The sequence below is a fragment of the Amycolatopsis mediterranei genome, assembly GCF_026017845.1.
Taxonomy (GTDB): domain Bacteria; phylum Actinomycetota; class Actinomycetes; order Mycobacteriales; family Pseudonocardiaceae; genus Amycolatopsis; species Amycolatopsis mediterranei.
The window spans coordinates 1,954,200-2,010,901 of sequence record NZ_CP100416.1 but is presented as its reverse complement, the minus strand read 5'-3'; the positions used below and the strand labels follow the sequence as shown (position 1 = coordinate 2,010,901).

The 56,702-nt window shown below is 71.7% G+C and carries 57 protein-coding genes (1 of these 57 only partly in view); 30 read left to right on the top strand and 27 right to left on the bottom strand.

The genetic code is table 11. The annotated features are described in order from the left end of the window. The 3 genes in view from ISP_RS09570 to ISP_RS09560 are tightly spaced (at most 55 nt apart) and all read right to left on the bottom strand, a layout consistent with a single transcriptional unit that may run on beyond the window. On the bottom strand, positions 1–174 hold the beginning of the coding sequence (locus ISP_RS09570; RefSeq protein WP_434088663.1) for an nSTAND1 domain-containing NTPase. It extends 3,627 nt beyond the left edge of the window; the window shows 174 of its 3,801 coding nt (coding positions 1–174); its start codon is at positions 172–174; its stop codon lies beyond the left edge, outside the window. A 55-nt stretch (positions 175–229) separates the two neighbouring features. Then, entirely contained in the window at positions 230–700 is a 471-nt protein-coding gene (locus ISP_RS09565) for a Clp protease N-terminal domain-containing protein (RefSeq protein ID WP_013223679.1), read from the bottom strand. A gap of 1 nt (position 701) precedes the next feature. Beyond that, the gene (locus ISP_RS09560; RefSeq protein WP_013223678.1) at positions 702–905 is read right to left on the bottom strand and encodes a helix-turn-helix domain-containing protein; all 204 of its coding nucleotides are present in this window, start codon (positions 903–905) and stop codon (positions 702–704) included. A gap of 54 nt (positions 906–959) precedes the next feature. Here ISP_RS09560 and ISP_RS09555 point away from each other — a divergent pair, with 54 nt between their 5' ends. From ISP_RS09555 to ISP_RS09495, 13 genes are all read left to right on the top strand, one after another. Beyond that, positions 960–2,342 (top strand): FAD-dependent monooxygenase, encoded by a 1,383-nt coding sequence (locus ISP_RS09555; protein WP_013223677.1) that lies wholly within the window; start codon positions 960–962, stop codon positions 2,340–2,342. A gap of 8 nt (positions 2,343–2,350) precedes the next feature. Further along, complete coding sequence (locus ISP_RS09550; protein ID WP_200876256.1) at positions 2,351–3,343, top strand: LLM class flavin-dependent oxidoreductase; 993 nt, start codon at positions 2,351–2,353, stop codon at positions 3,341–3,343. Between the two features lie 465 nt (positions 3,344–3,808). After that, on the top strand, positions 3,809–4,603 hold the full coding sequence (locus ISP_RS09545) for an MlaE family ABC transporter permease (RefSeq protein WP_013223675.1): 795 nt from the start codon (positions 3,809–3,811) through the stop codon (positions 4,601–4,603). 1 nt (position 4,604) lies between these two features. Beyond that, positions 4,605–5,456: an MlaE family ABC transporter permease gene (locus tag ISP_RS09540; protein WP_013223674.1), complete on the top strand. Its 852-nt coding sequence runs from the start codon at positions 4,605–4,607 to the stop codon at positions 5,454–5,456. After that, a complete protein-coding gene (locus tag ISP_RS09535) occupies positions 5,453–6,727 on the top strand; it encodes an MCE family protein (RefSeq protein ID WP_013223673.1) in 1,275 nt (424 codons plus the stop codon). Before ISP_RS09540 ends, ISP_RS09535 begins: the two co-directional genes overlap by 4 nt. Further along, complete coding sequence (locus ISP_RS09530) at positions 6,724–7,728, top strand: MCE family protein (protein ID WP_013223672.1); 1,005 nt, start codon at positions 6,724–6,726, stop codon at positions 7,726–7,728. The genes ISP_RS09535 and ISP_RS09530 overlap by 4 nt, the downstream gene beginning before the upstream one ends. Beyond that, positions 7,725–8,717: an MCE family protein gene (locus ISP_RS09525; RefSeq protein WP_013223671.1), complete on the top strand. Its 993-nt coding sequence runs from the start codon at positions 7,725–7,727 to the stop codon at positions 8,715–8,717. The genes ISP_RS09530 and ISP_RS09525 overlap by 4 nt, the downstream gene beginning before the upstream one ends. Next, on the top strand, positions 8,714–9,751 hold the full coding sequence (locus ISP_RS09520; RefSeq protein WP_013223670.1) for an MCE family protein: 1,038 nt from the start codon (positions 8,714–8,716) through the stop codon (positions 9,749–9,751). Before ISP_RS09525 ends, ISP_RS09520 begins: the two co-directional genes overlap by 4 nt. A gap of 74 nt (positions 9,752–9,825) precedes the next feature. Further along, positions 9,826–10,914 carry an MCE family protein gene (locus tag ISP_RS09515; RefSeq protein ID WP_013223669.1) on the top strand — a complete coding sequence of 363 codons (1,089 nt, stop codon included), beginning with the start codon at positions 9,826–9,828 and terminating at the stop codon, positions 10,912–10,914. Further along, positions 10,914–12,122, top strand: coding sequence for an MCE family protein (locus ISP_RS09510; protein WP_013223668.1), 1,209 nt, complete (start codon positions 10,914–10,916; stop codon positions 12,120–12,122). Before ISP_RS09515 ends, ISP_RS09510 begins: the two co-directional genes overlap by 1 nt. Continuing rightward, positions 12,110–12,613, top strand: a complete 504-nt coding sequence (locus tag ISP_RS09505; protein ID WP_013223667.1) for a hypothetical protein — start codon at positions 12,110–12,112, stop codon at positions 12,611–12,613. The genes ISP_RS09510 and ISP_RS09505 overlap by 13 nt, the downstream gene beginning before the upstream one ends. Beyond that, on the top strand, positions 12,610–13,554 hold the full coding sequence (locus ISP_RS09500) for a prolipoprotein diacylglyceryl transferase (protein WP_013223666.1): 945 nt from the start codon (positions 12,610–12,612) through the stop codon (positions 13,552–13,554). Before ISP_RS09505 ends, ISP_RS09500 begins: the two co-directional genes overlap by 4 nt. Positions 13,555–13,633: 79 nt before the next feature. After that, positions 13,634–14,281, top strand: a complete 648-nt coding sequence (locus ISP_RS09495; RefSeq protein WP_013223665.1) for a hypothetical protein — start codon at positions 13,634–13,636, stop codon at positions 14,279–14,281. Positions 14,282–14,320: 39 nt separating this feature from the next. Here ISP_RS09495 and ISP_RS09490 read toward each other — a convergent pair whose 3' ends face one another. After that, positions 14,321–15,217 (bottom strand): RCC1 domain-containing protein, encoded by an 897-nt coding sequence (locus ISP_RS09490; protein ID WP_013223664.1) that lies wholly within the window; start codon positions 15,215–15,217, stop codon positions 14,321–14,323. Positions 15,218–15,640: 423 nt separating this feature from the next. On the opposite strand from ISP_RS09490, the gene ISP_RS09485 reads away from it, so the two are divergent. The 4 genes from ISP_RS09485 to ISP_RS09470 all read left to right on the top strand — a co-directional run bounded on the left by ISP_RS09485 (position 15,641) and on the right by ISP_RS09470 (position 19,040). Continuing rightward, positions 15,641–16,279 (top strand): DUF6801 domain-containing protein, encoded by a 639-nt coding sequence (locus tag ISP_RS09485; RefSeq protein WP_013223663.1) that lies wholly within the window; start codon positions 15,641–15,643, stop codon positions 16,277–16,279. Positions 16,280–16,357: 78 nt separating this feature from the next. Next, positions 16,358–17,776, top strand: a complete 1,419-nt coding sequence (locus ISP_RS09480) for a DUF6801 domain-containing protein (RefSeq protein WP_230468747.1) — start codon at positions 16,358–16,360, stop codon at positions 17,774–17,776. Positions 17,777–17,795: 19 nt separating this feature from the next. Further along, positions 17,796–18,377: a DUF6801 domain-containing protein gene (locus ISP_RS09475; RefSeq protein WP_230468746.1), complete on the top strand. Its 582-nt coding sequence runs from the start codon at positions 17,796–17,798 to the stop codon at positions 18,375–18,377. Between the two features lie 51 nt (positions 18,378–18,428). Continuing rightward, complete coding sequence (locus ISP_RS09470) at positions 18,429–19,040, top strand: DUF6801 domain-containing protein (RefSeq protein WP_013223660.1); 612 nt, start codon at positions 18,429–18,431, stop codon at positions 19,038–19,040. 243 nt (positions 19,041–19,283) lie between these two features. Here ISP_RS09470 and ISP_RS09465 read toward each other — a convergent pair whose 3' ends face one another. Continuing rightward, on the bottom strand, positions 19,284–20,567 hold the full coding sequence (locus tag ISP_RS09465) for a PucR family transcriptional regulator (protein ID WP_013223659.1): 1,284 nt from the start codon (positions 20,565–20,567) through the stop codon (positions 19,284–19,286). Between the two features lie 310 nt (positions 20,568–20,877). Here ISP_RS09465 and ISP_RS09460 point away from each other — a divergent pair, with 310 nt between their 5' ends. Together ISP_RS09460 and ISP_RS09455 are read left to right on the top strand one after the other, a co-directional pair. Next, positions 20,878–21,576 (top strand): hypothetical protein, encoded by a 699-nt coding sequence (locus ISP_RS09460; protein ID WP_014466713.1) that lies wholly within the window; start codon positions 20,878–20,880, stop codon positions 21,574–21,576. After that, positions 21,573–21,947, top strand: coding sequence for a GntR family transcriptional regulator (locus tag ISP_RS09455; protein ID WP_013223657.1), 375 nt, complete (start codon positions 21,573–21,575; stop codon positions 21,945–21,947). The genes ISP_RS09460 and ISP_RS09455 overlap by 4 nt, the downstream gene beginning before the upstream one ends. 4 nt (positions 21,948–21,951) lie before the next feature. On the opposite strand, the gene ISP_RS09450 is transcribed toward ISP_RS09455, so the two are convergent. From ISP_RS09450 to ISP_RS09420, 7 genes are all read right to left on the bottom strand, one after another. After that, on the bottom strand, positions 21,952–22,734 hold the full coding sequence (locus tag ISP_RS09450; protein ID WP_013223656.1) for an arginase family protein: 783 nt from the start codon (positions 22,732–22,734) through the stop codon (positions 21,952–21,954). Between the two features lie 16 nt (positions 22,735–22,750). Further along, positions 22,751–26,128, bottom strand: a complete 3,378-nt coding sequence (locus ISP_RS09445; protein WP_013223655.1) for a pyruvate carboxylase — start codon at positions 26,126–26,128, stop codon at positions 22,751–22,753. Positions 26,129–26,241: 113 nt separating this feature from the next. Further along, the gene (locus ISP_RS09440; RefSeq protein WP_013223654.1) at positions 26,242–26,460 is read right to left on the bottom strand and encodes a hypothetical protein; all 219 of its coding nucleotides are present in this window, start codon (positions 26,458–26,460) and stop codon (positions 26,242–26,244) included. Between the two features lie 153 nt (positions 26,461–26,613). Further along, complete coding sequence (locus ISP_RS09435) at positions 26,614–27,837, bottom strand: ISAs1 family transposase (protein WP_238535574.1); 1,224 nt, start codon at positions 27,835–27,837, stop codon at positions 26,614–26,616. Between the two features lie 214 nt (positions 27,838–28,051). After that, a complete protein-coding gene (locus tag ISP_RS09430; protein WP_013223652.1) occupies positions 28,052–28,921 on the bottom strand; it encodes a S8 family peptidase in 870 nt (289 codons plus the stop codon). A 58-nt stretch (positions 28,922–28,979) separates the two neighbouring features. Then, positions 28,980–31,436 carry a caspase family protein gene (locus tag ISP_RS09425; protein ID WP_034284739.1) on the bottom strand — a complete coding sequence of 819 codons (2,457 nt, stop codon included), beginning with the start codon at positions 31,434–31,436 and terminating at the stop codon, positions 28,980–28,982. A gap of 54 nt (positions 31,437–31,490) precedes the next feature. Then, positions 31,491–32,624: an erythromycin esterase family protein gene (locus tag ISP_RS09420; RefSeq protein ID WP_176742244.1), complete on the bottom strand. Its 1,134-nt coding sequence runs from the start codon at positions 32,622–32,624 to the stop codon at positions 31,491–31,493. A gap of 31 nt (positions 32,625–32,655) precedes the next feature. Between ISP_RS09420 and ISP_RS09415 the strand changes: the two genes are divergently transcribed. Beyond that, entirely contained in the window at positions 32,656–33,291 is a 636-nt protein-coding gene (locus ISP_RS09415) for a TetR/AcrR family transcriptional regulator (RefSeq protein ID WP_013223649.1), read from the top strand. Here ISP_RS09415 and ISP_RS09410 read toward each other — a convergent pair. From ISP_RS09410 to ISP_RS09400, 3 genes are read right to left on the bottom strand one after another with little or no spacing between them, the layout of a single operon-like run. Further along, positions 33,251–33,727: a GNAT family N-acetyltransferase gene (locus tag ISP_RS09410; RefSeq protein WP_013223648.1), complete on the bottom strand. Its 477-nt coding sequence runs from the start codon at positions 33,725–33,727 to the stop codon at positions 33,251–33,253. The genes ISP_RS09415 and ISP_RS09410 overlap by 41 nt on opposite strands. Next, on the bottom strand, positions 33,724–35,877 hold the full coding sequence (recG, locus tag ISP_RS09405) for an ATP-dependent DNA helicase RecG (RefSeq protein ID WP_013223647.1): 2,154 nt from the start codon (positions 35,875–35,877) through the stop codon (positions 33,724–33,726). Before recG ends, ISP_RS09410 begins: the two co-directional genes overlap by 4 nt. A 3-nt stretch (positions 35,878–35,880) precedes the next feature. Beyond that, positions 35,881–37,455 carry a DAK2 domain-containing protein gene (locus ISP_RS09400; protein WP_013223646.1) on the bottom strand — a complete coding sequence of 525 codons (1,575 nt, stop codon included), beginning with the start codon at positions 37,453–37,455 and terminating at the stop codon, positions 35,881–35,883. A gap of 134 nt (positions 37,456–37,589) precedes the next feature. On the opposite strand from ISP_RS09400, the gene rpmB reads away from it, so the two are divergent. Beyond that, positions 37,590–37,781, top strand: coding sequence for a 50S ribosomal protein L28 (rpmB, locus tag ISP_RS09395; protein WP_003091970.1), 192 nt, complete (start codon positions 37,590–37,592; stop codon positions 37,779–37,781). 128 nt (positions 37,782–37,909) lie between these two features. Here rpmB and ISP_RS09390 read toward each other — a convergent pair whose 3' ends face one another. The 3 genes from ISP_RS09390 to ISP_RS09380 form a co-directional block, all read right to left on the bottom strand. Beyond that, positions 37,910–38,707, bottom strand: coding sequence for an alpha/beta fold hydrolase (locus tag ISP_RS09390; protein WP_013223645.1), 798 nt, complete (start codon positions 38,705–38,707; stop codon positions 37,910–37,912). A gap of 61 nt (positions 38,708–38,768) precedes the next feature. Further along, positions 38,769–39,446 (bottom strand): uracil-DNA glycosylase, encoded by a 678-nt coding sequence (locus ISP_RS09385; RefSeq protein WP_013223644.1) that lies wholly within the window; start codon positions 39,444–39,446, stop codon positions 38,769–38,771. A 30-nt stretch (positions 39,447–39,476) separates the two neighbouring features. Beyond that, positions 39,477–40,007: a gamma carbonic anhydrase family protein gene (locus tag ISP_RS09380; protein WP_013223643.1), complete on the bottom strand. Its 531-nt coding sequence runs from the start codon at positions 40,005–40,007 to the stop codon at positions 39,477–39,479. A 134-nt stretch (positions 40,008–40,141) separates the two neighbouring features. Here ISP_RS09380 and ISP_RS09375 point away from each other — a divergent pair, with 134 nt between their 5' ends. Beyond that, the gene (locus ISP_RS09375) at positions 40,142–41,365 is read left to right on the top strand and encodes a glycoside hydrolase family 27 protein (RefSeq protein ID WP_230468744.1); all 1,224 of its coding nucleotides are present in this window, start codon (positions 40,142–40,144) and stop codon (positions 41,363–41,365) included. On the opposite strand, the gene ISP_RS09370 is transcribed toward ISP_RS09375, so the two are convergent. Both ISP_RS09370 and ISP_RS09365 read right to left on the bottom strand, forming a co-directional pair. Then, entirely contained in the window at positions 41,352–41,831 is a 480-nt protein-coding gene (locus tag ISP_RS09370) for a GNAT family N-acetyltransferase (RefSeq protein ID WP_013223641.1), read from the bottom strand. The two genes, ISP_RS09375 and ISP_RS09370, sit on opposite strands and share 14 nt — an antisense overlap. 16 nt (positions 41,832–41,847) lie before the next feature. Further along, a complete protein-coding gene (locus ISP_RS09365; protein WP_013223640.1) occupies positions 41,848–42,804 on the bottom strand; it encodes a thiamine-phosphate kinase in 957 nt (318 codons plus the stop codon). Positions 42,805–42,941: 137 nt separating this feature from the next. Here ISP_RS09365 and ISP_RS09360 point away from each other — a divergent pair, with 137 nt between their 5' ends. Beyond that, positions 42,942–43,175, top strand: a complete 234-nt coding sequence (locus ISP_RS09360; RefSeq protein ID WP_003091994.1) for an Lrp/AsnC family transcriptional regulator — start codon at positions 42,942–42,944, stop codon at positions 43,173–43,175. A 67-nt stretch (positions 43,176–43,242) separates the two neighbouring features. Continuing rightward, positions 43,243–43,779 carry a DUF3515 domain-containing protein gene (locus tag ISP_RS09355; RefSeq protein ID WP_176742243.1) on the top strand — a complete coding sequence of 179 codons (537 nt, stop codon included), beginning with the start codon at positions 43,243–43,245 and terminating at the stop codon, positions 43,777–43,779. Here the strand turns inward: ISP_RS09355 and ISP_RS09350 are convergent. Both ISP_RS09350 and pdxR read right to left on the bottom strand, forming a co-directional pair. After that, positions 43,776–44,870, bottom strand: a complete 1,095-nt coding sequence (locus ISP_RS09350) for a D-alanine--D-alanine ligase family protein (RefSeq protein ID WP_013223638.1) — start codon at positions 44,868–44,870, stop codon at positions 43,776–43,778. The genes ISP_RS09355 and ISP_RS09350 overlap by 4 nt on opposite strands. Positions 44,871–45,430: 560 nt before the next feature. Then, positions 45,431–46,795 carry a MocR-like pyridoxine biosynthesis transcription factor PdxR gene (gene pdxR, locus ISP_RS09345; RefSeq protein WP_013223637.1) on the bottom strand — a complete coding sequence of 455 codons (1,365 nt, stop codon included), beginning with the start codon at positions 46,793–46,795 and terminating at the stop codon, positions 45,431–45,433. 80 nt (positions 46,796–46,875) lie between these two features. Here pdxR and ISP_RS09340 point away from each other — a divergent pair, with 80 nt between their 5' ends. Then, positions 46,876–47,532, top strand: coding sequence for a pyridoxamine 5'-phosphate oxidase family protein (locus ISP_RS09340; protein ID WP_013223636.1), 657 nt, complete (start codon positions 46,876–46,878; stop codon positions 47,530–47,532). Here the strand turns inward: ISP_RS09340 and ISP_RS09335 are convergent. After that, positions 47,504–48,925, bottom strand: a complete 1,422-nt coding sequence (locus ISP_RS09335; protein WP_013223635.1) for a sensor histidine kinase — start codon at positions 48,923–48,925, stop codon at positions 47,504–47,506. The two genes, ISP_RS09340 and ISP_RS09335, sit on opposite strands and share 29 nt — an antisense overlap. Continuing rightward, positions 48,922–49,635 (bottom strand): response regulator transcription factor, encoded by a 714-nt coding sequence (locus tag ISP_RS09330; RefSeq protein WP_013223634.1) that lies wholly within the window; start codon positions 49,633–49,635, stop codon positions 48,922–48,924. The genes ISP_RS09335 and ISP_RS09330 overlap by 4 nt, the downstream gene beginning before the upstream one ends. 147 nt (positions 49,636–49,782) lie before the next feature. On the opposite strand from ISP_RS09330, the gene ISP_RS09325 reads away from it, so the two are divergent. The 5 genes from ISP_RS09325 (at position 49,783) to ISP_RS09305 (ending at position 53,852) form a co-directional block, all read left to right on the top strand. Then, positions 49,783–51,129, top strand: coding sequence for a ferredoxin reductase family protein (locus ISP_RS09325; protein ID WP_013223633.1), 1,347 nt, complete (start codon positions 49,783–49,785; stop codon positions 51,127–51,129). A gap of 8 nt (positions 51,130–51,137) precedes the next feature. Next, entirely contained in the window at positions 51,138–51,662 is a 525-nt protein-coding gene (locus ISP_RS09320; protein WP_013223632.1) for an FMN-binding protein, read from the top strand. Beyond that, on the top strand, positions 51,659–52,399 hold the full coding sequence (locus ISP_RS09315; protein WP_013223631.1) for an FAD:protein FMN transferase: 741 nt from the start codon (positions 51,659–51,661) through the stop codon (positions 52,397–52,399). The genes ISP_RS09320 and ISP_RS09315 overlap by 4 nt, the downstream gene beginning before the upstream one ends. A 62-nt stretch (positions 52,400–52,461) precedes the next feature. Beyond that, positions 52,462–52,842 (top strand): VOC family protein, encoded by a 381-nt coding sequence (locus ISP_RS09310; protein ID WP_013223630.1) that lies wholly within the window; start codon positions 52,462–52,464, stop codon positions 52,840–52,842. A gap of 26 nt (positions 52,843–52,868) precedes the next feature. After that, entirely contained in the window at positions 52,869–53,852 is a 984-nt protein-coding gene (locus ISP_RS09305; protein WP_013223629.1) for an asparaginase, read from the top strand. Between the two features lie 4 nt (positions 53,853–53,856). On the opposite strand, the gene ISP_RS09300 is transcribed toward ISP_RS09305, so the two are convergent. The 3 genes from ISP_RS09300 to ISP_RS09290 form a co-directional block, all read right to left on the bottom strand. After that, positions 53,857–54,336: a cysteine dioxygenase gene (locus tag ISP_RS09300; protein WP_013223628.1), complete on the bottom strand. Its 480-nt coding sequence runs from the start codon at positions 54,334–54,336 to the stop codon at positions 53,857–53,859. Positions 54,337–54,521: 185 nt separating this feature from the next. Further along, the gene (locus ISP_RS09295; protein WP_013223627.1) at positions 54,522–55,538 is read right to left on the bottom strand and encodes an NAD(P)H-dependent glycerol-3-phosphate dehydrogenase; all 1,017 of its coding nucleotides are present in this window, start codon (positions 55,536–55,538) and stop codon (positions 54,522–54,524) included. Further along, the gene (locus tag ISP_RS09290; RefSeq protein WP_013223626.1) at positions 55,538–56,257 is read right to left on the bottom strand and encodes a lysophospholipid acyltransferase family protein; all 720 of its coding nucleotides are present in this window, start codon (positions 56,255–56,257) and stop codon (positions 55,538–55,540) included. Before ISP_RS09290 ends, ISP_RS09295 begins: the two co-directional genes overlap by 1 nt. Positions 56,258–56,702 lie beyond the last annotated feature (445 nt).

Here is a 56,702-nt window from a genome sequence, read left to right as displayed (position 1 = left end):
GGGGAGTTTCCGCCCGCCGGCGGCTTCCGAGAGCGTCCCCGCCGAGTAGTGCGCACGCCGCCCGAGCTCGCGGTAGGTCGGATTTCCGGCGCTCTCGCGCAACCGCCGGAGATCGGCGGCGAATTCGATCAGCAGATCGTCCCCCGGATCCAAGGGTCGCTCGGGACGCGGCACCCGGTCCTCCCGTTGTTCCTTTTCCGGTTCGCCCACCGTAGCCAAAAGCGCGCGGTCAGGTGCGGGAATCCAGCCACCGGTGAACCGCTTCCCGGTCGACGCCGAGTTCCGCCAGCAGATCGGCCGCCGGGTCGGGCGGGCTCAGCTTCACCAGCACCCGCAGCAGCTGCGCCGGATCCCGCGGCCGCGGCGTCCCGCCGATCGCCTCGTTGACGACCGCGCGCGCACCGGAGGTGAACGCCCCCAGCGTCAGCTTTCCGCGCCGCGCCGGGACTTCGGCCGGGCGGAGGCCTTCGACCTCGATGCCGAGCGCCGCCAAGGCCGCCCGGTCGAGGCGGTCCAGCGCCGCACGGGCCTCGGCCAGGCCGATGCCGAGCGCGAGCGCGCTGTCCGGGTCGTGCAGCAGGCCCAGCAGCAGGTGTTCGGTGCCGAGCCGCCGGTCGCCGCGGCGGCGGGACTCCTCCAGGGCCGCCGTCACCACGACGGCGAACGGGCTCTTGGCGATCAGCCGGTCGAGCACGAGCACCTCACTTCCCGTACTTGGCGTGCACGGACTGCCGGGCGACGCCGAGCGCGTCCCCGATCTGCTCCCACGACCAGCCCCGCTCCCGTGCGTGCGCGACGGCCGCCGCTTCCACCTGCTCGGCGAGCCGGTGCAGGGCGCCCACCGCCCGCAGCGCCACCGCCGGGTCCGTTTCCGAGACGCGTCCCGAAAGCTCTTCCGCTTCCACGAGTGTCAGTCTAGCCTGACATTGTCGTCAGTTTGAACTGACAGCCGGGAGGGCATGATGGAAATCGCGGTGATCGGAGCGGGCCCGGTGGGCCTGATGCTGGCGGCGGAGCTGCGGCTCGGCGGCGCGAAGGTGGTGGTCCTGGACCGGCGGACCGAACCGGACCGGCGGCCGCGGGCGAACGGGCTCGGCGGCCGGATCGTCGAGCAGCTGGACCACCGGGGACTCCTCGACCGGTTCCGGGCCGAGGCGACGTTCGCCGGCCCCGTCCCCGGCTTCCCGTTCGGGCCGGTCCCCCTCCACTTCTCCGGGCCGGACGCGCCGCTGCGTGCGCTCATGCTGCAGCAGCCACGGATGGAGGCCCTGCTGGAGGAGCGCGCGACCGAGCTCGGCGCCGAAATCCGGCGCGGTCACGAACTGGTGGACCTCGGCACCGTCCGCGGCCCGGACGGCGAGTACCGCATCGAGCCGCGGTACATCGCCGGCTGCGACGGCGCACACAGCCGCGTCCGCGAGCTGGCCGGCATCGGCTTCCCCGGCACCACCGGCGACGAGCTGATGCGCCTCGGGCATTTCCGGGCGGACGTGGACCTCTTCGCCACGGTGGCGGGACTGGAGCGCGGCTGGAACCGCCGGCCCGGCGGCCGCGTGCTAGTGACGTCGCTGACGCCGGGCGTCGTGATCGCCGGCGTGCGCGAAGTGACGCCGGAGCCACCCGGCGAGCCGACCCTGGCCGAGTTCCGCGACGCCGTCCGGCGGGTCCTCGGCACCGACCTGCCGCTCGGGGAACCGCTCTGGCTGTCGCGGACGGCGAGTTCGGCGCGGCTCGCCGTCCGGTACCGGGCCGGGCACGTGCTGCTCGCCGGCGATGCCGCGCACCTCTTCCCGGCCGGTGGGTCGTCGCTCAACGTCGGGCTGCTGGACGCGGTCAACCTGGGCTGGAAGCTCGCCGCCGTCGTGCGCGGAACCGCCGGGGAGGCGCTGCTCGACAGCTACCACGCCGAGCGGCACCCGGTGGCCGCGCGGACGTTGACGCAGACCCGCGTCCAGGCCCTGCTCGACCGCCTGACCGGCGAGGACGGCGACGCCCTGCGGACGCTCTTCGGCGAGCTGGCCGCGTTTCCCGAGGCGACCCGGCACCTGGCCGGGCTCCTGCGGGACGCCGACGAGCTGCCGTACGTGCCCGACCTGCCCCTGACCGTCGGCGGCGAGCCGATCCGCGTGGCGGAAGTCATGCGCGCCGCGCGGACCGTGCTGTTCGACTTCGCCGACCGCGCCGACCTGAGAGAAGCCGCCGGTCCGGACGTGAAGATCGTCACAGCCGCCTGCCCGGACGCCCCGGCCGACGCCCTGCTCGTGCGCCCGGACGGCGTCGTGACCTTCCGCGGCGGTGATCCGGCCGCGCTTCGGGAAGCAATGACGGCACCGGGGCGTTGACCCCGGTTGTGAGCTCATTGCCTGACGTGCCGCTGTCCGTGCTCGACCTGTCCCCCGTTTCGGAGGGGAACACCGTCGGCGAGACGCTGCGCAACACCCTGGACCTCGCCCGCGCCGCGGAACGGCTGGGCTACCACCGCTACTGGCTGGCCGAGCACCACAACATGCCCGGCATCGCCAGCTCGGCCACCGTCGTGCTGATCGGGCACGTCGCCGACGCCACCGAGCGGATCCGCGTCGGGTCGGGCGGGATCATGCTGCCCAACCACGCGCCACTGGTCGTCGCCGAGCAGTTCGGCACCCTGGAGGCGTTCCACCCCGGCCGGATCGACCTCGGCATCGGCCGCGCACCCGGCACCGACCAGCGCACGGCGCTGGCGCTGCGCGGTCCCGGCGGGCTGTCCGCGGAGAACTTCCCGGAGCACCTGCAGGAGCTGATCGGCTACTTCACCCATTCGGAGGCCCGCGGGGTCAACGCCGTGGTGGCCGAAGGCAACCAGCCGCCGGTGTGGCTGCTCGGTTCGAGCGGCTTCAGCGCCCAGCTCGCCGGGCGGCTCGGGCTGCCGTTCTCCTTCGCCCACCACTTCGCCGCCGAGAACACCATCCCGGCCGTCCAGCTCTACCGCGAGAACTTCCGGCCGGGCGTGCTCGACGAGCCGTACGTGATGCTCGGCGTGTCCGTGGTCGCCGCCGAAACCGACGAGCGCGCCCGCTTCCTGGCCGGCCCCAGCGGGCTGACGTTCCTCAGCCTCCGCCGCGGCCGCCCGATCGCACTGCCGACACCGGAAGAAGCCGCGGAGTACCCGTACACCGAGATGGACCGCGCGTTCCTGGCCGAGCGCTTCGGCTCCAGCATCGTCGGCTCGCCGGAAACCGTCCAAAAGGGACTCGAGCAGCTGCTGGCCGACACCGGCGCGGACGAGCTGATGGTCACCACGATGGTCCACGGCCACGCCGACCGCGTCCGCTCCTACGAACTCCTCGCCGCCCTCAAGTCCTGACCCGTACCCGGCCGGACGACACGCGTACCCGCAAGGACGACACGCGTACCTGGACGGACGACACGGCCACGCCTGCCCGGCTTCCGCGTGTCGTCCGCCTGAGTACGCGTGTCGTCCGGTCACGTACGCGTGTCGTCCGCTGCGGTGCGCGGGAATTGACAAACCGGGGTGGTTCGTCAAGCGCGGGCGGGGTCGCGAGCGGAGTTTCTTTTCCTCCGCTGACAACAAGATCGGGTCCGTTTGTCAGCCCCGGACAAGAAATGCGCGGTTACCAGCCCGTGACCCCGTGATCCTGCTCAAGTTCTTGTCTCCCAGCAAGGCCGTCGTTAGCGTACCGACCAGTAGGAAACGGCACGGTACACCCGAGACCGTGAATGGCCGACAATTGTTAGTCCATTCGGTCCATTTCCCCTTGGTCATCTCGGGTGTATTCGGCGTGCCGCCGAAACCGCTGGAGGCACACGAATGGCCGAACGGACGACGACGGCGTCGTTCCCGGGGGCGGCCGCACTGCGGCAGACCGGACGGCTCTACGGACTCGGCCTCGACGTCGTCCGGCTGACCTTCCGCCGCCCGTTCCAGGCGCGGGAGCTGATCCAGCAGTTCTGGTTCATCGCGAGCGTGTCGATCCTGCCGACGGCGCTGGTCTCGATCCCGTTCGGCGCGGTGATCGCGCTGCACATCGGCTCGCTGACCACGCAGATCGGCGCGCAGTCGTTCACCGGCGCGGCGAGCGTGCTCGCGATCATCCAGCAGGCCAGCCCGATCGTCACCGCGCTGCTCATCGCCGGCGCGGGTGGCAGCGCGATGTGCGCCGACCTCGGCTCCCGGACCATCCGCGAAGAGATCGACGCCATGGAAGTCCTCGGCGTCTCGCCCGTGCAGCGGCTGATCGTGCCGCGGGTGCTCGCCGCGATGGGGGTCGCGGTCTTCCTCAACGGCATGGTCAGCGTCGTCGGCGTGCTCGGCGGCTACTTCTTCAACGTGATCATGCAGCACGGCACCCCGGGCGCCTACCTGGCCAGCTTCTCGGCCCTGGCCCAGCTGCCCGACCTGTGGATCAGCGAGATCAAGGCCCTCATCTTCGGCTTCGTCGCCGGGGTGGTCGCCTCCTACCGCGGCCTCAACCCCAAGGGCGGCCCGAAGGGCGTCGGCGACGCGGTCAACCAGTCGGTCGTCATCACGTTCCTGCTGCTGTTCGTGCTGAACCTGATCCTCACCACCGTCTACCTGCAACTCGTTCCGCCCAAGGGGAGCTGAAGTGACGACCACGGACCTCCCGAGAACCGCGCGGGTACGCGAGGCCGTCGACCGCCGGTTCGGCTTCCTCGACACCCTCGGCGACCAGATCCTCTTCTTCATCCGCGCGATCGCCTGGACCCCGCGGGCGCTGCGCCGCTACCTGCGCGAGGTCGTCCGCCTGCTGGCCGAGGTCAGCTTCGGCAGCGGCGCGCTGGCCGTCATCGGCGGCACGATCGGCGTGATGATCGGGATGACCGTCGCCACCGGCACGGTCGTCGGCCTGCAGGGCTACTCCGCGCTGAACCAGGTCGGGACGTCGGCGTTCGCCGGGTTCGTCTCCGCCTACTTCAACACCCGCGAGATCGCGCCGCTGGTCAGCGGCCTCGCGTTGTCCGCCACCGTCGGCTGCGGCTTCACCGCCCAGCTCGGCGCGATGCGGATCTCCGAGGAGATCGACGCCCTCGAAGTCATGGGCATCCCCAGCGTCCCCTACCTGGTGACGACCCGGGTGATCGCCGGCTTCCTCGCCGTCATCCCGCTCTACGCGATCGGGCTGCTGTCGAGCTACCTCGCCTCGCGGCAGATCACCGTGTGGTTCTTCGGCCAGTCCGCGGGCACCTACGACCACTACTTCCTGCTGTTCCTCCCGCCCGGCGACGTGCTGTGGTCGTTCGGGAAGGTCCTGGTGTTCAGCATCGTGGTGGTCCTGGCGCACTGCTACTACGGCTTCCGCGCGAGCGGCGGCCCGGCCGGCGTCGGTGTCGCGGTCGGCCGCGCGGTGCGCACCGCGATCGTCGCGATCAGCGTCCTCGACTTCTTCCTGTCCCTGGCGATCTGGGGCGCGACGACGACCGTGCAGGTGGCCGGATGAGAAGGGAAACCCGCCGCAAGGCCGGGGTCCGCACCGCCGGCGTGCTGTTCCTCGTGGTGATGGGCGTGCTGGTGACGCTCTCGATCAAGGTGTACGACAAGGACTTCGTCACCACGGTCCCGGTGACGCTCAAGGCGAGCCGCATCGGCAACCAGCTCTCGCCGGGCGGCCAGGTCAAGGCCCGCGGTGTGCTCGTCGGCGAGATCCGCGGCGTCCGGGCCACCCCGCAGGGTGCCGAGATAGCGCTTGCTCTCGAACCGGGCAAGGTGGACATGCTGCCCCGCAACGTCTCCGCGCTGCTCGTCCCGAAGACGCTGTTCGGCGAGCGGTACGTCCAGCTGTCCATCCCGGACGGCGAGCGCGCGCCGCACCTGGCCGCCGGCGACGTCATCGAGCAGGACCATTCGGCGAACGCGGTGGAACTGGAACGGGTCTTCGACAACCTGCTGCCGCTGCTGAAAGCCGTCCAGCCGCAGAAGCTGGCGACGACGCTGACCGCGGTTTCGACGGCACTGGAGGGACGCGGCGAGCAGCTCGGGAAGACGCTGTCCACCGCCGCGGACTACCTCAAGGAGTTCAACCCCGAGCTCCCGCAGCTGACCTCGGACCTGAAGGACCTCGCAGGAGTTTCCCGGCTCTACGGCGACATCGCGCCCGACCTCCTCGACGCCCTCACCGACTCGGCGGTCACGCTCAACACGGTCAAGGAGAAGCAGGCCGACCTGGCCGGGGTGTACCAGCAGGTGACGTCGTCGTCCCAGGAGGTCGCCACTTTCCTGGCCGGCAACCGGGACAACCTCATCTCCCTGGCCGCCGACAGCCGCGCGCCGCTGGAGATCGCGGCGAAGTACTCCCCCAGCTTCGCCTGCACGATCGGCTCGCTCAACGCACTGAGGAAATCCATGGACAAGGTGCTCGGCGCGGGCACGCGCGAACCGGGCATGCACGCCGACGTCGCGGTCGTCCCCGACAGCGGCAAGTACCTGCCGGGCCGGGACGACCCGCGCTTCACCGGCGGCGGCGAGCCCCGGTGCTACCCCTCCGGCGTCTCCCCGACGATCGGCACCGCCGCGGCGGCCCCGGGTACCGCCGGGCACCCGCTGCTCGCCGGTGGCCAGGGTGACCTCGGGATCGCGAACTCGCCGCAGGAGGAGCAGCTGCTGTCCACCCTGGTCGCGCCGTCGATCGGGGTGCCGACGGCCGAGGTGCCGGCCTGGAGCAGCGTGCTCGTCGGGCCGCTCTACCGCGGCACGGAGGTGACGCTCAAGTGAGGAACATCGCCGCCCCGCTGATCAAGAGCCTCATCTTCATCGCCGTCACGGCGCTGGCGACGACGCTGCTGGCCATCTCCATCACCAACTCCGGCGTCGGCGCCACCGAGCGCTACACGGCCAAATTCCTCGACGCGACTTCGCTCAACGTCGGCGACGACGTGCGCATCTCCGGAGTCCGCGTCGGCCAGGTCGAGTCCCTCGACATCGGCGACCGCAACCGGGCGGTGGTCGGGTTCTCCCTCGACCAGGGCCGTCGGCTGCCCGCCGACGTCCGCGCGGTCATCAAGTACCGCAACATGGTCGGCCAGCGGTACGTCGCCCTGGAACGCGGGACCACCGGCACCCGGGAGCAGCTGCCGCAGGGTGCCGAGATCCCGCTGGACCGCACGACACCCGCGCTGGACCTCACCGACCTCTTCAACGGCTTCAAACCGCTGTTCCAGGCGCTGTCGCCGAAGGACGTCAACGAGCTCTCCGGCGAGATCGTCCAGGTGCTGCAGGGCGAAGGCGGCACCGTCGAGAGCCTGCTGCTGCACACCGGCTCGCTGACCACCACCCTCGCCGGGCGCGACAAGGTGATCGGCGAGGTCATCGGGAACCTCAACACGGTCCTGAAGACGGTCAACGGCAAGGGCGACGCGCTGGCGAACCTCGTGTCCACCCTGCGGCAGCTGGTCTCCGGGCTGGCGGGCGACCGCGCCGCGATCGGCGACGCCATCAGCGGGATCGGCGCGCTGACCGAGTCCACCGCGGGGCTGTTCGAGCAGGCCCGCCCGCCGCTGAAGGACAGCATCGCCGGCCTGCGGGACGTCGCCGGGACACTGGCCCAGAACCAGTCCGATGTGGACAGCTTCCTGACCAACCTGCCGGTGAAGTTCAACGAAATCGGCCGGACCGCTTCCTACGGCTCCTGGATGAACTTCTTCCTCTGCCGCGCCACGCTCGAAGCCACGCCGCCGCGCGGGGTGCTGACGGAGACGCCGAGGTGCCAATCGTGAAATCCTTCAAGGAGCGCAACCCGATCGTCCTCGGGGTGATCGGCAGTGTCGCGCTGGCCGCGCTGCTGACGGTGACGCTCAACTACGACAACCTCCCGATCGTCGGCGGCGGCACCACGTACGAGGCCGAGTTCTCCGAAGCCGCCGGCCTGCAGTCCGACGACGAGGTCCGGATCGCCGGCATCAAGGTCGGCGAGGTCCGCGGCGTGCAGCTGGCCGACGACCACGTCCTCGTCTCCTTCCGGGTCAAGAACGCCTGGATCGGGGACCGCACGTCCGCCGAGATCAAGATCAAGACCTTGCTGGGCCGCAAGTTCCTCGCGCTCAACCCCACCGGCGACGGTGTCCAGGACCCGGGCCGGCCCATCCCGCGGACCCGGACGGTCACGCCCTACGACGTCACCGACGCCTTCAACGGCCTCGCCGACACCGTGGGCGCGATCGACACCAAGCAGCTCGCGGACAGCTTCACCACGTTGTCGGACACCTTCCGCAACTCCCCCGAACACGTCCGCAGCGCACTCGACGGGCTCTCCCGGCTGTCCAAGACGGTCTCCAGCCGCGACAGCCAGATCGCCGAGCTGCTGGCCAACGCCCGGAAGCTGACCACGACGCTGGCGAACTCGAACGACGACTTCGAGAAGCTGATCGGCGACGGCAACCTGCTGCTCACCGAGCTGAACAGCCGCCGCGACGCCATCCGGGACCTGCTGGACGGCTCGGCGCGGCTGGCCGGCCAGCTCAGCGGGCTGGTGCGGGACGACAGCGACGCGCTGAAGCCGGCCCTGCAGTCGCTCAACCAGGTCACCGACCTGCTCAAGCGGCAGAACGACAACCTCACCAAGGGCCTGCAGCTGGCCGGCCCGTACTTCCGGGTGCTCACCAACACGACCGGCAACGGCCACTGGATCGACGCCTACCTCTGCGGGCTGCTGCCCGAGAACCACGACCCCTGCACCCCGCCGAAGAACCCGGGAGGGGCCAAGTGAGCGCGCTGACCACAACCCGCGCCGGCGTCCTGGCGAGCCGTTTCGTCGCCGCCGCCCTGCTGCTCGCCCTCGTCGTCACGGCCGCGCTGTGGTGGGTGTTCTCCGGCTCCGGGCAGCACCACGTCACGGCGTTCTTCACCCGCGCGGTCGGCGTCTACCCCGGTTCGGACGTGCGCGTGCTCGGCGTCCGGATCGGCCAGGTCGACGCGGTCGCCCCGCGCGGCGAGCAGGTGCAGGTGGACATGAGCATCGACGGCTCGGTCGGCGTCGCCGAAGACACGACGCTCCTGGTGATCGCGCCCAGCGTCGTCGCCGACCGCTACCTGCAGTTCGCCAAGCCGGCCCGCGGCGGGCCGCGGCTGCCGGACGGCGCGACGATCCCGATCCAGCGGACGGCCACCCCGGTGGAGCTCGACCAGCTCTACGCCAGCCTCGACACGATCTCGAAGGCGCTCGGCCCGAACGGCGCCAACGCCCAGGGCGCGCTGTCGGACCTGCTGAAGACCGGCGCGCAGAACCTGCAGGGCAACGGCCGCACGGTCAACGACAGCGTCCGCAACTTCGCCCAGCTGGCCCGCACGCTGGCCGGCAACTCGAGCGACCTGTTCGGCACGGTCAGCGAGCTGCAGCAGTTCACCACCATGCTGGCCACCAACGACAGCCAGGTGAGCAACGTCAACCAGCAGCTGGCGCAGATCTCCGGCACCCTCGCGGCCAACAGCGGCGAGCTGGCGCAGGCCCTCGACGGCCTCGGCCGCGCGCTCGCCGACGTCCAGGGCTTCATCCGCGACAACCGCGGCGCGCTCAAGGCCAACGTGGACAACCTGGTGACGACCACGCGGACCCTCGTCGAGCAGCGCGCGTCGCTGGCCGAAACGCTCGACGTCGCGCCGCTGGCGGTGACGAACGTGCTCGACGCGGTCGACCCGGCCACCGGGCGGCTGCTCGGCCGCGGCACCTTCGACTACTACCTCCAGCCGCCGCTGCCGCTGCCGGTCACGGGCGACACTTACACCAACGGAGGCGGGCGATGACACGCCGCATTCGGGGGGTCCAGGGGGGCTTGCCCCCCGGCCGGGGCCTGGGGCTCGGCCCCAGAAGACACCGCGTGCTCGCCGTCTTCGCCGTCGGGTGCCTGACGCTCGCGGGCTGCTCGTCGGGGGAGTTCAAGGGCGTCTACGACCTGCCCCTGCCCGGTGGCGCCGACGTCGGCGACCACCCGTACTCGGTGACCGTGCAGTTCGCCGATGTGCTCGACCTCGTGCCGCAGGCCGCGGTGAAGGTCGGGGACGTCCCGGTCGGCCGGGTGCGGGAAGTCCGGCTGGGCGGCGACGGCTGGACGGCCGAAACGGTGCTGGAGGTCAACGGCGACGTCGTGCTGCCCGCGAACGCGGTCGCGCGGCTGCGCCAGTCCAGTCTGCTCGGCGAGAAGTTCGTCGAACTGGCTCCGCCGGACGGTGACACGAAAACCGCCGACGCGAAGAACGCCGGCACCGGGCGGCTGGCGAACGGCGCCACGATCACCCTGGACCGCACCAACCGCAACCCCGAGTTCGAAGAGATCTTCGGCGCCCTGTCCCTGCTGCTCAACGGCGGCGGGATCGGGCAGCTGCAGACGATCAACCGTGAACTGTCGAAGGTGATGGACGGCAACGAAGAACAGATCCGGTCGTTCCTCTCCGGGGTGAACACCCTGGTGACCGACCTGGACGCGCACCGCTCGAACATCACCGAAGCGCTCGACGGGCTGAACCGGCTGTCGGCCACGCTGGCGAACCGCCACGAGCAGGTCTCCGGTGCGCTGACCGACCTGACGCCGGGGCTGCAGACGCTCACCGACCAGCGCACCCAGCTCGTGTCGATGCTGCAGTCGCTGGACCGGCTCGGCACGGTCGCCACCGACGTCGTCGACCGCAGCCGCGCCGACATGGTGGCCGACCTGCGTGCGCTGGCGCCGATCCTCGGGCAGCTGGCCGCGGCCGGGGAGAACCTGCCGCAGTCGCTGCAGATGCTGCCGACGTTCCCGTTCCCGGACTCGGTGCTGAACACGGTGAAGGGCGACTACGTCAACGCCTTCGTCTCGATGATCCCGGCGCCCGGTGTGCCGCTGCCCCCGCTCGGCGAGGGTGTCCCCGAGACGGGCCTGCCGGTCTTCCCGTCGGTGAGCAAGACCCCGGCTCCCTCCGGAGGCCGCTGATGCTGAGCAACAGAGTCCGCGTCCAGGTCGTCCTGTTCGTCGTGATCGCGCTGGCCACGACGGCGTTCGTCGGCGCGAACTACGCCGGGCTGGGCCGGCTGTTCGGCTCCGGTAGCTACACGGTGAAGCTCGAGCTCGCCGAGGGCGGCGGCCTTTTCACCAACGGCGAGGTGACCTACCGCGGCGTCGCCGTGGGCCGGGTCGGCGAGCTGCGGCTCACCGTCACCGGGATGGAGGCGGACCTGCTGATCGACGACGCGGCCCCACCCATCCCGGCCGACTCGCGGGCCGTGGTGGCGAACCGCTCGGCGGTCGGCGAGCAGTACGTCGACCTGCAGCCGCGCACGGCCGACGCGCCCTACCTCGACGGCAGTTCGGTCATCCGGCGCGAGTCGACGACGCTGCCGCTGCCGGTGAACAGCCTGCTGACGGACCTGGACTCGTTCACCGCGTCGGTGCCGACCCAGGACCTGCGCACGGTGGTGAACGAGCTCGACGACGCCCTGCGCGGCGCGGGCCCGGACCTGCAGACCCTGATGGACTCGGCGACGACGTTCACCCAGGAGGCGAGCAGCCACCTGCCGCAGACGTCGAAGCTGATCGGCGACGGCGCCACGGTGCTGCGGACCCAGATCGACTCCTCCGGGGAGTGGCGCTCGTTCAGCAGCAACGCGCGCGTCTTCGCCCAGCAGCTGGCGAACTCCGACGGCGACCTGCGGCGGCTGATCGCCGCCGCACCGCCGGCGGCGTCCGAGCTCGGCGGACTGCTCAAGGAGAACGATCCCGGCCTGCCGATCCTGCTGGCCAACCTGCTGACGACGGCCCGGGTGTTCGGCACCCGCACGGCGGCGGAGGAGCAGCTGCTGTCCGACGTGCCCCGCGCGGTCGCGACGGTCGGGTCGGCGTTGAACGACCGGGGTGACCAGCTGCGGATGGGGCTGGTGCTGAACTTCAACGACCCGCCGCCGTGCCGCCAGGGCTACGAGAAGACGCCGGACCGGTCGAGCAGGGACCTCTCGCCGATGCCGTTCAACACCGACGCGGCCTGCACGCTCCCGTACGGGGACCCGAGCTCGGTGCGCGGCTCGCAGAACGCGCCGCACCCGCCGGTCCCGGCCGCGGTGCTGCCGGGCGGGCTGACGAACCCGCTGTCACTCGGGACGCAGGCGACGGCGACGACCCTCGGGGAGGTGCTGTGGCTGCGCTGAGGATCGTCCCGGTGGTGCTGGCCGCCTCGGCGGCCGTGTTCGCGGGCTGGTCGGGCTATTCCTGGTACTCGGCGGCCCACGCTTCTTCGGTGACGTACGGGGTGGCTCGCGACGAGGCGCTGGCCACCGGCCGCACGCTGGTGGCCGAGCTGAACACGCTGGACTACCACGACGTGAACGCCGGCCTGGGCAAGTGGTTGTCGGCCTCGACGGGCCCGCTGCACGACCAGCTGGCCCGCACGGACGAGACGACGAAGAAGACCTTGGCGGCGAACGCCACGGTGGCGACGGGCCGCGTGGTGGACGCAGGCCTGAGCGAGCTGGACGAGCACGCGGGCACGGCGAAGCTGCTGGCCTCGGTGGAGATCACGATGGCCAAGCAGGGCACGGCCCCGGCGGTCAAGCGCAACCGCTTCGCGGCGGCGCTGAGCCGGACGCCGGACGGGTGGAAGTTGAGCGCGCTGGACCAGCTGCCGGTGGGTGCCCGATGAGCCGCGCGAAGACGGCCGCCCGGGCGGCGGAGGAGCTCGCGGCGGAGCCGGGTGCCGTTAACGCGAACACCGCCGAGGGTGATCCCGGACGCGGCTTCGGAGGCAGTGCCGCCCACGACTCGGTCGAGGGCGAACCCACCGCCGAAGAGGCCGAGCCCGGCGCCACCGAGGCCGAAGCCGCCCCGGCCAAGCCGACCGCCGAAAGCGGCGGCGCAGCCGCCCCCACCAAGCCGACCACCGAAAGCGGCGGCGCAGCCGCGCCGACCGATGCCACCTCCACCGCCGAGCCCGGCAGCGCCACGCCCACCGAACCCAGCGCGGCCGAAGCAGACCCGACCACAGCCGCCCAGCTCGACCCCGACAGCACAGCTACTCCCCCCGAGCCGGAAGCCGCCGAGACAGACCCCGCCGAAGCCGAGCCTCCCAAGCCCCGGCCCGTCTGGCGCCGCCTCCCCGCCCTCCTCCTCGCCGCCACCCTCGTCCTCGCCGGGGCCGGTGTCTGGTTCACCCTCGAAGCCCGCTCCGCCGCGAACACCCCCGCCGCCGCGAACCTGGCGCTCACCGACGTCGGCGCCACCGCCGATGTGAGCTCCGCCGTCAGCCTCGCCGTCAACCGGATCTTCTCCTATTCCTACGACCGGACCGACGTCACCGAAAAGGCCGCCGCCGCCGTGTTGCGCGGGTCGGCCAAAGATTCCTACGACAAGCTCTTCGCCGAAGTCAAGCGGAAAGCGCCGGAACAGAAACTCGTGCTCACTTCGCGCGTTTCGGCCATCGCCGTCCAGGAACTCAAAAATGGTCACGCGCGGTTACTCGTCTTTCTCGATCAATCAGCCGTCCGGGCCGACAACAATGCGACCGACAGCGCCGCGGCGCAGCTTTCCGTGACCGCGGAGCACACCCCCGGCGGCTGGGTCATCACCGCACTCGAACCGCGCTGACCCGCTCCGCCGCAACACCGCACGCAACCGTTTCCGGGAGCACCCGGAAATGGCCGGGAAACGCAAAAGGAGGACAACCATGTCCGTGGCAACGCAGCTGAAGAGACTGGCCGTGCTCACGTCGGCGGCGGCCGTCGTGCTCGGCGGGGTGGCCGTGACGCCGGCTTCGGCCGACGTCATCCAAATCCCCGTGTCCTACAAGGTGACCGGTTCCACCACGGTGAAGAAGACCGGCAGCGCCATGACGCTCGGCCCCGGCACCCTCAAGGGCAACCTCATCATCGACGACCAGACCGGCTCGGTCGGCCTCAGCGCGGACCTGGCGCTGCCGCCCGCCCAGGCCAACATCTCCCTGGTCGCCGGCTTGTTCCGGATCAAGGCGACGGTGAAGGTGGTCCCGCTCGGGCCGTCCACCGGGACCCTCGCCGACGGCACGCTGACCGCGCACGCCAAGTCCAACATGGAGATCTCCGACATCTACTTCGGCATCCTCAGCGAACCGACCATCCCGCTGCCGACCCTGCCCGGCGCCTGCAAGACGAAGACGCCGATCGAAATGGACCTGGTCGCGCCGAACATCGACATCACCTCGCCGACCATCACGCTCAGCTCGACCTACACCATCCCGGAGTTCAACAACTGCTTCCTCGCCGACATCGCGCTCGGCGCCCTGGTTTCCGGGCCGGGCAACACCATTTCGCTCGACCTGACCAGCGACGTCAGCTGACGCGACGGGTGGCGGGCACCCCGCCCGCCACCCGCCCGCTCAGCACGGCGTGGTGGGATCTTCCTTCAGCGCGAAGCTGTCGCTGTCCCCGGCCGAGACGGCGAAGACCGGCCCGCACGGGGGCGGATCCGGGAGGGTCTCGCCGACGACGTTCGAACCCCACGCGATGATGTCGCCATTGGACTTGAAGGCCAGGTTGTGGTTGGCCCCGGCATCGATGCCCACGATGTCCGACAAGGCCGCATCGGGGACGGTCGCCTGACCGTAGTTGTTGCGGCCCCACGCGTAGACGCGGCCGTCCTTCAAGGCGATGCTGTGCTGGAACCCGGCGGACACCGCGGTGACCCCCGACGACAGGGCCGTCGGCACGGTCGTCTGCCCGTAGACGTTGCTGCCCCACGCCAGCACGCCGCCGTTCTTGATCACCACGTTGTGGTCGCCACCGGCGGCGATCGCGGTCACGCCGGACTGCGCGGCCGCCGGCACGTCGGTCCGGCTGCCCCAGCTCACCACCTGACCGCTCTGCTTGAGGGCCAGGCTGTGCATGTAGGACGTCGAGATCGCCGTGACACCACCGGTCACCGATGCGGGCAGGTCGGTCTGGCCGTACCAATCGTTGCCCCAGGCCAGAACCGTGCCATTCTTGAGCGCGAGCTCGTGCCCCCAGCCCGACGCGATCTGGCCGACCCCGGACAGTGCCGCGGCGGGCACTTCGTTGGCGCCCCAGTTGTTCGCGCCCCACGCGAGGACCACCCCGCCCTTCAACGCGAGCACGGTCGTGGTACCCGCCGACACGGCGGTGACCCCGGTCAGCGCCGCCGCCGGGGGAACAGTGACGCCGAAGTCCGGCTTCCCCCAGCCGATCACCCCGCCCACGGTGGCCGCGGACGCCGGCGACGCACAGAGTGACAGGGCCATCGCCGCCGAGACCGTCAATACGGCTCCCCTGAGCGATACCCGTTCACAACGTGAAGTAAGTGGCACGGTAGCCTCCTTTCTCCCGTTTCGTTATCTCAGATTGCTTCGGCAAGATCGTGAATGGTAGACCGTTCCAGTCACCCTTCGACACCGCGGTGGTTCTTTGTCAAAATCCGATAGAACCTCCCGCCGAGCCTGCTCGCGCCCGGACAAGAAAACCGGACCACCCCGGCGCGGCGGACTACCGATGCCACAAAGTCTTGTTCCGTAATGAACTCACGAGTAGCCTCGTTTCCGGCAGATGAACCTCCACCTCGCACGTCGGTGAATTCACGTCCTGCCGCTCGGGGCAATGGGGGCGGGCGAACGTGATGGGAGCACAGCGACGGCGAGCAATCGATCAGCCAAAGCCGAGACTGTACTGAATCAAAGGAGATGGGTATGTCCCGACTCAGCAGGCTGTCCGCCGGAATCGCGACCACCGCTACCGCCGTCGGCGCCATCGCGGTGCTGACCGCGGGCACCGCGGCCGCCGCCACGGTCACCTACACCGCCGGTGGCACCACGCCGCTGACCTACACCTGCACCTTCCCCGGCGTCTCGCCGCAGCCGGTCCTCGTCACGTCGCACCTGGACGCCGAGGACTCCGTCGCGGCCGGCGGCACCCTCACCCCGGCCAACGTGGGCGGCGCCGCGACGATCAGCGCCGGTGTCCACGCGCTGCTCACCGCGGTCGGCTACGACGGCATCCGCGGCACCGCCACGGTGCCGGTGACGGCGGCATCGGGCACCCTGTCGCAGCCGGCGGCCACCGGGCTGAACATCCCGGAGACCATCTACCCGGCCGGCGGCCCGATCACGGTGAACATCTCGCAGGTCGAGACCTCCAGCGTTCCGACCTACACCGCTCCGGCGGAGGCGGGCACCGACACCCTGTCGATGGGCAACACGGTCACGGCGAGCCTCGAGTTCCACAAGAAGTCGAACAACACCTGGACGCCGTGGACGATGAGCTGCACCCTGAAGGTCACCAACCCGGCGCAGAACGTCGCGTTCAGCCCGAGCATCACCGTCTCCTGACCGGGTTTCCCGGTGCGGGCCCCTCGCCGGGCCCGCACCGGGATCCTCCGTCTCCGCTTCCGAACACCAGGGAAACCGATGCCCCGTCGAGTCCGGCCCCGCTCCGTCACGGTGACCGCGCTGGCGGCCGCCGGCCTGCTGTCCGCGGCGAACGGCGCACTGACCGGGGTCGGTTCGGCCGCCCCCGCCCCCGCTGCCCCGCCGGAGAAGACGGCGACGGCGTCGGTCTCGGTGACCTGCCCCTTCGCCGATCCGCTCGGCCCGCGCAAGCTCACCGTCGAAACCTCGGCGACCTTGCCCAGCCAGGCGAAGAGCGGCACTTCGGCGACGATCAGCAAGTACTCGGTGCAGTTGAGCCTCCCCCGCGATGTCGCGCTGTCGCTCCTGCCCGCCGGCGCCACCTCCGGTTCGCTGCAGGGCGCGGTGCAACTCGCCCTCGCCGTGCACCAGGGCGAACGCTCGGACAAGATCCCGGTCCCCCTCACCGTGGCGCCGACGCCCGTGCCGGAAACCGGCGACGTCACCCTCACGGCCACCGGTGACGTGCCGGAGATTGCGATCAACACCGTCGGCTCGGTCACCTTCGACGTCACCGCGCCGTCGCTCACGCTGACCGCCGTCCCGGCGTCCGACCCGGCCGCCGCCCCCGACGCCCCGGCCACGCCCGCCGCCCCGCCGGCGCCGCCGATCGCGTGCACCCTCGACCCCGATCAGCAGGCGACGCTGGGCACGATCCTCGTCCAGCCGACGGCGGGTCCCGAGCAAAAGGCCGCTCTCGGTGCTGCAGCCGCGCTGGAAGACGAGCCACCACCCGCGAACGAATACACCGTGCCGCTCGGCCTCATCACCGTCTTCACGAAGTCGACCATCAAGAGGCTGGGTGCGACCGTCGTGTCCGACCCGGCCCTCCTGATCAACGGGTTCTTCTCGGTGGACCTCGACACCGGCGGGTCCCGCGTCTCCGGGTCGGCGGTGTTCAAGCCGGCGACCACCACGTTCCTCGCGTTCGGGTTCGTGCCGGTGACCGCGACCGTCGAGTTCCTGCCGGAGGACTACCTCAACAGCAAGATGATCGAAATCGGCGGCGGGCTGTACACCGGCGACGACAACGAGATCTGGCTGAGCACCCAGCTGAACGTGATGGGCCGGGTGAGCGGCGTGAAGATCAACGGCGTCCCGGTCGATGTCGGCCCCGACTGCGTGACGGCGAAGTCGATCACGCTCCACGTAAGCGGTCACTACGACCCCTTCACCACCGGCCACATCAAGGACCCGAACTTCACGCTGCCCGAATTCCGCGACTGCGGCTCCGGCAGCCAGGACCTGACCAAGCTGCTCTCCGGCATGAGCTCGGGCGAGGGCAACGAGGCCAAAATCGACACCTACAACCTGAACGGGTGCACCGAGCCCGACCACACCAAGTGCCCGGAAGACACCCTTCCGCCCAAGCAGGGCTCACCGGCTGCGGCGGCGAAGGCGGCCGCGAAACCGAGGTAAACCGAGTCGAGGGGGAACGATGGGGATTGGAACGGCGCTCGCAGCAGCGTTGCTCGTCACGGGGGTGGCGACGGGAACGGCAGCCGCGGCGACGGTGACGGTGCAGACCGGCGCGCTGACCTACACCTGCGCTTTCCCGGGCCTCACACCGCAAGCCACGATGCTGACCGCCCAGCTGGACGTCACCGATCTCAACCCCGGGCAGCCGTTCACGGTAGTGCCCGCCGCGACACAGGTCATCCCGAGCAACGTGCGCGCCTTCCTGCGCAGTTCCGGCTACGACGCGGTCCGCGGCTCGCTCGGCGGGTCGTTCACCGTCTCGGGCGCGGCTCCGGCATCCGGATCGGTCGGCGGAGAGTTCCCGGAGCAGCCGATCGGCACGACGGGCTCGATCACGCTCCACGTGGCCGGGCCGGTCCAGACGTTCACGGCCGAGCCCGCCGGCACGGTCGCGTTCGCGATGGGCCCGGGCCTCTCCGACGGGCTCCAGCTCCACCGGGCGTCGACCGGAACCTGGGTCGTCTGGTCGGTGAGCTGCCCGCTGAAGGTGACCAACCCGGCGCAGAACGTCTCGTTCCAGCCGGCCATCGTGATCGGCTGACGCAGCTTCCCAAGGGTAGCATCCATTGTGGACAATTCGAAGGGGAGTCGGATGATCCTGCGCGTCCTCACCACGGTTTCGTGCGCCGCCGCGATGGCGGTGCCCATGGCCGGCCCGGCATCCGCCGCGACCGTCACGTACCAGACCGGTCCCGTCATCAACGCCTGCGACCTGCTCCCGGGCGTCACCCCGCAACCCGGGACCATGACAACCCGGTTCGACGCCCCGGACTCCGTCGCCTCGGGCACCACGGTCACGCCGGCCGGCGTGGGTGGCGGCGTGCGGTTCGAAGCGGGTCCCCACGCGATCTTGACCGCCTACGGCTACGACGGCTTCCGCGGCCACGTCGACCTGGGCCTGTCAGCGACCGGCGCGACGCTCTCCGGGCCGTCGGCCACCGGGCTGACCGTGCCCGAGCAGATCTATCCCGCCGGTGGCGCCTTCGAGATCCAGTTCGAGCAGGGGCCGGGTGCGGTGGTGCCGTCACTGACCGCGGGCCCGCCCGGCACGGCCACGGTCAAGGTCACCACCACGGCCACCTTCACCCTCGAGGTCCACAAGAAGTCCACCGGTGTGTGGAACCCGTGGACCATGACGTGCAACATCAGGGTGACGAACCCGCCGCAGAACCCGGAGTTCAGCCCGTCGATCCCGGTGACCTGACGGGGTATGGCGAAGTCCGGTGTGGACGCGCGCCCTCACCGGCCGGTGCGTTCCGCCTGCATTTCGGCGGCGCGTGCGTTGGCGTCCCTCGACGAGAGGGCGACCCAGTTCCGGCGGGTCCGGCTCCCCGCCCTTCGCCGCACGGAACCACATGGTGGAAGTCTGGGACTCGCCGATGAACTGTCCTACCAGGACATTGAAGTCGTTGCCGAGGCCGCCCGGACAACCGTCCGCCGGACCGCGCTACTGCGACGTCCACTGTGGACGCGACCCGCCTGACCGCGGCGACGGCAGCAGCTCGCTCACCGGGTACCGCAACGGCATCGGCGCCGCCCCCGCGCGCAACGCCAGCTCCATCTCGAAGCGCGCCGCCGGGTCACGGAGACTCTCGCCGAACGTCGCCTGCAGCTGGCGCATGCGGTAGCGGACCGTCTGCGGGTGGACGCCAAGGCGCTCGGCGATCTCCACCACGTTGCCCTGGCTGTCCAGCCACGCCCGCAGCGTCTCCAGCAGCCGCTCCTGCTGCTTGCCCGTCATCTCCGCCAGCGGCGCGAACAGCCGGTGCCGCAGCGTGCCGACCAGGCCCGTGTCGGAGTTGACCAGCAGCGTAGCCAGGTGCTCCTCCGCTCGCAGCACCGGGCGCGCCGCCAGGACGCCGCGCTCGGCCAGCTGCAGCGCGTTCCGGGCCCAGCGCAGGGAATCCGCCACCGAAGCGAGCGGGACGCACGGGCCGATCGACAGGCGGCAGTCCGGCAGCGCCACCTGCAGCGCCGCCAGCCGGGCGCTGCTCAGCTCGCCCGGGACGACGAGTTTCGGGTCGGGCGTGTCGAGTTCGGCGAGGACGTCCGCGTCCAGCCCGGCGTGCCGCCGGGCCGGGGCGACGCCACTGGCCGGGCAGATCGCCACCGGCGTCGCGTCGGACGGCACCGGCCAGCCGATCAGCTGGGCCAGCTCGGCAATCGCTTTCGGGGACGCGGGCGGCGTCTCGAGGATCAGGTGGAGCAGCTTGCGGCGCCAGGTGTCCAGCGCGCCCGCCGTGCGCGCCTTCGCCTCGAGGTAGCCGTCGAGCGCGACCGAGGCGAGCTCGTCCATGAACGCCAGCATCGCGTCGGCCAGCTGGGACATCACCGCCGACGACAGGCCGCTGCGCCGCCCGACGCGCATGATGCGCCGCCACGACACCCGCGCGCCGACGCGGTAGGCCGACTGCAGCGTGTCGAGGCTGCGGCCCTCGCGCATTTCGTTCTGCCCCAGCCGGTGGTGCACCTCGTGGGACTGTTCCTTCGACACCGTGGGGTCGGCGATCTGCGCGACGAACAGCGTGATCGCGTATTCGACGCCGGCCCGGATCGACTTGCCGTAGGGCCCGTCGAGCGGGCGCGCGTAGGCCGGGATGGTCGCGCGGATCTCTTCGACGATTTCGGCGGCGAGGCTGGCCAGCTCGGGGCGCAGGATGTCGGCGAGCTTGCGCGGCAGAGCGGCGGGTGGCGGCGGCGCAGCGTGATCGAATCCGCGCTCCACCGACATTGCAGCTCCTTCGTTCCGCCCCCAGGACACCGGTCGCGGGGCACCTCGCGGCCGGGCACCCGGGCTTGTTGCCCGGGTGACAACCGACACATCGAAAAACTAACGCCAAACGTGTCACACCCGTGAAGGAAAACCGATTTCTTGTCACCGCGGTGACAAATTCACGCGGCCTGGCTGCGGTCAGCTCACAAGTGTCCCGCCGACTGCACCTGAACGTGCGTACGAACGGACGAACCTCCAACGACCGGCTCGCGCTGCGGTTACGCCCGCATCTTGTATCGTGTGGTTGATACAAGCGAGAGGAGCGGTGATGCTGCAGCTCGACAACATGCTCTTGGTCGCGGCCATCATGGGCGTGTTCGGCCTGGTGATCCTGATCGTGCTCTGGCCGGGGAAGAAGCACGGTAAGCGCTTGCTGAAGCGCTGGGGCGTCGCCGAACCCGACGACGGGGAGGTCGAGCTCGCCGTCCGGTACCTCAAGCGGCGCCGGCTCTGGTACCCGTGGCTGTTCCTCGCGATCCCGCCGCTGCTCGACGACCGGGGGCTGGGCTCGATCCTCACCACGCTGCTGCTGGGCGGCCTGATCGCCGAGCTGCTGGCGCAGCGGCCGTCCCGCGGTCCGCGCCGCGAAGCCGATCTGGCGCCGCGGACGCTGCTGGGGGTCGTCCCGGTGTGGGTGCTGGTGCTCGGCGGGCTGGCGGCCGCGGGATCGATGGTGCACCTCGGCCTGACCGCGCAGTGGAAGCTGCTGGCGGTGGCCGCGGGCACGGTGGTGGTCAGCGCGGCGATCACGCTGCTGGCGGTGCGCCGCCCGCCGGCCGGTGCCCCGCGCGCCGACCTGGCGCTGCGCTGCCGCAGCGCGCGGGTGGCGATCGGGCTGGGCATCGGCGCGTGCACGGCGGTCGGCTGGCCGGCCGGCAACCTGGTCTCGTTCCTGGCGGTCGTGGCGGGCTTGGCGGGGTTCCTGGCGGTGACGGCCCCGGCGAAACGCCTGCCGGCGGCGGCGTGAAGATCGTCGTCGACACCGAGAACGGCGTGGCCCCTTGGCGGCAGGTGCACGACCAGGTGATCCGCGCGGTGACGACGGGGGTGCTGCCGGAGGGGGCCCGGCTGCCGCCGATCCGCCAGCTGGCGCGGGACCTCGGGCTGGCGTCGGGAACGGTGGCCCGGGCGTACCGCGAGCTGGAGACGGCGGGCTGGGTGGCCACGGCCCGGGCGCGCGGCACGGTGGTGACGGTCCCGTCGGGCCGCCCGGACCGCGCGGCGCTCCTGGCCGCCGCGGCGGCGGAGTTCGCGGCCCAGGCCCAGGACCTGGGCGCGGACGAGGCGGCGGCGGTCGCCGCGATCCGCGCCGCCTACGAACCGGAGCGGAGCCGGTGAAGGCTCAGCCGAGCAGGCGGCCGATCGCCGCCAGCACCGGCTCCAGGACCTCGACTTCACGCGGCGTCCCCACGCACTCGGTGATCCCCGCGCCGACCACCTCGAACCGGGCCAGCGCGTCCAGTTCCGACACCAGCCGCGCGATCGTCCAGCCGTCCGGCTCCGGGTAGTTCAAGCCCGCGAACTCGCCCGGGTCCAGCACGTCCAGATCCACGTGCACGTACAGCTTTTCGACGGCCGTCAGCGCCTCGACCGACGTCACCACCAGCCCGCGGGCCACCGCCGCCCGTTCCTCCGGGTCGAACGCCCGTGTCCCGGCGAGGAAGACGTTCCCCGGAGTCAGGGCCGGGTCCGCGGCGAACTCCGGGTCGCCCTCGCCGAACAGCGACCGCAGCACCATGCCGTGGAACGCCCCCGAGGGCGACGAGTCCGCCGTGTTCAGGTCCGGGTGGGCGTCGAACCACGCGACGCCCAGCCCGGGCCCGTGGCGGAAGCGGGCCACGCCGATCGGCACCAGCTCGACGCCGCAGTCACCGCCGATCGTCAGCACCGGGCCGCCCGGCGCCTCCAGGGCCGCCAGCTGGGCCGCGCGGTTCGCGCCGGTCAGCACGGCACGGGCCGCGATCCCACGGTCCACTTCGGACACCGAACGCGTCTGCCGGACGTGGTGCACCGGCCGGCCGAGCACGTGCCCGGCCAGCTCCGAGAGCGCCACGCAGCCGTCCGGCAGCTCCGCCGCGCGCGGTCCCACCGCGCCTTGCCGTTGCGGTACCGCGTTGATCAGCACCCGCCGAGCGTATCGCTCACTCGAGCACCAGCAGAAGGTCACCGCCCTCGACCTGCTGCACCGCGGTGATCGCCCGCCGGGCCACCTTGCCGCCGGCCGGCGCCGTGATCGAGGCCTCCATCTTCATCGCCTCGATCGTCGCGACCGTCGCCCCGGCTTCGACCGTGTCACCCTCGGCGACCTGCAGCGTGACCACGCCCGCGAACGGCGCCGCGATCTGCTTCGGGTTGCCCTTCTCGGCCTTCTCCGTCGCCGGGATGTCCGAGGCGATCGAGCGGTCGCGGATCTGGATCGGCCGCAGCTGGCCGTTCAGCGTCGACATCACCGTGCGCACGCCGCGCTCGTCGGCCTCGCCGATCGCCTCCAGCTCGATGAGCAGCCGAACGCCCGGCTCGAGGTCGACCGGGTACTCCTCCCCCGGCCGCAGCCCGTAGAAGAAGTCCTTGCTGGGCAGCACCGACGTGTCGCCGTAGGCCTCGCGGTGCGCCTCGAACTCCTTCGTCGGGCCGGGGAACAGCAGCCGGTTGAGCGTCCGCCGGGGGTGCTCGGAAAGCGCTGTGCGGTCCTCTTCGGACAGTTCGGCGACCGGCTTCGCGGCGGCCCGGCCCTCCAGGGCCTTGGTGCGGAACGGCTCCGGCCAGCCGCCCGGCGGGTCGCCGAGCTCGCCGCGCAGGAAGCCGATCACCGAGTCGGGGATGTCGAACTTGTTCGGCTCCGCCTCGAAGTCGGCCGGCGAGACGCCCGCGCCGACCAGGTGCAGCGCGAGGTCGCCGACGACCTTGGACGACGGCGTCACCTTGACCAGGTGGCCGAGGATCTTGTCCGCGGCGGCGTACATCGCCTCGATGTCTTCGAACCGGTCGCCCAAGCCGAGCGCGATGGCCTGGGTGCGCAGGTTCGACAGCTGGCCGCCGGGGATCTCGTGGTCGTAGACGCGCCCGGTCGGCGAGGCCAGCCCGGCCTCGAACGGCCCGTAGATCTTGCGCACGCTCTCCCAGTACGGCTCCAGGTCGCCGATCGCCCGCAGGTCGAGCCCGGTGGTGCGGGCGGAGTGGTCGGTGGCCGCCACGATCGACGACAGCGACGGCTGCGACGTCGTGCCCGCCATCGACGAGACCGCGCCGTCGACGGCGTCCGCGCCCGCGTTGATCGCCGCGAGGTAGGTGGCCAGCTGGCCGCCCGCGGTGTCGTGGGTGTGGATGTGCACCGGCAGGTCGAACTCCTTGCGCAGCGCGGTGACCAGCTTGGTCGCCGCGGGCGCGCGCAGCAGCCCGGCCATGTCCTTGATCGCCAGGACGTGCGCCCCGGCGCCGACGATCTGCTCGGCCAGCTTGAGGTAGTAGTCGAGCGTGTAGAGCTTCTCGGCCGGGTCGGACAGGTCCGAGGTGTAGCAGAGCGCCACCTCGGCGACCGCGGACCCGGTCTCCCGCACGGCTTCGATGGCCGGGCGCATCTGCTCGACGTCGTTGAGCGCGTCGAAGATCCGGAAGATGTCGATGCCGGTCTTGGTCGCTTCTTCGACGAAGGCGTTCGTCACCTCGGTGGGGTACGGCGTGTACCCGACGGTGTTGCGCCCGCGCAGCAGCATCTGCAGGCAGATGTTCGGCACGGCCTCGCGCAGCGCGGCCAGCCGCTCCCACGGGTCCTCGGCGAGGAACCGCAGCGCGACGTCGTAGGTCGCGCCGCCCCAGCACTCCAGGGAAAGCAGCTGGGGCAGCGTGTTCGCGACGACCGGTGCCACCGCGAGGAGGTCCTTCGTGCGGACGCGGGTGGCGAGCAGCGACTGGTGCGCGTCGCGGAACGTCGTGTCGGTGACGCCGATGTGCGGCGACTTCCGCAGCCACTCCGCGAACCCGGCCGGGCCCAGCTCGGCGAGCTTCTGCTTCGAGCCCGGCGCCGGCTCGGCGTCCTTCGGCAGCTTCGGCAGCTTCAGCGTGGCGTCCGGGGTCTTCGGGCGTTCGCCGTGCGGCTTGTTGACCGTCTGGTCGGCGAGGTAGGTCAGCAGCTTCGTGCCGCGGTCGGCCGAGGTCCGGGCGGTGAGCAGGTGCGGGCGTTCCTCGATGAACGACGTCGTGACGCGCCCGGCGCGGAAGTCCGGGTCGTCGAGGACGGCCTGCAGGAACGGGATGTTCGTGGCGACCCCGCGGATCCGGAACTCGGCGACGGCGCGGCGCGCGCGGCCGACGGCGGTCTTGAAGTCCCGTCCGCGGCAGGTGAGCTTGACCAGCAGCGAGTCGAAGTGGGCGCTGATCTCGGTGCCGGAGAAGGCGGTGCCGCCGTCGAGCCGGATGCCCGAGCCGCCCGGCGAGCGGTAGGCGGAGATCATCCCGGTGTCCGGGCGGAAGCCGTTGGCCGGGTCCTCGGTGGTGATGCGGCACTGCAGCGCGGCGCCGCGCAGGTAGATCTTGTCCTGGCTCAGGCCGAGGTCGTCGAGGGTCTCGCCGGAGGCGATCCGCAGCTGCGACTGGACCAGGTCGACGTCGGTGACCTCTTCGGTGACCGTGTGCTCGACCTGGATGCGCGGGTTCATCTCGATGAAGACGTGGTTGCCCTGCTTGTCGAGCAGGAACTCGACGGTGCCGGCGTTGCGGTAGCCGATCTGCTTGGCGAACTTGACGGCGTCCGCGCAGATCCGGTCCCGCAGCTCGGGGTCGAGGTTCGGCGCCGGGGCGAGCTCGACGACCTTCTGGTGGCGCCGCTGCACCGAGCAGTCGCGCTCGTAGAGGTGGATGATGTTGCCCGCGCCGTCGGCGAGGATCTGCACCTCGATGTGCCGCGGCTCGACGACGGCCTTCTCGAGGAAGACGGTGGGGTCGCCGAAGGCGGACTCGGCCTCGCGCGCGGCGGCCTCGATGGACTCGCGCAGCACGGCGGGGTCCTCGACCCGGCGCATCCCGCGCCCGCCACCCCCGGCGACGGCCTTGACGAAGACGGGGAAGCCGAGGTCTTCGGCCGCCGCGACCAGGGCGTCGACGTCACTGGACGGCTCGGACGAGCCGAGCACGGGCACGCCGGCCTCGCGCGCGGCCTTGACCGCGCGGGCCTTGTTACCGGTGAGTTCGAGGATGTCGGCGCTCGGCCCGACGAAGGTGATCCCCGCTTCCTCGCACGCGCGCGCGAGATCGGGGTTCTCCGAGAGGAAGCCGTAACCGGGGTAGACGGCATCGGCACCGGCCTTCTTCGCGGCGGCGACGATCTCGTCGACCGAGAGGTAGGCGCGCACGGGGTGACCGGGTTCGCCGATCTCGTACGCCTCGTCGGCCTTCAGCCGGTGCAGCGAGTTGCGGTCTTCGTGCGGAAACACGGCAACCGTGCCGGCACCGAGTTCGTAGCCGGCGCGGAACGCCCGGATCGCGATCTCCCCGCGGTTGGCCACCAGAACCTTGCGGAACATGCCCGGTCCTTCCCTCTTGGATCGGTAAGTCAACGCACGTTACCCGGTTCTTCCCGCTCTGCGGGAGTTCAGTCCCGGGTGATGGACATCATGCGGACCGGGAGGTTCACTGGTCAGCCCTGGTGGCAGTCCTCGACGACACCTCGCCGCACGTGGAGGCGGATGCGGTTCCGGCGCAGTTCCAGCGTGACCGCCGAGGGTTTCTCGATGTCGAAGACTTGCACCTGGAAGCCGTCACGCTCACAGCGGGCCGTGGCCTCGTCGGTCTTCCGGCCGACCAGCTCGGCCAGGTCGAACGAGGGTGGGCGGAGTTCGAGCGGGAAGCCGGGCATAGCGCACCTCCTCCGGGACCAGCTTCCCGGAGCCGGGCCTCGGTCGCCAGACGGCGCGTGGCGCAACCGCCCGGCCGTGGCCGGCTGCACACCGACGGCCCCAGAACATCCCCCGCCTCTCCCAGCACGGCTCCGGCAAAGTCTTTGTGCTGGTCAGGTGGGTATTGCGAGCAGGGTGAGGGCTCGGGTGGTGTTGCGGGCGGTGTGGGGGAGTGCTTGGGCGATGTTGGTGTGGCCGGTGTGGCGGTGTGTGCTGGTGGCGAGGTTGCGGAGGCTGGCCATGACTCGGGGTGCGGTTCCTGTGCGGGTTCGGGATTGGTCTTCTTTGTAGGTGACGTCGCGGACCCAGTGGAGTTTGTTTTCGATGTGCCAGTGGCTGCGGACATAGTCTCCGATGTGGGCGGGGTGGGCGTAGCGGCCGGTGAGGCTGGTGAGGCCCAGCGCGGCGTGGGCGGAGCGTTTCCGGCTGGTGTGGTGGGTGGTGTAGCGCTCGATGAGGAACGCGTGGCTGGCGTGGGGGAAGTCGATGGCCGGGTAGCCGAGGAAATCGCCCAGGGGTGCGAGCTGGACGGTGCGGCGTTCGCTGCGGCCGTGGCCGCTGCCGCTGGTGATGTGGGCGGGGATTTCGTGCCAGGGCAGGGTGTCGAGCAGGCCGTGGAGACGGTGTTGGTTCTCCTTGACGGTGAAGACGTAGTATGCGCCGCGTTGATGCAGGTAGCGGGCGTGTTCGGCGGTGGTGTGCAGGGCGTCGGCGGTGACCACCCGCCCGGTCAGGTCGATGGTGTCCAGCAGCGGTTGGAACCAGGTGATTTCGCTGTTGCCGGCTGGGACCTGGCGTTGCCCGAGCACTGTTGCCGTGTTGTGGGTGATCGCGGCGAGCAGGTGCACTCCGGCGCCTCCGGTGCGGGCGAAGGTGCCGCGCAAGGATTTGCCGTCCACCGCGATCGCCGCCGGTGGGGTCTCGGCCGGGTCGGTGTTGCTGGTGTCGCGGTGGGCGAGCCAGCTGCTGATCACGTCGTCGAGGAGGTCGCCGTCGACCCGGCCGGCCACGCGCCGCACGGTGGCCTCATCGGGTGCTGCATACCGGGCATGGCGGGGGTCGAATCGTGCGCCCAGCGCGGCCAGCACCGACTGTGGGGCGTCGGCGGCCCATTCACCGATCGCGGTGAACGACTGGGCTCCGGCCACTACGGCTGCGGCCGCGAGCGCCAGGATCGACCCGATCGGATGTCGCACACCCCGTCGGTCGCGTGGATCAGGTATGCCGGCGAGCTGTTTGCGCAGGTCAGCAGCCCAACGTGAATCGGCATCGGAAGCGATGACCGGGGCCAGACGATCAACTACGACAGGGATCAGGCACGATTGCTCAGCGGGCACGACTCTCTCACACGATCATGGGACCTAGACAATCACATGATCAACGAGGGCCGTGCCCGCCCTGCAACCAGGCCAAAAGACTTTGCCGGAACCCTGCCTCTCCCAGGGGGGCGTCCCCAAGTCCATTCTATCGGGCCTCCCGGACACCCAAACCGGAAAAGCCGCAGATCGGACACGGTGTCCACACCTCGGCCGAGTTGTGGACAACCGCCTCTCACCCACCAGGCGGCGCATAAAGCAGCCGGTTCGCCGTGCCGTCCGGAACCCCCTTGAGCGCGTCCGGCGTCGCCGCGCGGATCAGGGCGTCGGCCACCTGGGCCGGGGTGTCGCCGGGGTGCTGGGCGCGGTACAGCGCCGCCACGCCGGCCGCGAACGCCGCCGCCATCGACGTGCCCGATTCCGGGCCCGCGCCCGTGCCGCCCGCTATCGGGGACGGGATGTCGGCGCCCGGGGCGTACAGGTCGACGTCCTGGCCCGAGTTCGACGTCTTGTCCGGGCGGTCCTGGGCGTCGGAGGCCGCGACCGTCAGCGCTTCCGGCACCCGGCCCGGCGAGAAGCCGCTCGCGTCGGCCGTCTCGCTGCCCGCCGGCACGGCGATCGGCACCACCGCCGCCAGCCGTTTCACAGCGGCATCGAGCTGGTCGTTCGGCACCCCGCCGATGCCGAGGACGGCGACCGCGGGCTGCTGGGCGTTCTGCGCGACCCAGTCGATCCCGGCGATGATCTGGTCGGTCGCGCCGCCGCCGTCTTTGTCGAGCACGCGCACCGGCACGATCTGTGCCCCCTTCGCGACGCCGTAATCCTTGCCCGCGGCGATGCCGGCCAGGCGGGTGCCGTGGCCGTTGGGGTCGGACGTGTCGGACCCGCCGTGGAGGAAGTCGCGCCCGGGCGCGACCCGGCCCTGGAAGTCGGGGTGCTGCGCGTCGACCCCGCTGTCGATGACGTAGATCGTGACGCCCGACGCGTCGCTCGCGTAGTGGTAGGCGTGGTCGAGCCCGGTCCGCTGGTCGATCCGGTCCAGCCCCCAGCTGGGCGGATCCGGCTGCACCCCGCCGCTCGAGACCTGGCCGGCGAGCACGGCCATGGCCGCGAGAAGCATCCTCATGATCGTCGTGGTACCCCGGCGGTGCCCGGAGGACAACTCAGGACTGTCGCCCGTTCGGCTGATTCCGGGCCCGGACGGCCAGGACGGCGGTGTCGGCGGCGAGCAGCACGAGGGCCACCACGGCGATCAACTGCCCGCCCAGCGCCAGGGAACTCTCCTCCGCGACGGCGGCGAACGTCGGTGCCAGCACGCCGAGCAGCCCGGCGGTCCCCGTGGCCAGCACGGCGCAGCCGACCGGGCTCGGGCGAAGCGTCATGGCGACGACCGGCACGATCACGGCCAGCAGAGCGCCGAGCAGGAAGTAGGCGGTCGCCCGGCCCGCGTCACTGGAGTCGTAGGTGTTCAGGTCGACGAGCTGGACGATCCACCCGGTCGCGGCCGCCACGCCGAGCCCGATCGCCACCCACGCCGGCCAGCCGCGCACCCGCCCGGCGCCCAGTGCGACCGCGGGGCTCCGCCGGAGCGCCGCGAGCGCGCTCGCCCCCGCGACCAGCCAGGCGATGTGGGCGAGCAGTGCGAAGGTGTAGCCGGTTTTCAGCTCGGTGTCCCCGTTCTGGGAGAGCGCGATCGCCTCGCCGAGGAAGCGCAGCAGCCCGAAGAGCGCGGCGAGGCCGGTTCCGAACAGCAGCGCGGGACCGGTCCACGACCTCGTCCGCGGCGTCAGCGTCAGGATTCCGGCGAGCAGGGCGCACGCGGCCACGATCAGGACGGCGGACTCCATGCCGGGCCGGTACTGGGTCAAGGAATAGCCGTAGCGGTACTTCAGCGGCAGCCCGGCCACCGCGAACACCGCGCCGGCGATCGCGACGACCCCGGCGAACCCGCCGACCGGGTCCATCGCACCGGCCGGTTCCGTGGCCGGCCGGGCGACGGGTACCGGAGCAGCCGCCGCGGGCTGCGCTTCCGCCGCGACGACCGGCTCGGGCTCGGAATCCGTCGCGAGCCGCCTGGTCTGCTCAGCAACCACCGAGCCAGGCGCAGCCGCCGCGGGCTCGGGCACAGCTCCCACTGCGGGCTCGGGCGCCGTCGCCGATTCCGGGGCCGCCAGTTCCGAGGTCGCCGGTTCTGAGGTCGCCGGTTCCGCAACCACCGCTTCCGAGGCCGCCAGTTTCGAGGCCACCGGTTCCGCGACCGCTTCCGAGACCGCCGGCTCCGAGACCGCCGGCTCCGAGACCACCGCTTCCGAGGCCGCCGGCTCCGGCGCCACCGGCTCCGGAGCCGCCGGTTCCGGCTCGGCTTCCGCGACCACCGCCTCGGGCTCCGCGACCGGCAGGGCCTCGATTTCCACCGCGACGACCACCTCCCCGGTGGGCCCGCTCACCACGACCTTCCCGCGCCGCACCCCCGCGTCCCCGGCCGTGACCGAAAGCTCCGCCCCACCAGCCACTTCGGTCACCACGATCCACGAGTGCGAAGCCTCGAACCGCACCTCCCGCGCCACCGGCGGCCCCAGCACCCGCAGCGAACCCGAGGCTCGCGAATCCGCCGCCGCCGACAGCCGCACCGATGGCGTGTCCACCCGCACCACCGCGAACGACAACGCGTCCGAAGCCGCCGCCGCCACGTGCTCGATGTCCGTCGAGGACATCGTCTTCAGCGCCTCGAACGCTCCCATCGCCACCGGCAGGTTCGAGCTCGACAACCGGCGCCGCAGCTCCGCCACCGCGCCCAGCCGGGTGAACGGGTTCTCGGCCCCGATCGCCGCCGCCAGGTCCGGCGGGATCGGAGACGGCTTGATGCGCCGCCGCCGGCTCTTCGCCAGGTACAGCTCGCCCTGCATCTCGATGTCGCGGCTCGGTGTCTGCTTCGGGTTGCGCTCGCGGACCCGGTCGAACAGGTACTCGTACAGCTCGCCCAGAGCGATCCAGCCGTCCTCGTCGCGGTCCGCCTCGCCCGTGCGCAGGCCCTCCACCAGCGCCGACGTGAACACCGACGGCCGGGCCGGCTCGTCCGAGGCCAGCCTCGCGCCCTCGAAGGCGTACTCGATCGAGTTCGACGCCGTGATGACCGCCCGGCCGCGGCCGCCGCGGAAGCTGTCGAGCACGTTCGCGTCGCCCGACGCCCGGACCGCCACGCCCTGGCCGAACGCCCCGCCGTAGCAGCAGTCCAGCAGCAGGACGATGCTGCGCGAACGGCTTTGCCGGATGCACTGCTGCACGAACTGCGCGGGCACCGCCGTCGACCGCAGGCGGTCGGGGCGGGTGTTGCGGGCCGCGAAGTACAGCCCTCCCGAATCGTCCTTCAGCCCGTGGCACGAGAAGTGCAGCAGCAGGACGTCGTCGGGCCCGCCCTCGGCGCAGAGGTCCTCGATCTCCGCCTGCACCACGTGCGCCGTTTCGTTCCGCACCACGGAGACGTCGAAGTCGCTGATCGCGCGGTCGGCGAGCACGCCGGCCAGGGCATCCGCGTCCGCCGCGGGTGAGCCCAGGCGCTGCAGCCCCGCGTTGTCGTACTCGCCGTTGGCGACGATCAACGCCCGCCTCCGCCCGGCCATACCGGTAGGAAACGCCCAACCGGCCCGTTACGGCAAGCAGCCGAACGGGCACACCTATTCACCGGCGGACCGGAAAATCGTTTCCTGCTTCTCGAGGCAGACGACGGCGTCCCACGCGGCCGCGACGTCGACCGCGGGCGTCAGGTGCGCGTGCCGGATGGCCGTCGCCTCCGGGTGCGCGGCCACGCACGGCGCCCGATCCGCGAGGACCGCCTCCACGCTGCCTACCGCCGGCTCCCCCAAGGCCTGCTCGAACATCCGGAACCCCAGCGCAAAAGCGGGATCGGGCGCCAGCCCGGTCGTCGTCCCCGAGACGGCGGTGAGCGCCAGCGCGAAGTAGCGATCCCCCAGCTCCGCGGCCAGGTGCGTCCCCGCCGACGGCGCCGTCATGCCCGGCATCGGCGAGAACGGGACCCGCTGGAGGTGTCCGTTGTGGAGCATCAGCACGATCTTCTCGCCGGGGAACCGCCGGCGCAGCAGCCGCACGGTGGCCGCCATGTACGTGTCCCGCGACGAACTCTGCGGCTCGGGCGCGCGGCCCGCCATGAGCGCGTCGAGCTCCCGCAGGTACAGGTCGACGCGCAGGGCGCCCTCCGCGTGGTGCGCGGCGACGGCACCGTAGCCGAGGGACTCCACGTGCCCTTTGAGGACAGTCAAGGCCGTCGTCGCGGCATCCCGCGCTTCCGCGCTCATCGCCGCGTACCGACCCGGCGCGACCGCACTGCTCACCGACGCATACGGCTCACACGCGGAAAGCGCATTGTCCACAAGGGACAGATTGGCCGGATCCACGCGCAGGACCTCCGAACGCAGCGCCTGCAGCGACGGCACCGGCGAACCGGCCGAGCTCGGCACGTCAAGCCCGAAGAACCGGACGCCGCGGCCGCGCAGCCAAGTCAGCATCCCGTGCATCTCCGCCGAGTTGCCGAGGCCGAACGTCAAGCCGTCCCGCGCGATGTCGGCGACCTCGCCCGGACCGCCCCGCAGCCAGGCATCGACCAGGTGCCCCTCCGCGAAGCCGCCCTCGAACCCGAGCACCGTGAACCCGCGCTCGGTGACGAGGTGGCGCAGGAGGCGGTCGCGCAGCACGCCGAACTCGCGGATGTGATGGTTGTTCTCGCCGATGGCGACGACCTCGGCGTCGCCGATCAGGTCGGCGATTTCGGCCACGTCGACGGTTCCTGTCATACTGGGCACACTAACGCAACAGGAGTAGCAGTTGGCCACCGAGATTTCCGGGACGAAGCGTCCGGGCGGCCGCACCGAGCGGACCCGCCTCGCCGCGCTCGACGCCACCCTCGAGCTGCTCGGCGAACGCGGGTACGCGGAGCTGACCGTCGAGGCGGTCGCCGAACGTTCCGGCGTGCACAAGACGACGCTGTACCGGCGCTGGGAGTCCGCCGAGGGCCTGGTCGCGGCGGCCCTCCTGATGGGCACCGAGCGGGAGTGGACCGCCCCGGACACCGGTTCCCTGGAAGGCGACCTGCGCGAGGTCAACCTGGAGCTCGTCCACTACTTCACCTCGCCGGGCGAGCGCGAGCTGCCGACCGCGTCGATCTCGGCCGCGTTCCTCTCCGCGCGCGCCGCGGACGCCCTGCGCGAGTTCTACGTCGACCGCCACGCCCGCTCGGCGGCCATCGTCGAGCGGGCCGTCGGTCGCGGCGAGGTACCGCCCGGCACCGACGCCGTCGAGGTGGTCCGGGTGGCCTGCGGGCCGGTTTTCTACCGCCTGTTCGTGTCCCGGGAAGGCGTGACGCCGAGGGATGCCGGAGTCGCCGCGGCAGCAGCCGCGGCCGCCGCGAAAGCCGGTGTGTTCACGGCAACCGGCGGCGGTACCGCATTTCCTCCAGCGTGACGCGCCCGTCATCGACCGTCTCGGTCTGGCGGCCATCGTCGTCCACCCAGCCCTGCCGGACGTAGAAGGCCTTCGCCCGCTCGTTCGTCGCGAGCACCCACAGGACGGCGCTGTCGCCGGACATCCCTTCGACGACGCGGTCGTGCAGGGCCCGGCCGAGGCCGCGACCCCAGAAGCGCGGCAGCAAGTACAGCGCGTACAGCTGCGAAGGCCCGAAGGCGGCGAAGCCCGCGATGACGCCGTCCTCCTCGAGGACCAGCACCTGCCCGGAGCCGTCGCCGATGCGCCGGGCCCAGGAGGCCGCCCGCGTCTCGGCCGAGAGGCGCGCGAGGAAGTCCGCCGGGATCAGGCCCGCGTACGCGGCCTGCCAGGACCGCACGTGGACCTCGCCGATCGCCGGGGCGTCGGCCACCGTGGCGGCACGGACGGTGCTCAACTCTTCTCCAGGTACTCCGCGCGCTCGACGTCGACGACGTCGGCGACCATCTGCGCCAGGCCGCGGTACTTCGTCAGCTCCGGGTCCTGCGTGACGAGCTCCTGCGCCAGGGCCCGGGACGCGGCGATCACGTCCTCGTCCCGCAGCAGCGAGAGCAGCTTGAGCGTGGACCGCTTCCCGGACTGCGCGGCGCCGAGGATGTCGCCTTCGCGGCGCAGTTCGAGGTCGAGGCGCGAGAGCTCGAAGCCGTCCGTCGTGGACTCGACCGCCGCCAGCCGCTCGCGGGTCGCCGTGCCGTCGAGGGTCTCGGTGACCAGCAGGCACAGCCCCGGCACGCTGCCCCGGCCGACGCGGCCGCGCAGCTGGTGCAGCTGGCTGACGCCGAACCGGTCGGCGTCCATGATCACCATCGCGGTCGCGTTGGGGACGTTCACGCCGACCTCGATCACCGTGGTCGCGACGAGGACGTCGAGCTCGCCCGCCGAGAACGCCCGCATCACCGCGTCCTTGCCGTCGGGCGGCATCCGGCCGTGCAGCACGTCGATCTTCAGGCCCTGCAGCGGGCCGTGCGCCAGCTCGGGCGCGACCTCCAGGACCGCCAGCGGCGGCCGCTTGTCGCTCTTGTCCGACGGCGGCTCGTCGCCGATCCGCGGGCACACGACGTAGGCCTGGTGCCCCTTGCCGACCTCTTCGCGCACGCGCTGCCAGATCCGCTCGAACCACGCGGGTTTCTCGGCGACCGGCACGACCGTGGTGGCGATCGGCGACCGCCCGACCGGCATCTCGCGCAACGCCGACACTTCCAGGTCGCCGTAGACGGTCATCGCGACCGTGCGCGGGATCGGCGTCGCGGTCATGACGAGCACGTGCGGGCTGGTGTCGCCGGCGCCGCGGGTGCGCAGCGCGTCCCGCTGCTCGACGCCGAAGCGGTGCTGCTCGTCGACGACGGCGAGGCCGAGGTCGGCGAACTCGACATGATCCTGGATCAGCGCGTGCGTGCCGACGACGATGCCCGCCTCGCCGCTGACGATCTCCAGGAGCGCCTTCTTGCGCTCCTTCGCGCCCATCGACCCGGTGAGCAGCGTGACGCGGGTGGCGTTCTCCGCCGCGCCCAGCTCGCCCGCCTGGCCCAGGTCGCCGAGCATCTCCCGCAGCGAGCGCGCGTGCTGCGCGGCGAGGACTTCGGTCGGCGCCAGCATCGCCGCCTGCCGCCCGTTGTCGACGACCTGCAGCATCGCCCGCAGCGCGACGACCGTCTTGCCCGAGCCGACCTCGCCCTGCAGCAGCCGGTTCATCGGGTGCTCGGAGGCCAGGTCCGCGGCGATCTCGTCGCCGATCCCCCGCTGGCCCGCGGTGAGGTCGAAGGGCAGCCGCTTGTCGAAGGCCTCCATGAGCCCGCCGCTGACGTGCGGGTTGGCCTTCGCCGGCCGCGAGATGGCCGAGTGGCGCCGCTGCGCGAAGATCAGCTGGACGGCCATGGCTTCGTCCCACTTGAGCCGCTTCTTCGACGCCTCCAGGTGCGCCCAGTTCTCCGGGCGGTGGATGCCGCGCAGCGCGTTGTCGAGGTCGGACAGCTTGTGCAGGCGCCGCAGCTCGGCGGGCATCGGGTCGTCGTCGACCTCGAGGACGTCGAGGACCTGGCGCACGCACTTGGCGATCGACCAGGTCGGCATGCCTTGGGCCGCCGGGTACACCGGGATGATCGCGGCGAGGAAGTTGTCCATCGCCTCGGCTTCGTTCTCGGCGTCGAACAGCTCGTACTCGGGGTTGGTCAGCTGCAGGGTGTCGCGGAAGGCGGACACCTTGCCGGCGAACAGGCCGGTCTTGCCGGGGACCAGGTCCTTCTCGCGCCAGGCCTGGTTGAAGAACGCGCAGGTCAGCCGGCGTTTCCCGTCGGTGATGACCATGTCGATGATGGTCCCGTTGCGTGCCTTCATCCGCCGCTTGCTCACCTTTTCGATGCGCGCCAGCACGGTGGCGTGCTCGCCGAGCTCGAGGCCGGCGATGTCGGTGAGCTCGCCGCGCTCGGCGTAGCGGCGCGGGTAGTGGCGCAGCAGGTCGCTGACCGTCTCGATGTCCAACGACGTGGCGAGCGCCTTCGCCGTCTTGGCTCCCAGCAGCAACGGCAGCTTGTCGCGCAGTCCGGCCATCCGCTATTCGACTCCCATCAGCAGCACGGCGTCCGCCTGGCCGCTGGCGTAGCCGGCCATCTCCACCTCCGGGTGCTCCACCCGCAGCTGCTCCGCGAGCTCCTCGGCGACCCCCGGCGGGGCCGCCGCCCCGCTCAGCACCGTCACCAGCTCGCCGCCGAGCGCGAGCATCCGGTTGAGCACCTTCATCGCGGCCGCGACCAGGTTCGTCTCGGACGCGGGCGCGGGTTCGATCAGCACCACCTCGTCGTCGACCAGGCCGACCACGTCGCCGGACTGGGCCCGGCCCACCCAGGTTAGCGACTCCTCCTGCGCGATCCGCAGTTCGCCACGCCTGGTCGCGGCGGCCGCTTCGGCCATCGCGACGACGTCGTCGTTGGTGCGGCGCCCGGCGTCGTGCACGGCGAGGGCGGCCAGCACCTGCACCGGCGAGGCGCACGGGATGACCACGACGTCCCGGTCGGCGGCCATCGCGTGCCCGGCCGCGGTGTCCGCCGCGGCGGTGAGGGCGACGCTGCCCGGCAGCACGGTCACCTGGCGCCCGGCGGCCTCGTTGAACAGGCCGATCATGTCCTCGACGCTCGGCGTGCCGCCCTCGGGCACGGCCAGCACCGGGATGCTCTCGGCGCGCAGCAGCTCGGCCAGCGCCCCGCCGTGGACGACGGCGACGACCGTCCGGTCGATCCCGCCGCCCGGCTCGATCGGCGTCGGCGTGAGCAGCGGTTCGACCCGGATCCGGCGCGGGCGGCCGAGCGCGAGCCCGGCCTCGATGGCGGCGCCGATGTCGGCGCAGTGGACGTGCACGGCGTGGCTGCCCGAGCCGTCGCCGGCCACCGTGACGCTGTCGCCGAGGCCGCTCAGCTCCTTGCGCAGGGTCGGCAGGCTCGCCTCGTCGACGCCGTCCAGGAGGTACATGACCTCCCAGGCGTAGGCGTCGGGGAGTTCGGTGCGGACTTCGAGCGCGTGCTCCTGCTCGAGCGGCGTGCCGGTGAGCACGCCGACCAGCGCGTCGAGCACGGCGACGAGACCGCGCGCCCCGGCGTCGACGACCCCGGCCCTGGCCAGCGCGGGCAGCTGCTCGGGCGTCTTTTCGAGGGCGTGCGCGGCCTCTTTCGCGGCCTTCGCCGCGATGTCGCCCAAGGAACTCGTGTCGCCGCGGACGGCGAGGGCGACGGCGTGCAGGACGGTCAGGATGGTCCCGGCGACCGGGCGGCTGACGGCGCCGGTGGCGACCTCGTCGGCGTGGCCCAGCGCCCGGGCCAGCCACGGGCCGTCCAGGTCGCCTTCGGCGCGATCGGCGAGCCCGCGCACGACCTGGGAAAGGATCACGCCGGAGTTGCCCTTCGCGGAGGCGACCGCGCCCCGCGCGAGGACCTTCAGCGCTTCGGCGGCGTCACCCGGAGTGGCTTCGGAGAGTTCCCGGGCCGCGCCGGTCATCGTGAAGAGCATGTTGGAGCCGGTGTCGGAGTCGGCGACGGGGTAGACGTTGATCTCGTCGATGGCCGGGCGCAGGCTCGCGAGACTGTGCACACAGCCCGCCGCCCAGGCCGACACCGCCGCCGCGTCCAGCACCCGCACCCCGTGACCTCCTGACCGGTTCCCGGGCAGCGTATCGACCCGGTGCCGGGGGGCCGGAACGCAGTAGTTACTATGGTCGAGTTGCCCAGTCCGTCTGGGCTCATTTCTATGACCCAGATCCAAAGGAGTTCGACGTGGCTGCCGTGTGCGACGTCTGTGGCAAGGGACCCGGCTTCGGCAAGTCGGTCTCGCACTCCCACCGCCGTACCAACCGCCGGTGGAACCCGAACATCCAGACCGTGCACGCCAAGGTGGGTGTGTCCCAGCGCAAGCGCCTGAACGTGTGCACCTCGTGCATCAAGGCGGGCAAGGTCGTTCGCGGCTGAGGCGAGAAGTTTCGGATGGCGGGTGCTCCTCGGAGCACCCGCCATTTTCATGCCCAGGCCACAGACGTCCCAGGCCACAGACGCGGTGAATGACTCATTCCTGGCGTCTGACGCCAGGAATGAGTCATTCACTGCATGCGGGGCCGGGCTGACGCCTCCTTCAGGAAGTCCGTCAGCAAGGGCTTGAGCGTCTCCGGGAACTGCAGCACCCCGTGGTCCTGCCCGTCCAACGTCTCGTGACGAGCGCCCGGCACCGCCGCGGCCGCCGCCCGGGCGCCTGACTGGAGTGCCTCGTCGCTCGCGCCGCCGCCGATCACCAGCGTCGGCACCTTGATGCGAGCCAGGTTCTCCGTGCGCGGGCGAGCCTCCGGGCCGCAGATCGTCAGGTCGTACGGGAGCGTGTGCGCCAGCGCCGTGAACCAGCCCCAGACCGGCGCTTGCTTCATCCCCTCGATCATCTCTTCCGGCGTGCCCGCGACCTTCAGGAACGTCGCCACCGCGCCGTCGCGATCCCCCGCCGCCAGCCGGGCGCGAACGTCGGCCACGACGTCCGCCCGCTGGTGCTCGTCCGTCGAGTACGGCGGCTCGTACGCCACCACGCGCTCGATCGGGAGACCGGCCGCGGCCGCCTCCAGGGCCAGGATCGCGCCCGACGAGTGGCCGAACACCGACGCCGTTCCGCCCGCCTGCGCGATCAGCGCCGCGATGTCCTCGATCTCCCGCTCCACCGCGTACTCGGCCGAGTCGCCGGAGTCACCGCGGCCCCGGCGGTCGTAGACGATCGTCGTGAAATCGCCGGCCAGGACCTCGGCCAGGCCCACCGTGGTCGTCCGGTCGTTGAACGCGCCGCCGACCAGGATCACCGGCGGGCCGTCGCCGCGCTGCTCGAAGAAGATCGACGTGCCGTCGGCCGATGTGACGTTCATGTGTCCTCCAAGGATCCGTTTCCCCCTGGTCGGAGCCGGCCCGCGGATCCGGACACCGAACCTACGGCAGTTTCCAGTCCACCGGCGCCGCGCCCTGCTGCTCCAGGAGCTGGTTGGCCCGGCTGAACGGGCGCGACCCGAAGAAGCCGTTGTGCGCCGAGAGCGGGCTCGGGTGCGCCGACTCGATGCACGGCACCTCGCCGAGCATCGGGCGCAGGTTGCGGGCGTTGCGGCCCCACAGGATCGCCACCATCGGCTCCGAGCGGGCCGCGAGGGCCTTGATCGCCTGCTCGGTGACCTCTTCCCAGCCCTTGCCCTGGTGCGAATTGGACTTCCCGGGCTGCACGGTCAGCGCCCTGTTGAGCAGCAGCACGCCCTGCTCGGCCCACGGCGTCAAGTCACCGTTGGACGGCAGCGGGTGGCCGAGGTCCTCGGTGTACTCCTTGTAGATGTTGACCAGGCTCTTCGGGATCGGCCGGACGTCCGGCGCCACCGAGAAGCTCAGGCCCACCGCGTGCCCCGGCGTCGGGTACGGGTCCTGCCCGACGATCAGCACGCGGACGTCGTGGAACGGCTGCTGGAACGCCCGCAGCACGTGTTCACCCGCCGGTAGGTACGTGCGGCCCGCGGAGATCTCCGCGCGGAGGAACTCCCCCATCGCGGCGACCTGCGGCGCCACCGGTTCGAGGGCTTTCGCCCAGCCTGCCTCGACGATGTCCTGCAGCGGTCGTGCGGTCACGGCGCGAAAGCCTACCGGGCGTGGCCGACGTCACCCGAGCGGGTCGAGCCGCCGCAGCTCGGTCCGGAACCGCTGCGCCCGCCGGACGTAGGAATCGACCACGAGCGCGATGTTCTCCGCGCTGAAGGACTTGTTCTCCCGCGTCTTGCCCGGCACGCCGAGCGCGATCTCGCCGGTCTTGACGTGGGAGCCGTACGACAGCACCGCGCCCGCGCCGACCATGCCGCCGTCCTCGATCACCGAGCCGTTGAGCACCACCGCCCCGGAGGCGATCAGGCAGCCGGTGCCGATCGTCGCGCCCTCGACGTGCACCGCGTGCCCGATCGCCGACGACGGCCCGAGGATCGTCGGGTGCCGCTCGGTGCAGTGCAGGACGCAGCCGTCCTGGACGTTCGACCGCTCGCCGATCTCGATGTACCCGTGGTCGCCGCGCAGCACCGTCTGCGGCCACACCGACGCGTGCGCGCCGATCCGGACGTCGCCGATCACCGTCGCGTCGGGGTGGACGTAGGCGTCGGGGTGGATCGTCGGCTCGAGCGAACCGAGTGCGTAGATCGGCATGCCGCCTCCGGGGTGCTGTGCTGTTCGTCACCGATTCGACTACAGCCACGGCCGATGGCTTTCGTAGCAACCGTAACGCGCCGCTCGGGGGCGGCCTGCTTCCGGTCGAATCGGTGACAGCGGTTTCACTTCCCGTGCGATTGGATCACGGCATCGCCGCGAACCGGAACGCCAGTACCGGGAGCACCGGGCTCGTGCTCCTGCTCGTCGTGCTGACCTGGCTGCTGAGCCTGCCCGCGGCCACGCACGCGCTCGCGAACGGCCTCGCCGGCACCCCGCCGATGGGCTGGAACAGCTGGAACCAGGTCCGCTGCTACGACCTCACCGAGGACGTCGTCAAGCAGGCGGCCGACGCGCTCGCCGACACGGGCTTGCGTGACGCGGGTTACCACTACGTCGTCGTCGACGACTGCTGGCAGGCCCCCACCCGGGCGGCGGACGGCTCGCTGCAGCCGGACCCGAAGCGCTTCCCGCACGGCATCGCCGACCTCGCCGACTACGTGCACTCCCGCGGCCTGCTGTTCGGCATCTACGCCGTGCCCGGCAGCCGGACCTGCGCGATGGCGAACGACGCCTACCCGGCGGCCGGCATCGGCTCGCTCGGCCACGAGCGCCAGGACGCCGAGACGTTCGACCGCTGGGGTGTCGACTACCTCAAGTACGACTGGTGCAACGCCGACACCGTCGACGGCCTCGACCGGAAGGCCGCGTTCGAGAAGATGCGCGACGAACTGGCCGCGCTGCCCCGCCCGATCGTCTACGCGATCTCCGAGTACGGCGTCTCCAGCCCGTGGACCTGGGCGCGGCCGGTGGCGAACCTCTGGCGCACCACTTACGACCTGGTCCCGACCTGGGACTCGGTGCTCGCGACGATCGACCAGCAGGCCGGCGTCGCCGCCCACAGCGGCTCGCCCGGCGGCTGGAACGACCCGGACATGCTCCAGGTCGGCAACGGCACGCTGACCGCCGACGAGGCCCGCGCGCACTTCAGCGTCTGGGCCGTGCTGAACGCGCCGCTGTTCGCCGGCACCGACCCGGCGAAGCTGAGCGACACCGACCTCGCGACGCTGGGCAACGCCGAGGCCATCGCCGTCGACCAGGACTTCGCGGGCAGCCAGGGGCGGCAGCTCGACGCCGGTCCCGGCTACCAGGTGTGGGGAAAACCGCTGAGCGGCGGCGGTTTCGCGGTGGTACTGCTCAACACCGGCAGCACCACCGCGACCGTCTCCGCGGCGATCCCGGGCGCGTGGAACGTCCGGGATCTGTGGGCGCACCGGGAAACGGGCACTGTCGTCGGCACCGTTTCCTCGACCCTGCGGCCGCACGCGGCGGCCTTGCTGAAGCTCACACCGAGGTGAGGTCCTTGCCGAAGCAGCGGCTTTCCGGCTCGTTCTTGTAGACGCCGAACTTCGGGATCTCGACGTAGCCGGACGAGGTGTAGAGCGCGATGGCCTCGGGCTGCTTGGTCCCGGTTTCCAGGATCGCGCGCTTGCGGCCGCACAGCGCCGCCGTGCGCTCCAGCTCGGACAGGATCATCCGCGCGAACCCGCGGCCGCGGGCGGAATCGGCGACGTACATCCGCTTGAACTCGGCGTCGCCGTCCCGGAAGTCGGGCTCGGGGCCGTCGTGGGCGCGCCACGCCCCGCAGGCGACCGCTTCCTCGCCCTGGTAGCCGACGAGGAACAGGCCCTGCGGCGGATCGAAGTCCGCCGGGCTCATCGGGGTGGCGTCCTCGCTGCCGTAGCGCTCGATGTACACCTGCTGCACCGCGGTCATGAGCTTGGCCGCGTCAGGGTGGTCGTAGGGGACCGGAACGATTCTCACGCTTCCGGAGCCTAGATCAGCGCCAGTGCGTCCATCCGCCTTCTCGGGAAAACGGTTTCCCGTCGACGGTGATCCCGGAGCCGGCCATGGTGACGACGCCGATGGTGCGCCAGCCGTCCGGGAGCTCGGTGAACGGCGGGAAGGTGGCCGCCAGGGCGTGGTCCTCGCCGCCGGTGAGGACCCAGGTGAGGGGATCCGCGCCGAGGGCGGCGCCGACCTCGGTGAGCCGGGCGGGGATGTCGAGGTCGGCGGTGCGGACGTCGATGCCGACGTCGGAGGCCTCGCCGATGTGGCCCAGGTCGGCGAGCAGGCCGTCGGAGACGTCGATCATCGCCGTGGCCCCGGCCAGCGCGGCGCGCGGTCCGGCTTCGTAGGGCGGTTCCGGGCAGCGCTGGGCGTTGACGACGCCGACCGGGGACCGGAAGCCGCGGCCGAGCACGGCCAGGCCGGCCGCGGCCCAGCCGAGCCGCCCGCTCACCGCGACGACGTCACCGGGCCGGGCGCCGGAGCGCGTCACCGGCTCGCGGTCGCCGAGGTCGCCGAGGGCCGTGACGCTGATCACGAGCTGGTCGGCGCGGACCATGTCGCCGCCGGAGACGCCGATGCCGGCGCGTTCGGCTTCGGCCCACATGCCGTCGGTGAGCGCCTTCACGAGTTCGCTCGGCGTGTCGGGCGGGCAGGCCAGGCCGACCAGGACGGTGGTCGGGGTGGCGCCCATGGCGGCGATGTCGGCCAGGTTGACCGCGACGGCCTTGCGCCCGACGTGCTCGGGCGAGGACCAGTCGAGCCGGAAGTGGACGCCTTGGACGAGGACGTCGGTGCTGGCGACCACCCGGCCGTCCGGCGCGGCGACGACGGCGGCGTCGTCGCCGGGGCCGAGCAGCGTGCCGGGGGGCTGGCGCCGTCCTTCGGTGACGGCGCGGATGAGCGCGAACTCCCCGGTCTCGGCGACCGTTCCGTCGTTCGGTGACACCGGTCACCTCTGTCTTTCTCTACCGGGACAAAGATCGATCACCGATAGTCGGATGCCCTATGTTTTTCCGTGAGCTGGCGATACGTTGCTGATGACGTTCCTACCTTGAGCTTTCGATCCCGACGAAAGGGCGCGCCGTGGTCCACGCATACATCCTCATCCAGACCGAGGTCGGCAAGGCGGCCGCGGTGGCTGCCGAGATCTCCAGCATCCCGGGTGTCACCAGCTCGGAGGATGTCACCGGACCGTACGACGTGATCGTCCGCGCGGCCGCCGACAACGTCGACCAGCTGGGCCAGCTCGTGGTCGCGAAGGTGCAGAACGTGGAGGGGATCACCCGGACGCTGACCTGCCCGGTGGTCCACCTCTGAGCAGTGTCATTCCTGGGGGGACGACCCCCCAGACCCCCCGAACCGATCGCAGTGGTGTAGTGGTCGGGTGCCTGACTCCGACACCGGTGCACCGCCCCGAGTGGTGCTCGTCACCGCGGCCGCGCTCGCCGTGGCCTTGGCGGTCGCCGTCGCCGTGTTCGCGCTGACCCGGCCGTCCCCTTCGGACTCCGCGGAACCGCTGCCGTTGGTCCCCGTGCCGGCACCCTTCGCGGGGTCGCCGGGCTGCACGACGTTGCTGGGCGCGGTGCCGACGGAGCTGACGTCCAACGGGACTTCTCTGAAAGTGCGTGCTCTGGCGACCCCGGCACCGCCCGCGACGGTGGCCTGGGGCACGGCCGATCCGGTGGTCCTGCGCTGCGGCCTGAACCGGCCGCCGGAACTGACGCCGACCGCGCAGCTGCGGCTGGTGAACAAGGTGCAGTGGCTGCAGGTGCCGGGCGAGGGCGCATCGACGTGGTACGTGGTGGACCGCGAGGTCTACGCGGCGCTGACGGTGCCGGACAGCGCCGGGACCGGGCCGCTGCAGGCCGTTTCGGACGCGGTGGCCGCGAAGCTGGCTCCGCAGCCGCTGCGGTTTTCCTAGCGCAGGCCCGTTCCGCGGGCGATCGCCGTCTCGACGAGGGTGGTCAGCAGCGTCGGGTAGTCCATGCCGGTGACCTCCCACATCTTCGGGTAGGCGGACTTCGTCGTGAAGCCCGGCATGGTGTTGACCTCGTTGATGATCAGCTGGTGGTCTTCGGTGACGAAGAAGTCGACCCGGGCCAGGCCCTGGCAGTCCAGCGCCCGGAACGCTTCGACGGCCATCGCCCGGAGCTTCTCGGTGAGGGCGTCGTCGAGCTTGGCGGGGATGTCGAGCTCGGCGTCGTCGCCGAGGTACTTGGTTTCGAAGTCGTACCAGGCGTTCTCGTCCTCGGACAGGACGCGGATCTCGGCGGGCAGCGAAGCTTCGACGTGGCCGTCGGGGAATTCGAGGACCCCGCACTCGACCTCCCGCCCGACGACGGCGGCCTCGACGAGCACCTTGGGATCGGTGGCGCGGGCGAGCGCGATGGCGGCGTCCAGCCCGGCCCAATCGGCGACGCGCGAGATGCCCACCGAGGAGCCGGCCCGGGACGGCTTGACGAAGACAGGGAGGCCGAGCTTTTCCCGGTCGGTTTGCTCCAAAGTGGACTGCCCCCGCTTGAGCGCGGAGAAGGTCCCGACCGGCAGCCCTTCGGCGGCGAGCAGTTTCTTGGCGGTTTCCTTGTCCATGGCGGCGGCGCTGGCGAGCACCCCGGGGCCGACGTAGGGGATCCCGGCGAGCTCGAGCAGGCCCTGGATGGTGCCGTCCTCGCCGAAGGCCCCGTGCAGCACGGGGAAGACGACATCGACGCGCGAAAGCAATTCGCTCTCCCGCCCCGCTTCGACGGCGACGAGGCCCTGGCTGGACGGATCCCCGGCGAGAACGAGGCCCTGGCCGTCATCGACGGACGGGAGTTCCCGGCCGCGGACGGCGAGCTGAGCGGAGTCCCCGGAGCCGAGCACCCACCGGCCTTCCCGGGTGATTCCGACCGGGACGGCCTCGAACCGTTCGGGATCGAGGTGGCCGAGGACGCTGCCGGCGGACAGGCACGAGATGGTGTGCTCGCTGCTGCGCCCACCGAACACGACGGCCACCCGGATCTTCTCGCTCATGGTGAGCCACCGTACCCGGTGACCTCGCGGAACAGCCGAGCCCGGTGCGCCGGATGGACGGCGGCAGGCGGTGAACGCAACCGGTGATGGCTTTGGCACGTCCGGTGCTTCGAGGGGCTGGTGGGTTCGCTGGGCCGCGTTCGCTGGGCACGCTCATCGGGCTGTGCTCACGGGAGCCGGGTTCGCCGGGCCACGATCGCCCGAGCCAGATTCGCCCGGCAGGTTCGCCCAGCCACGACCGCCCACTCACGCTCGCGAGCCGGTTTCGCCCGACCACGATCGCCCAGCCACGGCCGTCCAGCCACATTCACCCAAGCCGCGTTCGCCGAGCCAGGTTCACCCCACCCACGCGCCCGGCCCGGTGCGCCCAGTCACGCCCGCCCAGCCAAGCTCGCCGAGCCGAATTTGCCCACCCCCCGGCCCATCCAGCCCCGAGCAGAACCCGCCCTCCCAGGGGGAACCACCACCGAATTGACCATATCCGCCCCCACCGTCACCAAAGCCAAAAAACTCCCTCCCCAAGCAACGTTGTCCACACCACGCCCCGGCTGTGGACAACTTCAGCGCAACAACCCCACCAACACCGGCAAAGCCGCCACCAGCGCCTCCCGCGAACACCCCGCGTACCCGATCGCCACCCCGTGCGCCGACGGCGCACCGGCGAAGTGCCGCGCCAGCCCGTCCAGCCGGATCCCGCGCCGCTCGGCCGCCGCGATCACCGAGGCCTCCACCAAAGCCGACGAAAACGGCACCACCAGGTGCGCCCCGGCGTCGTCGCCCCGCATCGGAATCCCCGCCGACGACAGCGCGCCCGCCAGCAACGTTCGCCGCTCGGCCATCTCGCGGCGGAGTTTGCGCAGGTGGCGGCCCAGATCGCCGTTTCGCGCGAATTCGTACAACACCCGCTGGCCCGCCGGTGAAGGCCGCGTGCCCGTCGAATCGCGGTACGCCAGCACCGCCGAGGTGATCGCCTCCGGCGCCACCATCCAGCCCGCCCCCAGCGTCGGCGTGAGGATCTTCGACGTCGTCCCCAAATGCACGACGACGTCCGGTGCCAGCGAAGCCAGCATCGGCAGCGGCGCCACGTCGAACCGCAGCTCGCCGTCGTAGTCGTCCTCGATCACCAACATGGACGACGACCGCGCCAGCTCCACCAGCGAAACCCGCCGAGCCGCGCTCAACCTGCTGCCCATCGGGTACTGGTGCGCCGGCGAGCAGTACACCGCCCGCGCGCCCACCGGAATCGCGGAAGGCCGCAGCCCTTCGAGATCCACCGGCACGCCCACCACCCGCATGCCCGCCCGCCGGAACGCCTGCACCGCCCGCTGGTACCCCGGCTCTTCGACGGCGACGACGTCCCCGCGCTCCAGCACCGCCGCGGCCAGCTCGACGACCGCCGCCGTCGTGCCGCCGGTCGCCAGGACCGAGCCCGCCGCGAGCCCGCGGTGGCGCAGCAGGTGCTCCGACACCGCCCCGCGGTACTCCGGCAGCCCCGCGCGGTGGGCGCGGACCAGCGGCTCCGGGTCGGCCGCCGCCCGCCACGCACGGCGCCAGGCCGCTCGGTCCAGACCCGCCGCCCACGGCGTTCCCGGCCCGAGGTCGAGCAGCGCGGGCGGGGAGACCTCGACCGCCGGGACCGAAGGCGCCGGGACCTCCGCAGCCGAAAGCGAAGGCGGAGTCGTCACGTACGTGCCGGAGCCGTGGCGCCCGGCGATCCAGCCCTCGGCGTGCAGCTGCTCGTACGCCGCCGACGTCACCGTGCGGCTGACGCCGAGCCGGCCGGCCAGCGCCCGCGTCGAAGGCAGCCGGTCGCCGCCGCGCAGGTGTCCGCTCGCCGCGGCTTCGCGCAGCGCGTCGGCCAATTGGACGGCCAGCGGTGTCACCGCTGCGCGATCCAAACGCACCGGGAGCGCGGTGTCGGACACGGGACCTCCTCGAGTGGACTTCCCAAGTGTACGAGAAGTGGCCGTTTTCCGAGGCCACTGACGCGGGAGACGCTGGTCGCATGTTGTCGACCACGCCCCGCACCACGCTCGGCCGCAAGAAGCACCGCGCCCTGACCGACCGCTCCGCACTCCACGCCGTCCTGGACGAAGGCCTGATCTGCCAGTTCGGGATCGTCCGCGACGGCGTGCCGCTGGTCCTCCCGACCGGCTACGGCCGCGACGGCGACACGCTCTACCTCCACGGTTCGACCGGCGCGGCCAGCCTCCGCACCGCGGCGCACGGCCTCGACGTCTGCGTGACGGTGACGCTCCTCGACGGCATCGTCTACTCGCGCTCGGTGAACAACCACTCGATGAACTACCGCAGCGCCGTCATCCTCGGCCAGGCGAAGCCGGTCCTCGACGCCGAAGCGAAGATGCACGGCCTGAAGGTGCTCACCGACCACCTCGCGCCCGGCTCGTGGACGCACGCGCGCGAGGTCAACACGAAGGAGTTCGCCGCGGTGTCCGTGCTCGCGCTGGATCTCGCCGAGGCGTCGGTGAAGATGCGCGCCGAGGGCCCGGACGACGAGCCCGAGGACGTCGAAGCGGACACCGCCTGGGCGGGGGTGCTGCCGGTGCGGACGGTCTTCGGCGCGCCCGAGCCGTCCGAGGACCTCTCCCCCGGCTGGACGACCCCGCCGCACGTCACGGCGCGAGCGGCAACCGCACGCTGAAGGTCGTCCGGCCCGGCACCGACTCGACGCCGACCGTGCCGCCGTGCGCGGTGACGAGGGACTGGACCACCGACAGCCCGAGCCCGGTGCCGCCGTTGCCGCGGGTGCGGGAGTCGTCGACGCGGAAGAACCGGTCGAAGATCCGCTCCTGATCCCCCACAGCGATGCCGGGCCCGGAGTCGGTGACGCGCACGATCGCTTCAGCCTCCGAAGCCGTCACCTCGACGTGCACCGGCGTTCCCGGCGGGGTGTGCACGGCGGCGTTGGCCAGCAGGTTGTCCAGCACCTGCCGCAGGCGCACGGGATCGGCGTCCACGAAAGCCGCCGAAAGCGCCGACGTCACCGGGTGGTCCGGCCGGCCGGCGGCGAACGCGTCCGCCGCGTCCCCGGCCAGCTCGGCCAGGTCGACGCGCTCGGGCCGCAACGGCGTCTCGGCGGCCCGCGCGTCGAGCCGGGCCAGCAGCAGGAGGTCGTCGACGAGCACGGTCATCCGGGCGGTCTCCTCGCGGATCTTCGCCAGGTGCGCCTCCCGCTCCGCCGGCTCGTTCGCCGCGGCGTAGCGGAAGAGGTCGGCGTAGCCGCGGATCGACGTCAGCGGCGTCCGCAGTTCGTGCGAGGCGTCCGCGACGAACCGGCGCAGCCGCTCGTTGGCTTCGGTCTTCGCGGCGAGCGAGGTGTCGATGTGGGCCAGCATCACGTTGAACGCCGTCCGCAGCTCTTCGACTTCGGCGCCGCCGCCGGTGCCCGCCGCGCGCGCCGGCAGGGCCGGGTTCGCGGTGAGGTCGTGGGCGGCGATGTCGTGCGCGGTGCCGGCCATGTCGGCCAGCGGGCGCAGGCCGCGCCGCAGCACCAGCCGTCCCACGATCACGAGCACGCCCAACGCGAGCGCGAACGCGGCGACCTCCACCCAGATCAGCTGCTGCACCGTGCCGTCGAGGTCCTGCTGCGGCGCGGCGGACAGCAGCACCGAGTCGGTGTCGACCGGGCACGCGCGTACCCGGTACGGGCCGTCGTCACGCAGGTGGATGTTCCGGGTGACGTCGCCGCCCACCGCCTCGGCGGCGATCTTCGCCAGCTGCCCGGCGTCGCCCGGCAGCTTGCCGCCCGGCTCGGGGACGGCGACCCCGCCCTGGACCTTGTACAGCGCCGAGTACCACGAGTACACCGACTGCGGCGAGCCGTGCGTCTCGCGCAGCTGCGGCAGCTGGGTGTTCTGGCTCTTGGACAGCTGCTCGTCGAGCCGCCGGTCGAGGTAGCCGTGCATGATCCCGACCGTCGTGACGCCGACGGCCGCGAACACCACCAGCGCGAGCGCGCCGAGACCGAGGGTGATCCGGGTGCCCAGCCGGGTGCGCTGCCAGGCTCCGTACCACCGGCGGACCGCGCCCGTCACCGGTGGGCCTGCCGCACGACGTACCCGACGCCGCGCACGGTGTGGATCAGCGGCTCGCCGTCGCCGGTGTCGACCTTGCGCCGCAGGTGGGAAATGACCAGTTCGACCACATTGGACCGGCCGCCGAAGTCGTACTCCCAGACGTGGTCGAGGATCTGCGCCTTGGTCAGCACCGCGGGCGAGCGGCGCATGAGGTAGCGCAGCAGCTCGTACTCGGTCGGGGTCAGCTCGGCGAGCCGCTCGCCGCGGCGGACCTCGCGGGTGTCCTCGTCCAGCGTCAGGTCGCCGACCCGCAGCACGGCGCCGCGCGCTTCGGGCTGGTGCGCGAGGCCGGCGCTGCGTCGCAGCACCGCCCGCAGCCGTGCCATCAGCTCCTCGACCGAAAACGGTTTCACGAGGTAGTCGTCACCCCCGCGGGTGAGCCCGGCGATCCGGTCGGCCGTCGCGTCCTTGGCCGTGAGGAAGACCACGGGCACCGCGTTGCCGCCCGCCCGCAGGCGGTCGAGCACGGTGAAGCCGTCGAGGTCGGGCAGCATCAGGTCGAGCACGACGATGTCCGGCCCGAACTCCGCGGCCCGGCTCAGCGCGGTCTGCCCGGTGCCGGCCGTGACCGCCTGCCAGCCCTCGTACCGGGCGACGGTGGCGACGAGGTCGGCGATGTGCGGCTCGTCGTCGACGACGAGCAGGCGCACGGGGTCGGGAGTCTGCACCCCTGCATCTTCTCCCGCCGGGGGCGCGGCGGGCGAGGCGAGGCGGCGGCCGACAGGAAGCCGACAGCCGGCACCCAGACTCGCCACAGGACGGGCGGCGAGGCTGGCCTTCGTGAACCGAACCGAAGGGGAATCCGTGTGAGGACCATGACGCAGACCGCCGAGGCCGCGCGCCCGGCGATCCGCCCCCGGATCGCCGCGAAATCCGGCCTCTTCCTCTTCCTCGGCGCCAACGTGGCCGCCGTCACCCTCCTGTTCGTCCAGGCCGGGGTTTCGCAGAACGTGCTGATCACGATCGGCAGGCTCGCCGGTCTCTACGGCGCGCTGGCGATGGCGTTCCAGCTGCTGCTGGTGGCCCGGCTGCCCTGGCTGGACCGCCGGCTCGGGATGGACCGGCTGACCACCTGGCACCGCTGGACCGGCTTCACGATCCTCTGGACCCTGCTGGCGCACCTGGTGTTCATCACCATGGGCTACGCGGAGGTCGCGAGCACGGGTGTCGTCGACGAGCTCGTCGAGATGGCCGAAACGCTCGAAGGGATCCTGCGGGCGCTGGTCGCCTTCGCCGTGATCCTCATCGTCGGCGCCGCCTCGGCGAAGTTCGCGCGCAAGCGGCTCGCCTACGAGACGTGGCACTTCATCCACCTCTACACCTACGCGGCGGTGGTGCTGGCCTTCACGCACCAGATCGCGCTCGGCCAGTCGTTCGCCGGCTCAGAGCAGGCGAAGGCGTACTGGTGGACGCTCTGGCTCGGCGCCGGCGCGGCCGTGCTCGCCGGGCGCGTCGTGCTGCCGCTGTGGCGGAACCTGCGCCACCAGCTGCGCGTCACGGCGGTGGTTTCCGAGTCCCCGGACGTCGTTTCGGTGTACATGTCCGGCAAGCACCTGGACAAGATGCCGGCCAAGGCGGGGCAGTTCTTCCTGTGGCGGTTCCTGACGAAGGATCGTTGGTGGCAGGCCAATCCCTTCTCGCTGTCGGCCGCGCCGGACGGCCGTTCCCTGCGGCTGACCGCTAAGGCGCTCGGCGATTCCAGTGCCGGGCTGCGCAACCTGCGCGTCGGGACGCGTGTGTTCGCCGAAGGACCGTACGGCGCTTTCACGACGATCCACCAGCAGCGGCCCAACGCGCTGCTCGTGGCGGGCGGCGTCGGGATCACGCCGATCCGCGCGCTGCTGGAGGACATCGACGGCCACGTCGTCGTGCTGTACCGGGTGCGCAACCAGGCCGACGCGGTGCTGCTGCCGGAGCTGAACGAGCTGGCCAAGGCGCGCGGCGCCAGCGTGAGTGTCCTCACCGGACCGGACCAGGCGGTCGGGCCGCGCGGGGTGATGCTCGGGCCGGCGAACCTGCACATGATGGTGCCGGACGTGCACGAGCGGGACGTGTTCGTCTGCGGCCCGCCGGGGATGACTTCCGCCGTGCTGCGCAGCCTGCGCGAGCTGCGCGTGCCGAACGCCCAGGTCCACGCCGAACGCTTCAGCCTTGCGGCCTAGGGGGACGTGTGAAGAAGACCATTTTCGTCGTCGCGCTGTCGATAGCCGGGTTCATCTCGGTCTGGCGGTTCGAGCCGGGGCCGGTGCACAACACCGCCGCCATCGCGCAGGCGCCCCCGCCGCCGCCGACCGTCACCGCACCGTCCACATCGGCCGCTCCGGCGACCACCACGTCGGCCGTTCCGTCCACTTCGGCCGGTCCGGCTCCGTCCACATCGGAGGCACCGGCCACCTCGAAGCCGCCGTCCACCCGGAGCACCAAGGACGAGCCGGTGATCACCCGCGGCAGCGCGGAGTCGAGCCGCTACGGCACCGTGCAGGTGCAGGTGACGTTCACCGGCGCCCGGCTCACCGCCATCACCCTGCTGCAGGCCCCGGACAGCGGCCGGTCGCTCACCGCCCTGCCGAAGCTGCAGGAGGAAGCGATCAAGGCGCAGAGCGCCGCCATCGACACGATCACCGGCGCGACCGAAACGAGCGAGTCGTACAAGAAGTCCCTGCAGGCCGCGATCGACCTGAGAGGCGCCCGATGACGAACCGCGTCGAACAGGTGATGGGCCTGCCGATCTCGCTCGACCTGCGCGACGAAGGCGACTTCGCCGAAGTCGTCGACGACGTCTTCGCGTGGTTCCGCGACGTCGACGCCCGGTTCAGCCCGTTCAAGGACGACAGCGAGGTCAGCCGCTACGACCGCGGCGAGCTGACGGCCGCCGAGCTCAGCGACGACCTCCTGGAGGTGCTGGAGCTCTGCGCGTACTACGAGCAGCTCTCCGGCGGCGCGTTCCGCGCGCGGCTGCCCGGCCGCGGCCTCGACCCGTGCGCGGTCGTCAAGGGCTGGGCGGTGCAGCGCGCGGCCGACATGCTGAAGGCCGAGGGCGCGACGACGTTCTGCCTGAACGCCGGCGGCGACGTCGTCACCGCGGGCGAGCCGCAACCGGGCCGTCCGTGGCGGGTCGGGGTCCGCCACCCCGAGCAGCCCCTGGCCGTGTGCGCGGTCCTGGAGTCGCGCAACGGAGCGATCGCGACGTCGGCGGCCTACGAGCGCGGCTCCCACATCCTCGACGGCCGCTCCGGCACGCCGGCAACGGGCCTGATGAGCGTCACCGTGGTGGCCGGCGACCTGGTGACGGCGGACGCGCTGGCCACGGCGGCGTTCGCGATGGGCGCCGAGGGCATCACCTGGGCGGCCGACCGCCCGGACTGCGAGATCCTCATCGTCGACGACAGCCGTCGCGTGCACCGGACGGCGGGCCTGGCGCTGGCGTCCTAAATCGGTTCGCCCTCCCCGGACGGCTGCGCCAGACTCGGCGGCACCCGTCTTCGAGGAGTGCCATGCCGTCGTCCGTCCTGAACGTTTCCGTCGACTGCGCCGACCCGTACGAGCTGTGCCGGTTCTGGAGCGAAGTCACCGGGAAACCGATCCCGGAGGAAGACCAGCCGGGTAACGACGAGGTCGGCTTCCAGCTGAACGACGACACGGCGTTGCTCTTCCTGCGGGTCCCGGAGCCGAAGACGGTGAAGAACCGGCTCCACCTGTGTCTGCAGCCGGACATCCCGCGTGACGAAGAGATCTCGCGGATCCTCGGCCTCGGCGCGACGCTGGTGAACGACCTCCGCAACCCGGACAGCACGGGCTGGGCGGTGCTGGCCGACCCCGAGGGCAACGAATTCTGCGTGCTGCGGAGCGCGGCCGAGCGCGCGGCGACGTCGTGACGGACCCGGCTGAATAGGGTGGCGGCATGGCACGTCCCCTGATCGCCGTCGCCACGCTGGGCGGCACCATCTCGATGGCCCCGGCCGACGGCGGTGGCGGTGCCGTTCCGCGGTTCGGTGCGGCCGAGCTGCTCGGCGGGCTCGGCGACCTGCCGATGGACGTCCTGGCGGAAACCCTCGCCGGGATCGGCAGCGCGTCGCTCGACTTCGCGACGCTGCTGCGGTGCCGCGAATGGGGCCTGCGCCAGGACGCCGACGGGTTCGTCGTCGTCCAGGGCACCGACACGCTCGAGGAAACGGCGTACTTCCTGGACCTGCACTGGCCGTCGGAGATCCCGGTGGTGATCACCGGCGCCATGCGCAACGCCGGCCTGTTCAGCCCGGACGGCCCGGCGAACCTGCGCAACGCGCTCACCGTCGCGGCCGATCCGCGCAGCCGCGGCCGGGGCGTGCTCGTCACGCTCAACGACGACGTCCACGCGGCGCGCTGGGTGCGGAAGGCGCATTCGAGCCACCTCGAGGCCTTTTCGTCGGTGCCGGCGGGGCCGCTGGGCATGGTCGTCGAGCACGCCGTGCACTACTTCCACCCGTCGCCGCCCCGGCTGCCTTCCCTCGATGGCGCTGTCTTCGACGGCCTGGTCCCGGTGGTGGAAGCCGGTCTCGACGACCCGGGAGCGGTGCTGGCGCACGTGGCTTCCCAGCCGGGCGTGCGCGGCGTCGTGGTCGCCGCGGCGGGCGTGGGGCACGTCTCGTCCGGCACGGCCGACGTGATCGCACGGCTGGTGCCGTCGCTGCCGGTGGTCGTCGCTTCGCGAACCGGGGCGGGCCCGACGCTGCGGTCGACGTACGGCTTCCACGGCTCGGAGTCCAGCCTGATCGCGATGGGCGCGACGATGGCGGGCTGGCTGGACGCGCGGAAGTCGCGGATCCTGCTGCACGCGCTGCTGGCCTCCGGCGCGGACCGCGACGGGATCGAGCGCGGGTTCCGCCTGCGCGGCGACCTGGACTGAGGCGTCAGTCCCGGATCGGCCCGTCCACCGGGTCGAGGTGGTACGGGCGCATCGCGCGGCCCGCGTCGCGGTAGACGTGGATCGAGATCGCCGGGTCCGGGCCGTCGTTGCGGACCTCGTGCACGTACCCGGGCCCGAACACCCGCGACTGCCCCGCGGACAGGGCGTGCAGCTCGGTGACCGGGCGGCCGTCCGGCGCGCGGCGCGCCACGGCCTCGGTCAGGTGGCCGCCGACCACCGTGAACGCGCCGCTGGCGACCGCGTGGTCGTGCAGGTCGGTGTGCTGGCCGGGCAGCCAGCTCATCAGCCACACTTCCTGCTGCTCGTCTTTCGACACCAGCGTCGCGAAGCGCTCGTCGTGGTCGTAGCGCAGCAGGTGGCGCCAGCGGTCGCGGTCGGCGGCGACCTCGAGGGCGACGCGCACCGGGTGGCGCAGCGCGGGGTTTTCGGGTCGCAGCAGGGTGTTGTCCGGAACGGCGAACATGCGGGTCCTCACGGGAAGAAAGGGTGTCGAACTGGGCCGGGGCGGGGTTCACCGACAACAGCGACACGCGCGCACGCTCGAGCGGAGGCTCATCAGGCCCCACGACTCGGACATGGCGTGCGCGAACATGCGACCAGAGTCCCAGCCGCTTCCCGCCCGGTCAAGCCGTCTCACCCTTCGGGCGATCAGGACCACTCGTGCTTCTGGGACCGCCCCAGCAGCTCGGCGCCGGCCTGGCGAGGGTCGACGCCCTCGTGGCAGACGCGGTGCATGGCGTCGGTGATCGGCATGTCGACCCCGACGCTGCGGGCCAGCGCGCGGATCGACGAGCACGACATGACACCCTCGGCCACCTGGCCGCCCGCCGCGGCCTGCGCCTGCTCGAGGGTCTCGCCGCGGCCCAGGCGTTCGCCGAAGGTGCGGTTGCGCGAAAGCGGCGACGAGCAGGTCGCGACCAGGTCGCCGACGCCGGCGAGCCCGGCGAAGGTGAGCGGGTCGGCGCCCAGCTTCGCGCCGAGGCGGGCCATCTCGGCCAGGCCGCGGGTGATGAGCGTCGCCATCGTGTTGGTGCCGAGGCCCAGCCCCGCGGCCATCCCGGTGCTGAGCGCGATCACGTTCTTGCAGGCGCCGCCGAGCTCGCAGCCGACGACGTCGGTGTTCGTGTACGGGCGGAAGTAGGAGTTGGCGCAGGCGCGCTGGACGGCGACGGCGCGTTCGTGGTCGGCGCAGGCCAGCACGGAGGCGGACGGCTGCCCGGCGGCGATCTCCTTGGCCAGGTTCGGCCCGGTGACGACGACGACGTCGCCGGCGTCGATCCCGACGATCTCGCCGATGACTTCGCTCATCCGCTTGAGCGTGCCGAGCTCGACGCCCTTGGCGAGGCTGACGAGGATCGCGTCGGGTGGCAGCAGATCGCGCCACGCCGTCAGGTTCGCCCGCAGGCTCTGGCTGGGCACGGCGAGGACGACGGCTTCGGCGTTTTTTGTCGCTTCCGCGGGGTCGCTGGTGGCGGTGACGGTCGCGGGCAGGGACACGCCGGGCAGGTAGGCGCTGTTGGTGTGCCGGTCCCGGATGTCCTCGGCGACCTGTTCGCGGCGCGCCCACATCGTGACGTCCCGGCCGGCGTCGCCGAGCACCTTGGCGAAGGCGGTGCCCCAGGAGCCGGCCCCGAGCACGGTGACCCGCTGCACGTCGGCGCGCATCAGGCGGGATCCCCCGGCTTCGCCGCCGGCGGTTCCTCGTGCCGGATCTCGGCGAGGAGCCGGGTCACCTCGTCCATCATGACCTTGGTGACTTCGCGCAGCTTCGTCGCGCTGCGGGTGTTGCCGCCGCGGTAGGCGGACAGGTCGATCGGGTCGCCGACGGAGTGGGTGATCGTCTTGCGCGGGAACGGCGTGAACTTCTTCCGGTAGCCGTCGAAGATCTGGCTGGTCCCCCACCGGGCGATGGGGATGATGGGGACGTCGTTCTGCAGCGCGAGCCGCGCGGCGCCGGTGAAGGACTCCTTCGGCCAGCCGGCCGGGTCTTTGGTGATGGTGCCTTCGGGGTAGATGACGACGATCTTGCCGTCTTCGAGAGCTTGGTGCGCAGCCTTGAGACTGTCCCCGGCGGCGGCCGACCCCCGCGAGACGGGGATCTGCCCGGACCCGGAGACGATCGGGCCGAGGATCGGCGCGCGCGTCAGGCTCTCCTTGAAGAGGAACCGCGGGACGCGCTTCTGCCGGTGCACGAAGACGGCATCGACGGCGGGGTCGAAGTGCGAGATGTGGTTCATGACGAGCAGCGCGGGCCCCTGCCGGGGGATCTTCTCGGCCCCGACGTAGACCCGCCGCCCGATGGCGGTGAGCGGGTAGAACAGTACGGCGGCGAGCCCCACCCAGAAGCCGCCCTTCTCACGCCGGGCCACGATCTCCTCCTCCACACGTCACGTCCGGGGCTTGATCCTGCCGCGCCGGGCTCCGGCCAGTCCAGGGAGGGTCGGTTCAGCGGCGGTGGCGGGGGTCGTGACCAGGCCGGGGGCGGCTTTCGGGGGCGTGCGGGCTGGGGGTGGTCCGGTCTTGTCCGGTCGCGGCTGGGGCATGCGCTGCCGGCCGGCGCGGGTTCGCCGGCGGGCCTTGGCCGGGCCAGCGCCTGCCGGGCGCTGCGGGGCACTGCCGGACCGGGTGGGCTTGCGCTGCCGGCCCGCTTGCCCAGGCCCGGCCGATCCACCCCCAGCGAGAGGGGGGTGGATCGGCCGGAGAGTGGTCGGCGCGCCTTTCTGCTGTCGGTGAGGCTCCGCCCCACCACAGCCCGCCCCACCACAGCCCGCCCCACCACAGCCCGCCCCACCACAGCCCGCCCCACCACAGCCCGCCCCACCACAGCCC

Bases quoted from the DNA above. Each gene is read 5' to 3' on its own strand.
- ISP_RS09555 (WP_013223677.1), top strand. From the start codon at position 960: ATGATGGAAATCGCGGTGATCGGAGCGGGCCCGGTGGGCCTGATGCTG.
- ISP_RS09545 (WP_013223675.1), top strand. From the start codon at position 3,809: ATGGCCGAACGGACGACGACGGCGTCGTTCCCGGGGGCGGCCGCACTG.
- ISP_RS09535 (WP_013223673.1), top strand. From the start codon at position 5,453: ATGAGAAGGGAAACCCGCCGCAAGGCCGGGGTCCGCACCGCCGGCGTG.
- ISP_RS09510 (WP_013223668.1), top strand. From the start codon at position 10,914: ATGCTGAGCAACAGAGTCCGCGTCCAGGTCGTCCTGTTCGTCGTGATC.
- ISP_RS09500 (WP_013223666.1), top strand. From the start codon at position 12,610: ATGAGCCGCGCGAAGACGGCCGCCCGGGCGGCGGAGGAGCTCGCGGCG.
- ISP_RS09495 (WP_013223665.1), top strand. From the start codon at position 13,634: ATGTCCGTGGCAACGCAGCTGAAGAGACTGGCCGTGCTCACGTCGGCG.
- ISP_RS09485 (WP_013223663.1), top strand. From the start codon at position 15,641: ATGTCCCGACTCAGCAGGCTGTCCGCCGGAATCGCGACCACCGCTACC.
- ISP_RS09480 (WP_230468747.1), top strand. From the start codon at position 16,358: ATGCCCCGTCGAGTCCGGCCCCGCTCCGTCACGGTGACCGCGCTGGCG.
- ISP_RS09475 (WP_230468746.1), top strand. From the start codon at position 17,796: ATGGGGATTGGAACGGCGCTCGCAGCAGCGTTGCTCGTCACGGGGGTG.
- ISP_RS09470 (WP_013223660.1), top strand. From the start codon at position 18,429: ATGATCCTGCGCGTCCTCACCACGGTTTCGTGCGCCGCCGCGATGGCG.
- ISP_RS09465 (WP_013223659.1), bottom strand. From the start codon at position 20,567: ATGTCGGTGGAGCGCGGATTCGATCACGCTGCGCCGCCGCCACCCGCC.
- ISP_RS09460 (WP_014466713.1), top strand. From the start codon at position 20,878: ATGCTGCAGCTCGACAACATGCTCTTGGTCGCGGCCATCATGGGCGTG.
- ISP_RS09445 (WP_013223655.1), bottom strand. From the start codon at position 26,128: ATGTTCCGCAAGGTTCTGGTGGCCAACCGCGGGGAGATCGCGATCCGG.
- ISP_RS09440 (WP_013223654.1), bottom strand. From the start codon at position 26,460: ATGCCCGGCTTCCCGCTCGAACTCCGCCCACCCTCGTTCGACCTGGCC.
- ISP_RS09430 (WP_013223652.1), bottom strand. From the start codon at position 28,921: ATGGCCGTGCTCGCCGGCCAGGTCTCGAGCGGCGGGGTGCAGCCGGAT.
- ISP_RS09425 (WP_034284739.1), bottom strand. From the start codon at position 31,436: ATGGCCGGGCGGAGGCGGGCGTTGATCGTCGCCAACGGCGAGTACGAC.
- ISP_RS09420 (WP_176742244.1), bottom strand. From the start codon at position 32,624: ATGACAGGAACCGTCGACGTGGCCGAAATCGCCGACCTGATCGGCGAC.
- recG (WP_013223647.1), bottom strand. From the start codon at position 35,877: ATGGCCGGACTGCGCGACAAGCTGCCGTTGCTGCTGGGAGCCAAGACG.
- ISP_RS09390 (WP_013223645.1), bottom strand. From the start codon at position 38,707: ATGAACGTCACATCGGCCGACGGCACGTCGATCTTCTTCGAGCAGCGC.
- ISP_RS09380 (WP_013223643.1), bottom strand. From the start codon at position 40,007: ATGCCGATCTACGCACTCGGTTCGCTCGAGCCGACGATCCACCCCGAC.
- ISP_RS09350 (WP_013223638.1), bottom strand. From the start codon at position 44,870: ATGAGCGAGAAGATCCGGGTGGCCGTCGTGTTCGGTGGGCGCAGCAGC.
- ISP_RS09340 (WP_013223636.1), top strand. From the start codon at position 46,876: ATGTTGTCGACCACGCCCCGCACCACGCTCGGCCGCAAGAAGCACCGC.
- ISP_RS09325 (WP_013223633.1), top strand. From the start codon at position 49,783: ATGACGCAGACCGCCGAGGCCGCGCGCCCGGCGATCCGCCCCCGGATC.
- ISP_RS09315 (WP_013223631.1), top strand. From the start codon at position 51,659: ATGACGAACCGCGTCGAACAGGTGATGGGCCTGCCGATCTCGCTCGAC.
- ISP_RS09310 (WP_013223630.1), top strand. From the start codon at position 52,462: ATGCCGTCGTCCGTCCTGAACGTTTCCGTCGACTGCGCCGACCCGTAC.
- ISP_RS09305 (WP_013223629.1), top strand. From the start codon at position 52,869: ATGGCACGTCCCCTGATCGCCGTCGCCACGCTGGGCGGCACCATCTCG.
- ISP_RS09300 (WP_013223628.1), bottom strand. From the start codon at position 54,336: ATGTTCGCCGTTCCGGACAACACCCTGCTGCGACCCGAAAACCCCGCG.
- ISP_RS09295 (WP_013223627.1), bottom strand. From the start codon at position 55,538: ATGCGCGCCGACGTGCAGCGGGTCACCGTGCTCGGGGCCGGCTCCTGG.